General features: G+C 54.5%; 44 protein-coding genes and 1 rRNA gene (1 of these 45 running past the window's edge). 26 read left to right on the top strand and 19 right to left on the bottom strand.

The genetic code is table 11. The annotated features are described in order from the left end of the window. Positions 1-95, top strand: a 5S ribosomal RNA gene (rrf, locus tag MWU64_RS09150); the annotation flags it as partial. Between the two features lie 67 nt (positions 96-162). Here rrf and MWU64_RS09145 read toward each other — a convergent pair. The 7 genes from MWU64_RS09145 to MWU64_RS09115 form a co-directional block, all read right to left on the bottom strand. Next, positions 163-915, bottom strand: coding sequence for a response regulator (locus tag MWU64_RS09145; RefSeq protein WP_247063660.1), 753 nt, complete (start codon positions 913-915; stop codon positions 163-165). Positions 916-1,070: 155 nt separating this feature from the next. Next, entirely contained in the window at positions 1,071-4,583 is a 3,513-nt protein-coding gene (locus MWU64_RS09140) for a PAS domain-containing hybrid sensor histidine kinase/response regulator (protein ID WP_247063659.1), read from the bottom strand. Between the two features lie 30 nt (positions 4,584-4,613). Then, positions 4,614-5,120 (bottom strand): hypothetical protein, encoded by a 507-nt coding sequence (locus MWU64_RS09135; protein WP_247063657.1) that lies wholly within the window; start codon positions 5,118-5,120, stop codon positions 4,614-4,616. Between the two features lie 97 nt (positions 5,121-5,217). Beyond that, positions 5,218-6,987, bottom strand: a complete 1,770-nt coding sequence (locus tag MWU64_RS09130; RefSeq protein WP_247063656.1) for a sodium:solute symporter family protein — start codon at positions 6,985-6,987, stop codon at positions 5,218-5,220. 3 nt (positions 6,988-6,990) lie between these two features. Next, on the bottom strand, positions 6,991-7,257 hold the full coding sequence (locus MWU64_RS09125) for a DUF4212 domain-containing protein (protein WP_247063655.1): 267 nt from the start codon (positions 7,255-7,257) through the stop codon (positions 6,991-6,993). 210 nt (positions 7,258-7,467) lie between these two features. Further along, on the bottom strand, positions 7,468-8,172 hold the full coding sequence (locus MWU64_RS09120; protein ID WP_247063654.1) for a 3'-5' exonuclease: 705 nt from the start codon (positions 8,170-8,172) through the stop codon (positions 7,468-7,470). Positions 8,173-8,186: 14 nt separating this feature from the next. Further along, positions 8,187-10,103, bottom strand: a complete 1,917-nt coding sequence (locus MWU64_RS09115) for a DUF294 nucleotidyltransferase-like domain-containing protein (protein WP_247063653.1) — start codon at positions 10,101-10,103, stop codon at positions 8,187-8,189. 194 nt (positions 10,104-10,297) lie between these two features. On the opposite strand from MWU64_RS09115, the gene smrA reads away from it, so the two are divergent. From smrA to MWU64_RS09075, 8 genes are all read left to right on the top strand, one after another. Beyond that, positions 10,298-10,879: a DNA endonuclease SmrA gene (gene smrA, locus MWU64_RS09110; RefSeq protein WP_247063652.1), complete on the top strand. Its 582-nt coding sequence runs from the start codon at positions 10,298-10,300 to the stop codon at positions 10,877-10,879. A 51-nt stretch (positions 10,880-10,930) separates the two neighbouring features. Then, entirely contained in the window at positions 10,931-11,131 is a 201-nt protein-coding gene (locus MWU64_RS09105; protein WP_247063651.1) for a hypothetical protein, read from the top strand. Positions 11,132-11,172: 41 nt separating this feature from the next. Beyond that, complete coding sequence (locus MWU64_RS09100) at positions 11,173-11,661, top strand: (2Fe-2S)-binding protein (protein ID WP_247063649.1); 489 nt, start codon at positions 11,173-11,175, stop codon at positions 11,659-11,661. Between the two features lies 1 nt (position 11,662). Then, complete coding sequence (locus MWU64_RS09095) at positions 11,663-13,864, top strand: xanthine dehydrogenase family protein molybdopterin-binding subunit (RefSeq protein ID WP_247063647.1); 2,202 nt, start codon at positions 11,663-11,665, stop codon at positions 13,862-13,864. 83 nt (positions 13,865-13,947) lie between these two features. Beyond that, positions 13,948-14,574 (top strand): methylthioribulose 1-phosphate dehydratase, encoded by a 627-nt coding sequence (locus MWU64_RS09090; protein ID WP_247063645.1) that lies wholly within the window; start codon positions 13,948-13,950, stop codon positions 14,572-14,574. After that, positions 14,571-15,131, top strand: a complete 561-nt coding sequence (locus MWU64_RS09085) for a cupin (RefSeq protein ID WP_247063643.1) — start codon at positions 14,571-14,573, stop codon at positions 15,129-15,131. The genes MWU64_RS09090 and MWU64_RS09085 overlap by 4 nt, the downstream gene beginning before the upstream one ends. Further along, complete coding sequence (gene mtnC, locus MWU64_RS09080; RefSeq protein ID WP_247063640.1) at positions 15,128-15,820, top strand: acireductone synthase; 693 nt, start codon at positions 15,128-15,130, stop codon at positions 15,818-15,820. The genes MWU64_RS09085 and mtnC overlap by 4 nt, the downstream gene beginning before the upstream one ends. Before the next feature lie 12 nt (positions 15,821-15,832). Beyond that, positions 15,833-16,897 carry a DUF3080 domain-containing protein gene (locus MWU64_RS09075; RefSeq protein ID WP_247063638.1) on the top strand — a complete coding sequence of 355 codons (1,065 nt, stop codon included), beginning with the start codon at positions 15,833-15,835 and terminating at the stop codon, positions 16,895-16,897. On the opposite strand, the gene MWU64_RS09070 is transcribed toward MWU64_RS09075, so the two are convergent. Genes MWU64_RS09070 through arsC form a run of 4 tightly spaced genes read right to left on the bottom strand, consistent with a single transcriptional unit; the run spans position 16,898 to position 20,105 of the window. Next, a complete protein-coding gene (locus tag MWU64_RS09070; protein ID WP_247063636.1) occupies positions 16,898-18,703 on the bottom strand; it encodes a GspE/PulE family protein in 1,806 nt (601 codons plus the stop codon). 26 nt (positions 18,704-18,729) lie between these two features. Beyond that, positions 18,730-19,089: a DUF2069 domain-containing protein gene (locus MWU64_RS09065; RefSeq protein WP_247063634.1), complete on the bottom strand. Its 360-nt coding sequence runs from the start codon at positions 19,087-19,089 to the stop codon at positions 18,730-18,732. A 34-nt stretch (positions 19,090-19,123) separates the two neighbouring features. Next, positions 19,124-19,729, bottom strand: coding sequence for an NAD(P)H:quinone oxidoreductase (gene wrbA / locus MWU64_RS09060; protein ID WP_247063632.1), 606 nt, complete (start codon positions 19,727-19,729; stop codon positions 19,124-19,126). Positions 19,730-19,751: 22 nt separating this feature from the next. Beyond that, complete coding sequence (arsC, locus tag MWU64_RS09055) at positions 19,752-20,105, bottom strand: arsenate reductase (glutaredoxin) (protein WP_247063631.1); 354 nt, start codon at positions 20,103-20,105, stop codon at positions 19,752-19,754. A 100-nt stretch (positions 20,106-20,205) separates the two neighbouring features. Here arsC and MWU64_RS09050 point away from each other — a divergent pair, with 100 nt between their 5' ends. The 17 genes from MWU64_RS09050 to MWU64_RS08970 all read left to right on the top strand — a co-directional run bounded on the left by MWU64_RS09050 (position 20,206) and on the right by MWU64_RS08970 (position 38,960). Beyond that, positions 20,206-20,664 (top strand): TlpA disulfide reductase family protein, encoded by a 459-nt coding sequence (locus tag MWU64_RS09050; RefSeq protein WP_247063687.1) that lies wholly within the window; start codon positions 20,206-20,208, stop codon positions 20,662-20,664. A 2-nt stretch (positions 20,665-20,666) separates the two neighbouring features. After that, complete coding sequence (gene dnaE / locus MWU64_RS09045) at positions 20,667-24,149, top strand: DNA polymerase III subunit alpha (RefSeq protein ID WP_247063630.1); 3,483 nt, start codon at positions 20,667-20,669, stop codon at positions 24,147-24,149. A gap of 102 nt (positions 24,150-24,251) precedes the next feature. Beyond that, on the top strand, positions 24,252-25,205 hold the full coding sequence (gene accA, locus MWU64_RS09040) for an acetyl-CoA carboxylase carboxyl transferase subunit alpha (protein ID WP_247063629.1): 954 nt from the start codon (positions 24,252-24,254) through the stop codon (positions 25,203-25,205). Beyond that, positions 25,189-26,535, top strand: a complete 1,347-nt coding sequence (gene tilS / locus MWU64_RS09035) for a tRNA lysidine(34) synthetase TilS (protein ID WP_247063628.1) — start codon at positions 25,189-25,191, stop codon at positions 26,533-26,535. The genes accA and tilS overlap by 17 nt, the downstream gene beginning before the upstream one ends. A gap of 84 nt (positions 26,536-26,619) precedes the next feature. Beyond that, a complete protein-coding gene (locus MWU64_RS09030) occupies positions 26,620-28,248 on the top strand; it encodes a CTP synthase (protein ID WP_199007465.1) in 1,629 nt (542 codons plus the stop codon). Between the two features lie 2 nt (positions 28,249-28,250). Next, positions 28,251-29,096 (top strand): 3-deoxy-8-phosphooctulonate synthase, encoded by an 846-nt coding sequence (gene kdsA / locus MWU64_RS09025; protein ID WP_247063627.1) that lies wholly within the window; start codon positions 28,251-28,253, stop codon positions 29,094-29,096. A 247-nt stretch (positions 29,097-29,343) separates the two neighbouring features. Next, positions 29,344-30,639, top strand: a complete 1,296-nt coding sequence (gene eno, locus MWU64_RS09020; RefSeq protein WP_247063626.1) for a phosphopyruvate hydratase — start codon at positions 29,344-29,346, stop codon at positions 30,637-30,639. 194 nt (positions 30,640-30,833) lie between these two features. After that, positions 30,834-31,106: a septum formation initiator family protein gene (locus MWU64_RS09015; RefSeq protein WP_247063624.1), complete on the top strand. Its 273-nt coding sequence runs from the start codon at positions 30,834-30,836 to the stop codon at positions 31,104-31,106. Between the two features lie 151 nt (positions 31,107-31,257). Then, on the top strand, positions 31,258-31,959 hold the full coding sequence (gene ispD / locus MWU64_RS09010) for a 2-C-methyl-D-erythritol 4-phosphate cytidylyltransferase (RefSeq protein WP_247063622.1): 702 nt from the start codon (positions 31,258-31,260) through the stop codon (positions 31,957-31,959). A gap of 44 nt (positions 31,960-32,003) precedes the next feature. Further along, positions 32,004-32,483, top strand: a complete 480-nt coding sequence (gene ispF / locus MWU64_RS09005) for a 2-C-methyl-D-erythritol 2,4-cyclodiphosphate synthase (RefSeq protein ID WP_247063620.1) — start codon at positions 32,004-32,006, stop codon at positions 32,481-32,483. Continuing rightward, entirely contained in the window at positions 32,480-33,538 is a 1,059-nt protein-coding gene (locus MWU64_RS09000) for a tRNA pseudouridine(13) synthase TruD (RefSeq protein WP_247063618.1), read from the top strand. Before ispF ends, MWU64_RS09000 begins: the two co-directional genes overlap by 4 nt. A gap of 24 nt (positions 33,539-33,562) precedes the next feature. After that, complete coding sequence (gene surE, locus MWU64_RS08995) at positions 33,563-34,333, top strand: 5'/3'-nucleotidase SurE (RefSeq protein WP_247063616.1); 771 nt, start codon at positions 33,563-33,565, stop codon at positions 34,331-34,333. Continuing rightward, positions 34,330-34,986, top strand: coding sequence for a protein-L-isoaspartate(D-aspartate) O-methyltransferase (locus tag MWU64_RS08990; protein ID WP_247063614.1), 657 nt, complete (start codon positions 34,330-34,332; stop codon positions 34,984-34,986). Before surE ends, MWU64_RS08990 begins: the two co-directional genes overlap by 4 nt. Next, positions 34,986-35,948 carry a DUF368 domain-containing protein gene (locus MWU64_RS08985; RefSeq protein WP_247063612.1) on the top strand — a complete coding sequence of 321 codons (963 nt, stop codon included), beginning with the start codon at positions 34,986-34,988 and terminating at the stop codon, positions 35,946-35,948. The genes MWU64_RS08990 and MWU64_RS08985 overlap by 1 nt, the downstream gene beginning before the upstream one ends. A gap of 296 nt (positions 35,949-36,244) precedes the next feature. After that, positions 36,245-37,024 (top strand): peptidoglycan DD-metalloendopeptidase family protein, encoded by a 780-nt coding sequence (locus MWU64_RS08980; RefSeq protein WP_247063610.1) that lies wholly within the window; start codon positions 36,245-36,247, stop codon positions 37,022-37,024. A gap of 170 nt (positions 37,025-37,194) precedes the next feature. Beyond that, positions 37,195-38,190, top strand: coding sequence for an RNA polymerase sigma factor RpoS (gene rpoS, locus MWU64_RS08975; RefSeq protein WP_247063608.1), 996 nt, complete (start codon positions 37,195-37,197; stop codon positions 38,188-38,190). A 194-nt stretch (positions 38,191-38,384) separates the two neighbouring features. Beyond that, complete coding sequence (locus MWU64_RS08970; protein WP_247063605.1) at positions 38,385-38,960, top strand: chalcone isomerase family protein; 576 nt, start codon at positions 38,385-38,387, stop codon at positions 38,958-38,960. An 82-nt stretch (positions 38,961-39,042) separates the two neighbouring features. Here MWU64_RS08970 and nth read toward each other — a convergent pair whose 3' ends face one another. The 8 genes in view from nth to metG are tightly spaced (at most 31 nt apart) and all read right to left on the bottom strand, a layout consistent with a single transcriptional unit that may run on beyond the window. After that, positions 39,043-39,681 (bottom strand): endonuclease III, encoded by a 639-nt coding sequence (gene nth / locus MWU64_RS08965; protein WP_247063603.1) that lies wholly within the window; start codon positions 39,679-39,681, stop codon positions 39,043-39,045. Positions 39,682-39,712: 31 nt separating this feature from the next. Beyond that, positions 39,713-40,429 carry an electron transport complex subunit E gene (locus tag MWU64_RS08960; protein ID WP_247063602.1) on the bottom strand — a complete coding sequence of 239 codons (717 nt, stop codon included), beginning with the start codon at positions 40,427-40,429 and terminating at the stop codon, positions 39,713-39,715. A 2-nt stretch (positions 40,430-40,431) separates the two neighbouring features. Further along, positions 40,432-41,133, bottom strand: coding sequence for an electron transport complex subunit RsxG (gene rsxG / locus MWU64_RS08955; RefSeq protein ID WP_247063600.1), 702 nt, complete (start codon positions 41,131-41,133; stop codon positions 40,432-40,434). Beyond that, positions 41,130-42,188 (bottom strand): electron transport complex subunit RsxD, encoded by a 1,059-nt coding sequence (rsxD, locus tag MWU64_RS08950; protein ID WP_247063598.1) that lies wholly within the window; start codon positions 42,186-42,188, stop codon positions 41,130-41,132. The genes rsxG and rsxD overlap by 4 nt, the downstream gene beginning before the upstream one ends. Positions 42,189-42,209: 21 nt before the next feature. Continuing rightward, positions 42,210-44,027 (bottom strand): electron transport complex subunit RsxC, encoded by a 1,818-nt coding sequence (rsxC, locus tag MWU64_RS08945; protein WP_247063596.1) that lies wholly within the window; start codon positions 44,025-44,027, stop codon positions 42,210-42,212. Beyond that, positions 44,027-44,599, bottom strand: a complete 573-nt coding sequence (gene rsxB / locus MWU64_RS08940; protein WP_247063594.1) for an electron transport complex subunit RsxB — start codon at positions 44,597-44,599, stop codon at positions 44,027-44,029. Before rsxB ends, rsxC begins: the two co-directional genes overlap by 1 nt. Before the next feature lie 12 nt (positions 44,600-44,611). Next, positions 44,612-45,193, bottom strand: a complete 582-nt coding sequence (gene rsxA, locus MWU64_RS08935) for an electron transport complex subunit RsxA (RefSeq protein WP_199007448.1) — start codon at positions 45,191-45,193, stop codon at positions 44,612-44,614. Between the two features lie 25 nt (positions 45,194-45,218). Next, on the bottom strand, positions 45,219-46,962 hold the 3' portion of the coding sequence (gene metG / locus MWU64_RS08930; protein ID WP_247063593.1) for a methionine--tRNA ligase. The gene runs 290 nt beyond the window's last position; the window shows 1,744 of its 2,034 coding nt (coding positions 291-2,034); the start codon falls outside the window, past its right edge; its stop codon occupies positions 45,219-45,221.

Raw genomic sequence — 46,962 nt, 5'->3', positions numbered from 1 at the left:
GAACCACCTGATCCCATCCCGAACTCAGAAGTGAAACAAGCCTGCGCCGATGGTAGTGTGGCACTTGCCCATGTGAGAGTAGGTCATCGTCAGACTCTTAATACCAAAACCCCAGCTTCGAAAGAGGCTGGGGTTTTTTCATTTCTGAATCCCTGAAAAATGCTATTTGCTGATCAGTTCAATCACGCCACCAACGATGTTTCGCATAAGGTTAAACTGCTCATTGCTTCGTTCGATGTGTTGATCCAGCAAGCCGCCTTGCCAGCTGACCAGCCAAATCAGAGCCACCGCTAAAATTAGGTTACCTGCGGCGAGAAGCTTCATTCGCGACTGTGTTTTCTTTTTTTGCGCTGCCTCTTCCAATCCCGACTCGATCAACGTTGAACGCAGCTCTTTGAGTTCTTGCTCCAACTCTTCATAAGCGACTTCCAGCGTTGATAACCTTCCGGTCAGCTTACGTGTCTGTTGTTCGGGTGACTCAACGGTCGGATATCCGCCTTCTTCAATTGCGATGCGCAGGGCCTCGCTCTGGTCCGGGTCCGGCGTATCTGAAAGTATGATGTCTAAGGTTCTTAGCAGCTGTTCCCGGTCAACCTGCTTGCGTATGACTCCGGCGGCACCCAGTTCTCGTGCTTCCTGGATGTATTTGCCGGCATTCTGGGAGGTATACATAAACACAGGAATATCTCGTGTTTCAGGCTGCTGTTTAAGTTTCTCTAACGCCTGAAAACCGTTCATGCCCGGTAAAATGTGATCCAGGAATATCAGATCGAACGTCTCTGATTGCAGGGCAGGGAAGGCTTCTTCAGCGCAGACAACACCTGTGCTGGAGATATCAGCTCGATCAAGCAAGCGTGCAAGAATGGTTCGTGCCGTTGACGAATCTTCTATAATCAGTGCGTGCCCTCGCGCCATGCTCACTCTCTCCCTATGCGCTTATCTCAAAGCGGTACGATGTTCGTCGGAGAACTATAAGCGTCGCTCATAAAATAGGCACGTCTTGATGGGACTAACCTGCAAAATTGAGACGTGTATAGAATTTTCTATGTAATCGAGTAGGCAATACCCTGTTACTTTGCCTGTTTTAATAGCTTGTTGACCAGTGCCCTTAAAGCGGCTGGCTTAACGGGTTTATAAAGGATCTGATAGCCTCGGTTGATTGCGTCTTCACGTACCTCGGGTGCCATATACCCGGTGATCAGTATGCCCGGGATCCGGTTACCCAGCTCCGCCCGCACACTATCCATAGCGTCAAGACCGTTGCGGTTGTCATCTAATTGGTAGTCGGCGAGGATGATATCCGGTTTGCGGCCTTCTAACTTTCCGAGCGCTGTTTCTAAACTCTCGGCTGCTGTTACATCGCATTTCCAGTTACCGAGCAAGGCGACCATGCCTTGTAGGATGGCCGCATCATTATCAATGCAGAGTACGTGCAGACCGCCAAGGCTTGAAACACGTCTTGAAACGTTTTGGGTCTGGTTTGTCTCTGATGCTGTGGCTTCTGGTGCCGTTAACGGTACCGTAATGCCGAAAACGCTGCCTTTCCCCTGGATGGACTGAACCGTCACGGGGTGGTTCAGCATGCCACTGATTCGGTCTACGATGGCGAGCCCAAGGCCGAGTCCTTTCTTGTCTTGCCCGTGCTGGAAGCGCCGGAACTCTTCAAAGATATGCGTGAGCTGCTCTTCGGACATACCCGGGCCGGTATCCCAGATTTCAATGCGCAGGAATCCCTTCAGGCGGCGGCAGCCCATAAGTATCCGGCCACTGTCACAATACCTGATGGCGTTCGACAAGAAGTTCTGGACCGCCCTCCGCAGCAGTTTTGCATCCGAACGGACCCAAGCTGAACTGGGCACCACATGAAGTTCTAGCCCTTGATCCTTTGCGATCGCGGAAAACTCGGTCGCAAGGTGGCGGAGCAGGTCATTCACCGGGAAAACGGTAATGTCTGGCTCTAGGGCGCCCGCATCCAGCTTCGATATATCCAGTAGCGTACTGATGATCTCTTCCGCTGCGCCCAAAGAACTGTCGATATGCTGAATCAGTTCGGAGGTTTCACGGTCTACCGATTTTCCTGACAGGGCTGACGTAAATAATCGTGCTGCGTTCAGGGGCTGCAACAAATCATGGCTGGCCGCGGCCAGAAAGCGGGTCTTACTCTGGTTCGCCTGCTCTGCCACGGATTTTGCTTTGAGCATTTGCTCGTTGATTACCTGCAGCTCTTGTGTCCGTTCACGCACGCGCTGTTCGAGATAGATGTTGGTTTCTTTCAGCGCCTGCTCGGTGCGGCGCATCGGAGTAATGTCCTGGAATGTGGTTACATAGCCACCACCGGGGATTGGGCTGCCGTCAATACGTACAACGGTGCCATCCGGGCGTTGCCGCTCGTAGGACATCGGTTCGCCCGCCCGCATGCTCGCGCACCGGCCCTCTATGATTTCATCGATGCGGCGTGCGGAGAGGTTGGCGTTCATCAGGTTATAGCGCATCAGGTCTTCAACCGGACGACCGACCCTGACATAGCCTTTGGGGTAGCTGAAAAGCTCTTGGTAGCGCTGGTTCCAGACAACCAATTGTTGCTGGTGATTGACTACCGACACGCCCAAACTGATGTTTTCTATGGCAGATTGCAGCAGTTCCCGACTAAAGGTCATGGCCTGGGAGGCTTCATCCACGATGCTGACGACGTCTTCAATCTGCATGTCACGACCGGTCAGGGTCGATTCAAGTACAACCCGGGCAGTGGATGCGCCAATAACCGAGGCCAATTGCCGCTCAATATATTTTCTGAGGTGGGTAGACGCTTCCCGGTGGGGGTAAAGTCGAATTGCGTTTCGGCGCTCGTAATTGTGGAACACGCTTTCCGAGCGTTCTTCGCCCATAAAACGGTCTGTCAGTGCCTGAAGGTCGGACACCAGCACTTCGCCTTGCCAGCTTTGGTTAGTGGGGCTGTCATGCCGGGGATCAAATTCCTGAAAAAAGGCGGCAAGCTGAATTTTTTCCCGGATACGTTGGCGGGTTACAACGGACAGCAGTAGATAAGCTGCTGTGTTGATACCGAGGCTCCACAGTATGCCGTGGGTCATCTGGTCGAGTTCCGAGCCGAACAGAGCGGTGGGCCGTGTCCAGCTCCAACCGAACAGGCCGTGATTGATCAGTCCGTCGTCGATCCAGCCCGTAGAAACCAGCGCCGGTAATAGCAAGGTATAACACCAGACGGTGAAGCCCAGCCCCAGCCCCCAGATTGCGCCTGTCGCGTTACCCTTGCGCCACAGGATACCTCCCACCAGAGCCGGCCCGAATTGGGCCGCAGCGGCGAACGACAGTAAACCGAAGGCCGTGAGGCTGTAGTCTTGCCCCGCCATACGATAAAAACCGTAGGCAGTTAATAAAACGACGAAGATAGCGGCGCGGCGAATGGTTAGCAGCAAGTAGCTAAGGTCGGCTCGACGGTTCATTCGGGGCCGGAAGAATTTCAACAGCCCGGGCATGATGATCTCGTTACTCACCATGGTGGAGATGGCCACTGAGCAGACTATCACCATGGCCGCTGCGGCAGAACCGCCGCCAAGAAACGCGAGGACGGACAACCATTGCTCGCCGGCCATAATCGGAAGCTGCAGGATTACGATATCCGGGTTACTACCCAAACTGTCAGCATACAAAAGGCCTGCAGCGGCGATCGGAATAACAAAAGCGGTTGCGATGATCAGATACACCGGCATCGCCCAGCGAGCAACGTTGAAATCCCGGTGGTCGGCATTCTCAACCACCATAACGTGGAACTGCCGCGGCAGACAGATAATCGCCAGCATAGCCACCAGAGTTTGGGTGATGAACGCTGGCGCATCGAAACTGCTGGTGGTGAGTGTTCCGATAAAGTCTGCGTCAGCGGCTTTTTGGAACAAGTCGCCGAAACCATTAAACAAACCATAACCAACGAAAAGTCCGACGGCGATGAACGCCACCAGCTTTATCAGTGATTCAAAGGCAATGGCTTGAATCATCCCTCGGTGGTGTTCGGTCGATTCCAGATGTCGGGTTCCAAACAGAACGGTAAATACGGCGAGGGTGAGCGTGATATACCACGCGGAATCGTTCCAGATTGTGCCAAGCCCCGGTAAAGGGTGGCTATTATCGGACAACACGCTAAAGCCAAGAGCGATAGCTTTCAGTTGCAGGGCTATGTAAGGAACGCTGCCGATCAGAGCGACTGCCGCGACCATGGCGGCTAATAGCTGGGATTTGCCATACCGTGACGCGATGAAATCGGCGATTGAGGTACTGTTGTTGCGTTTACTGATGTGAATGATGCGGCGCAGTAAGGGCGCAAAGAACAGGAATACCAGAAGTGGACCGAGGTAAATGGAGGCAAAGCCGAAACCTTCCTGCGTAGCGCGCCCCACGGCCCCGTAGAACGTCCAGGACGTGAAGTAGACCGCCAAGGAAAGGCTGTAGATATGTGTGCGGGCAAATGTATGGCGATACAACCCTGGATGCTTGTCGCCCGCCCAGGCGATCAAAAACAACAGTGAAATGTAAGTGATCGATATTAAAACAAGCACCCAGACACTAATCATGTATTGCGTTTATCCCGTCCGTTCTATCTATCAGGCGCTACACACAGTGTTAAGCAGCGGATCGTTATTGTTTAGCCGTTTAAGGTTGTCCACCCGAGGGTTGCCGTTGCTGGCCAGGGGCACTAACTCTCGAGTTTGGCAATTGATCAGATGTACCCGATGGGAAACCGCGTCTGTGACTGTTTGTTCAAACCGATACAGTGTAAAGCGAACAATCTCGGCGTTGCTGGTATCCCGGGAGATGCTTTCGACATCGACTGCCGAAAACGCAGTGACGTACGGGAACACGAATGTCCACGGCCGGAAGATCAACTGCTCCCGTTCAGTATTGATCACCACCGCTTCATCGGGCAACAGCGTTTGTTTATGGTCGTACCACGTGTATTCGCCATACACCAGGTAGCCTAGCATGCCGAGCCCGGCAAAGACCGGAATGATCCATCTGGGGGCCTTCTTAGCCGTGATGGCGCGTATGCCTAAGGCAATGCCTGCAGCGCCCAGGCCGCAAAAGATTGTGGCCACAAAATTCCAGAACATAAAACAATATCCTTAATGAAGAACGGGCTTCCTCACTGAGGAAGCCCGCTCGGTATCAACCTGCCATTATCGGCAATAATTCAGGTTTTTATACAGCTCAGTGATCATGGGCTGTGCCGGCACCGCGAGGGTAACGGACGCTTTCGACCAACTCCTGAATTTCGACTGGCGGTTCAGCTGTTACTTTCGATACTCCAAAGGCTACCGCAAAGTTGACGATGGCACCAATTGCACCAATAGACAGCGGGGAAATACCCAGTACCCAGTTCTCAGGGGTGTCCGCCAGGGTGTTGGTGCCCGGAATGAACAGCCAGCCTTTGTAAGTGAAGATGTACACCAGTGTAAAGGTCAGGCCTGCCAGCATGCCGGAAATCGCGCCCACGTTATTCACCCGCTTGGAGAAAATACCCATCATCAAGGCGGGGAACAGGGATGCGCCTGCTATACCGAAGGCCAGCGCCACTACCTGAGCCGCAAACCCGGGAGGATTTGCCCCTAGCCATGTAGCAACCACAATCGCAACAGCCATCGAGATTCGGGCGGCGAGTAATTCGCCCTTATCGCTGATGTTGGGGTTAAGCCGGCCTTTGATCAAGTCGTGACTCACGGCCGACGATATGGCCAGCAAAAGCCCGGCGGCGGTGGACAAGGCTGCGGCCAAACCACCCGCGGCAATCAAACCGATGACCCAACCCGGGAGGTTGGCAATCTCGGGGTTAGCCAATACCAGGATATCGTTGTTTACGACCATCTCGTTGCCGGCCCAGCCACGTTCAGCTGCGGTGTCGGCAAACTCGGCATTATTGTCGTTGTACAACTGAATGCGGCCGTCGTTGTTCTTGTCTTCGTATTTGATCAGACCGGTTTCTTCCCAGGTGGCAATCCAGCCGGGACGCTGATCGTACTCGATCGGCTGGGCCTGAGTGCCTTCAGGGTAAATGGTGGTCATCAGGTTCAAGCGAGCCATAGACGCTACGGCGGGTGCCGTCAGGTACAGCAGGGCAATGAACACCAAAGCCCAACCGCCCGACCAGCGCGCATCAGATACTTTAGGAACCGTGAAGAAGCGGATGATGACGTGTGGTAAACCGGCGGTACCGATCATCAAGGACAGAGTAAACAGCACCATGTTCAACTTGTTATCGACATCGGCGGTGTACTGGTTGAAGCCAAGATCGGTGATCACTTGGTTCAGCTTAGTCAGTAGCGGAAGACCAGATTCGGTGTGGGTCGAGAACATGCCAAGACCGGGAATCGGGTTGCCGGTCAGCTGCAGGGAAATGAACACCGCTGGAATCGTGTAAGCCACAATAAGCACACAATATTGTGCAACCTGGGTGTAGGTAATGCCTTTCATGCCACCCATGACCGCGTAGATGAAGACCACAATCGCGGCGATGATCAGGCCGTTGGTGGAATCAACTTCCAGGAAGCGAGAGAAGGCAACGCCCGCACCTGCCATCTGGCCGATAACGTAGGTCACTGATGCGACAATCAGGCAAATAACGGCAACCAGTCGTGCATTCGAACTGTAGTAGCGGTCGCCAATGAATTCCGGAACCGTGAACTTGCCAAACTTGCGCAAGTACGGCGCCAGCAACATGGCCAGCAAAACGTATCCGCCGGTCCAGCCCATCAGGAAGGTGGAGTTGGCATAACCACCGGCTGCAATCAGGCCGGCCATGGAGATGAAGGACGCAGCAGACATCCAGTCGGCACCAATAGCCATCCCATTGGTAACAGGATGAACGCCGCCACCAGCAACGTAGAAGTCACTGGTGCTGCCGGCTTTTGCCCAAACAGCGATGCCGATGTACAGGAGGAATGAGCCCCCAACGAAAAGCAAGTTAATTGCGAATTGGCTCATGCGTTATTTCTCCTCGTGTACGCCGAATTTCTCATCGATTTTGTTCATGCGCCAGGCGTAGAAAAAAATCAGAATAATGAAGGTGATAATGGAGCCTTGCTGGGCGAACCAGAAGCCCAGGTCGGTACCACCCACTTCAATGCCGGCAAGCATTGGGCGTAGGAGAATTGCAGCGCCGTACGAAACCAGAGCCCAGACAATCAGGCTCCCGAAGATCAGGCGAAGATTGGATTTCCAGTAGTTTTCAGCGTCGTAGCTATGTCCTGACATACACTCACTCCCATATTGTTTTTGTAAAGCTCGGCTGGCGATCTTTTTGGGTAATGCGGTAAGAGAATTTATTGTTCATTGTGTTGTTCTCTGACTTGTTGTCGTTATCGACTTTACGCGTCAGTGACATTATGGATATTGGCAAATGGTCTTATTAATTCAGCCTCAAAGCGGCGCCCTGACAGGCTTTGCGGATAATGATGCCCGGCACTAAAATCGCTTCATTTTCTGCAAACGTCGTTGATAACGTAGCTTTTGCGAGAGATCCTTTAGTGTTTTGACGTTCGACTTTTGGGCCGTATTAAGGGCAATCAAGGTGAGTTCCGCGGTCACCATCGCATCGGCGGCAGCGTGATGCCGTTCACTAACTTCCAGCCGGAAAAGATCCGACCAATGATCCAGCCCCCTGCCTTTTGGCTCCGCTTTCGGGAAAAAAGCAGGCATTAGCTCTGCAACGTCCATCCAAACGTGGGAGCGGGTGTACCCAAGCTGAGCCTTCAGCGTTCGTTCAAGAAACCGTTTATCGAATTCGGCGTGATACGCCAGGATCGGGTCGCCATTCATCCATTCCAGAAGGTGCAGTAACGCTTCTTTTGTTTCCTGACCCTGGGTTAGGGCTTCCGGGCCAATACCATGAATCAGCACAGTTTCCCGTATGTCTAATTCGGGACGGCGAAGGATCAGATCGAACTGATCGTCCAGGTGTATGGCACCTTTTTCGATGGCGACCGCCCCGATGGCGATTACTTCATCTTTGGCGGTGTTTAAACCCGTTGTTTCGAGATCTAAAACGATCAGGCGGGAATTGGAAAGGCTTTGATCACCTGCCGTTTTGGGGGTTGGCAGATTGTCCATGTCGATGCTGGAATGGCCGTTTCGTTTTAAGGAAAGCCAACGTTTAACGTTCGAAAACATAGTGGTGCCACGGCCTATAGTTGGTACGCCAATTCCAGTTTTTGCTGGAGTCGCTGGGCCTGACGAAAGGATTCTCGCAGGATACGCCGGTCAAGAGGGTTCAGATCGTCCGGGTCAATGTAGTTGGTCAGTGGCTCGTCATTGGCGAGCAGGTCTTGATGGGCCCGCATCCGTATGGCCTGAATCAGACTGTACGATTCTTTCCATGCACCGGCATCCTTTTGATCAAACACATTCTTTTTGGCGAGTTCATCGAGGCGTTCCAGCGTGTTGGCAGCTCTGATCCCGTTTGCTAATGCAAACACCCGGATGGATTCAACGAAAGGTGCCAAGCCCTGGCGCTTCAGATCCAGTACTTTTTTGTTGTCGTCATTCAGATAACGAAAGGTTCGAAACAGGGTGAGAGGCGGCTTCCGCTGCAGCGCATTGCCAGCCAGCATCTTCTGGAACAGTGCATTTTTCTCGATGCGTGTGAGCACCTTACTAAACAGCCTTCTGAGTGGCTCGTCCGGCCCGAAAATCGCCCGCATGTCGAGGAAGATAGAGGAATAGACCAGGTTTTGCGGCGTAGAAGCTTCGATAAATCGCTGAAACCAGTCGTCCCACTCGGCTTCACTCAGGCACAGCTTGGGATTGCTGGCCATGATGTTGCCCTTGCACAGTGTGAAGCCGCATTGGGCCAGTTCATCATTAACCTTACGGGCAAATGGCAGCAGCTTTTCGCGGACCTGGTCTTCGGTCATGCCGTCGGGCGTATCGAATAAGATGCCATTGTCCTGATCGGTCAGAAGGGTTTGTTCCTGACGGCCTTCGCTGCCAAATGTTAGCCAGGTGAAGGGAATGCCGGGATCATTCTGTTTCAGGTTCAGTTCCAGTACGCGTCGCACCGTGACGTCGTTCAGTGTGGTAATGATTTTAACGACCTGGCCAGAATCGGCGCCGTGGGCGAGCATCGTGTCAACCAGTCGAGACACATCATGGCGCAGGCTAATCAGCGTGCTTAATTGAGACGCTGTGCTGATGGTTCGGGCCAAGTGCACCAAATCGACCCGCTGAAGTGAAAACAGGTCGCGTTCCGAAACCACACCGATTAAACGGTTGTTGTCGTCCACCACGCACACGTGGGCGAAATGCCGTTCAGCCATCAGCATGGCGGCATCAAAGGCATCATCAGAGGCGAGTAAGCGACATGGTTCTGGCGTCATTACGTGACGGATAGGCGTGCTGAGAGAGTCTGCCCCCTCGGCGATCAACATACGCAAATCTCTGAGGGTGAAAATGCCGGTTGGCTGCTGTTGATCATCGGTGACAACAATGCTGCCGACATTGTTCTCATGCATCCGGGCAACGGCTTCGTTAACGGGCAGGTCTGGCGTACAAATGATTGGCGCGCGCAGGGCGTAACGCTCAAGCGGTGTGTCCAGACTGCTGCTAGAGCCGATGGAGGCCATGGCGGTTGACTGAATGCGTTGGTTGACCTGATCGAGCAAGCTGCTGACACCGCGAAGACAGAAGTCCCGGAAGGGTTCGCTTTCCGCAAACAGAGTCACAAAGGCAGGGTGATCAATGCTCAAACAGAAAGTATCGCCCGCTGCACGGTGAAGCGTGCGTGTGGGGCGTTCCCCGATCAGCGCGGCGAGCGGAAAGCATTCACCTTTGCTTATCTCGAAGGTGGTTTCGGCGCGATTATCTTTCTCATTGAATCGCTCGCCCCGAATACGCCCCTGTTTAACCACCCAGAAATGTTTGACGACATCGCCGTCGGGAGACAAAACCTCTTCACCGTCACTGAAAAACGTCAGTTTTGCATTTTCCGCGAAGTGTGCCAGATGCGGATCGTCCATGTTCGAAAAGGGCGCGTGCTCTCTCAAAAACGTCATGATCGCGCGGGTGTTCTGCGGAAGCGTAGAGTCGGGCGTATCTGCAGTCATAAAGAGTACCATCGTGCCGGGCAGGAGCGGATGCTTGTGTTGCCTCATTATTAGGGTGGGCTGCCCGAAGTGTAGTTCAGTAAGCGTAGACGATGCCCTACGATTTTCGTCCTACGCGAAGACGAGCTTCGCTTTATGGTATGCCGGTGCAGTGGTAGAGTCCCGTTACTCGTCAACCTGGATTCGTATGTGTTATGACCTCCAAAGAAGAGCGCCTGGCTTTCCTTGAAGAAATGAAAGATGTGCGGCGCATACGTAAACCGAACCGTGCCGACGTGGCCGCACGCACAGAGCTCACTCCGGGGCATTTGGTTCGCCAGCAAGCCGCGGTTGAGGCGCAGGTCCGTGATGTAAATCCGTTAACGGCTGATGTCGTTGAGCCGCTAACGGCCCACGATGTACTGAGTTGGCAGCGGCCCGGGGTGCAGCATGGTGTGTTTAAAAAACTCAGGTTGGGACAGTATCCCATTGAAGCTCGGCTTGATTTGCACCGAATGACGGTCGAAGAGGCCCGAAAAGAGGTGTTCCAGTTTATTAATGATTGCGTAAATTACGGGATACGTTCTGTCATTATTCTTCACGGGAAGGGAGAGCGTAACCCGGATGGCATCGCCCAATTGAAAAGCTATCTGGCGAAATGGTTGCCTGAGTTGGAGGCGGTTCTTGCGTTTCATTCGGCCCAAAAGCGACATGGTGGGACAGGCGCAGCCTACGTTATGGTTCGCAAGAGCGATCAAGATAAGCAGCAAAACAGAGAAAAGCACGGAGGCTCCTGAGAAGGCGCTAAGCGTCAACCAAGGGTTTCTATATATGCAGAGGTGGCAATGATGAACAAGCGTTCTTTTGCAGTTGTGGCAATGATTTCTCTATTCACTTTGGCGGGCTGCAAAGACCGCGTGATCTGGAATGATAACGGTAAAGTGGAGGAGGCGACCCAGAATCGCGAAGTTTGGAACTCGAATGGCAAAATGGACTCTGGAGATCGCGAAATCTGGGTCGATAAAAACGGCAACGAAGTCGTGAAGTAACGGTTGTTGGCAGCCGAACTACAATAAGATGGGAGTGGAACATGGCGTTAAGCCTGACAGTAAATGGCCAGCACTATAGCCTGGACGTAGAGCTTGATACCCCATTGTTGTGGGTGTTGAGGGATGAACTGAACCTGAAAGGAACCAAATTTGGGTGTGGCGCCGGTTTGTGTGGCGCCTGTACGGTGCATGTTAACGGCCAGCCAACCCGTTCTTGCTCTACGCCTGTTGAGTATTTGGACGGAGCCGAGATAACCACCATTGAAGGCTTGTCTGAAAATGGGGAGCTGCATCCGCTTCAAAAAGCGTGGGTGGCCGAAGGCGTTCCTCAGTGCGGTTACTGCCAGTCTGGTCAGATAATGACTGCGGCTCATTTGCTGGCAAACACTCCCTCGCCATCACGAGACGAAATCGTAACGGCTATGTCCGGCAATTTGTGTCGCTGCGGAACCTATTCCCGCATTGTTGCGGCGGTGGAATCCGTTGTTGATGGCGTCGGCCATTACGAGCCAGAGCAGGGAGGGGCCTGAGATGACTATGAATCGCCGTGATTTCATGAAAGTCAGTACCGCTGCCTCTGGCAGTCTGGTGCTGGCCGTATCGTTGCCAGGATGTTCGACCATCAAAACCGGTTTTGAAGAAGAAACCGGACAATGGTCACCCGATATCTGGCTTGAGCTGACCACGAACGACGAAATTTTCTTTACCCTGGCCCGGGTGGAAATGGGGCAGGGTACCTATACCGGTTTGACCACGCTTGTTGCCGAAGAGCTGGATGTTGATCCAGCCCGAATCAAAGTGAAGTTTGCACCGGTTGCACCGGAATACCGAAACCCCCTGTTTGGTTTGCAGCTTACCGGTGGTAGTACCAGTGTAGCTAGCAGCTGGAAACCCCTGCGGGAAGCAGGTGCCTCGGCACGGCAAATGTTAGTGATGGCGGCTGCTCGCGTTTGGAAGGTAGACGCAGCTGACTGCACGACACAGGACGGCCGGGTTGTTCACCCCAACGGCATCGATTCGCTACGGTATGGCCAGCTGGTTGAGTTGGCGGATAAAGAAGTTATCCGTGGTGATGTGGCCTTGAAGCCGCGTTCCGAGTGGAAATACATCGGGCGCAAAGGCGGAAGACTGGATACCGAGGCCAAAGTAACCGGTAAAGCGGGTTACGGCATCGACGTAGAGTTACCGGGGATGGTGTACGCGGTGATGACCCGTTGCCCGCGTTATGGCGGCAAAGCGACCGGCTTCAACCGGAGCGATGTGATGGCTTGGCCGGGCGTACTGGACGCGTTCATTACCGAACGCGGTGTTGCTGTGGTTGCCGACCGGTACTGGCGAGCGCGCAAGGCGCAGGAAGCTTTGAACGTTGAATGGGATTTCGCCGAAGCGATTGATCTGGATAACGATCAGGTTTTTGAAGGCTACCGGGAGGCGGCCAACGAAGACGCGGGTGCTCAGGAGCGTTCTGACGGCGATTTCGACGATGCCGTTGAAAATGCGAGCCGCGTGGTCGAAGCGGAATATGAACAGCCGTATCTGGACCATGCGGCCATGGAACCCATGAATGCAACGGCTTGGTACCGTGACGGCGCAATGGAAGTGTGGGCGCCGACTCAGGCTCCGGATTTGGCGCGTATCGCAGCGGCCCGGCATTCAAGCCTGTCCCCGAGTAATGTCACCGTTCACACCACGTTCTTGGGTGGCGGTTTTGGTCGTCGTTTGACCCAGGACTATGTCGAAGAAGTTGCGATTGTTGCCTACAAAGTTAAAAAGCCGGTGAAGTTGATCTGGTCCCGGGAAGAAGATGTACGCCACGGTTTCTGGCGACCCGCGATGTTGCACCGGATGAAAGCCAGCTTCAAAGACAGCGAATTGACCGGTTGGGATCACCAGATTGTAGGGCCTCAGATTCTCGACTGGTACGTACGGAATGCGGCCCCTGCCCAGTACCCATGGGCACCCCAGTTTCTGTACAGCACCCTGGGCCGTGTTGGCCTGATGGCGGAGGGGGTCGCTACGCCCAAAGATATCTCGGCCATTGAAGGTGCCATCGGGTACCCGTATCAGGTCGAGAACGTTAGTGTTCGCCATACTCATACAGACCCGGGGGTTCCGATTACCTGGTGGCGCTCTGTTGGGTACTCCCATAACGGTTTTGCGGTAGAAACCTTTATGGACGAACTGGCTCACGAGGCCGGGGAAGATCCTTTACTGTTCCGCAGAAAGCTCCTGGCCAACGAGCCACGCCATCGTGCGGTGCTTGACCGGGCAGCCGAACGGGCCGGTTGGGGAACCCCGTTAGCCGAAGGCCGGGCCCGCGGCATTGCTCTGTTCAAGTCTTTTGGTACCTATGTTGCCCAGGTTGTTGAGGCCAGCATTGAGAACGGTGAGATCAAGGTCCATAAAGTTACCTGCAGTGTCGATTGTGGCCAGGTGGTCAATCCCCGAGTGGTTGAGGATCAGATTTCCGGCGGCATTCTGTTTGGATTAAGTGCTGCACTGTTTGGGGAAATTAGCTTCAAGAACGGAGAGGTTCAGCAGAGCAATTTCCACGATTCGCGCGTGTTGCGTACGCACGAGGTACCGGAAGTGCTGGTGGACATCGTCGATAGTGACATTGAGCCCACGGGAGTGGGTGAACCGGGTGTCCCGCCCGTTATTCCTGCCTTGGGCAATGCCCTGTTCGCGTTGACTGGGAAGCGCCAGCGCAAGTTGCCGCTGACCGCCGGATAAAGCGGTTTGCCGGAGCAATCGGCCGCCCTATAATGGCGGCCGATATGTGCCCCGAAGGGCCAACTCAAACCGGGAGTGAGCCAATGTTTGATGTAACCCGATACGCCGCATCGGCTCAGGCCATAGTTGATGCCGGGCGCTTCTTGTATGACCGCGGTTGGTCACCCGCCACCAGCAGTAATTATTCCGCTCGCCTCGACCAAAACCATATTGCCATCACTGTATCGGGCCGGCACAAGGGCCAACTTTCCACCAGCGACGTTATGGTGGTGGATCTTGACGGTAACCCTGTCCAGAGCGCAGCGAAATCCTCTGCGGAAACCCTCTTGCACACGGTTCTCTATCAAATCTATCCGGATGTTGGCGCTGTCTTGCATACGCATTCAGTAAAGGCGACAGTATTAAGCAGATTGATAGAGGCAGGGGCACCCTTTGAAGTCGAGGGGTATGAACTTCAAAAGGCGTTCCCGGGCGTCGACAGTCATACGGGCCGGCTGAGGGTTCCGGTGTTTGATAACACCCAGGATATTCGCGCGCTGGCGGAACGCACTCGGGAATGGTTCGAGCATCATCCGGAGCAGCTCGGATATCTGATCCGGGGCCACGGGCTCTACACCTGGGGTGCGACTATGGCGGATTGCCTGCGCCATGTTGAAGCATTTGAATTCCTTTTTGAATGTGAACTTGAAACCATGAGAATTTGCCGATGACCACCTTGAGCATTTTTAACCAGAATGAACCGGACACCGCTCAAACGGTCACATCTGATCCGCAAGCGATTCGTGACACTCTGAAGGCGCATGGTGTGCGCTTTGAGCGTTGGCCCACCCGCGAGCTCCCGGACGGCGCCATTCAGGAGCAAATTTTGACGGTCTACGCTGATGAGGTGAACCGGCTCAAGCAAGAGTGCGGTTTCCAGACGGCCGACGTGGTCAGCCTCACTTCAGATCATCCGCAGAAGGCAGAATTGCGTAAGAAGTTTTTGGACGAGCACACCCACAGTGAAGACGAGGTGCGGTTTTTCGTACACGGCCAAGGGTTGTTCTATCTACGTTTTGGCGACCAGATCCTCGCAGTGATGTGCCAGAAAAACGACCTGATCAGCGTGCCGAATGGCACCCGTCACTGGTTTGATATGGGGGCCGAGCCAGAGTTTACCTGTATTCGCCTGTTCACCAATCCCGAAGGCTGGGTGGCCAGCTTTACCGGCGAAGACATTGCTACACGGATTCCAAGGTATGAAGCCTTGGCAGGAGTGCAGTCATGATCCGCGTTATTTTGACCGACATCGAAGGCACCACCAGTTCAATTTCGTTCGTACACGATGAGTTGTTTCCCTACGCGAGTAAACACCTCCCCGACTTTGTTCGGGAACATCACCACACCACCCGTGCCGTGTCTGAGCAGTTGGCGATCGTGGCGGAAAGAAGCGCGGTCGATAGCAAAGATGTTGAAGGGTTGATCAATGTACTTCAAAACTGGATTACCGAAGATCGCAAAGAAGGTTCCCTGAAGGCGCTGCAAGGTATGATCTGGGAGCAGGGTTACCGAAGCGGCGAATTGAAAGGGCATATCTATCCGGATGCTGCGGATTACCTGCAGCGATGGCATGACCGTGGTTTACGGCTTTTCGTGTATTCGTCAGGCTCGGTTAAAGCCCAGAAACTGATTTTCGGCCACAGCAATGAAGGCGACTTCACGCCTTTCTTCTCCGGCTACTTCGATACCACCGTGGGCGGTAAAAAAGAAGCTCAGTCCTATCACAACATTTTGGCTGAGCTTGGCGTTGAACCTAAGACGGTGCTATTTCTGTCGGATGTGGAAGCGGAACTCGAAGCGGCCGAACAAGCGGGCCTGAAAACGGCGTGGCTGATCCGGGAAGGCGATGTGCCCGATACCGATCGTTTTGTTGCCCGTGATTTTGCGGAGGTCGATGCTCTTCTGCGCAAACGTTAGGAGGTAGAAATGATGCCCGGAGACAGACGTCTGCGATGGCTGATTCCGGGTGTTCTGGTTGTGTTTCTGGCGGGTTGTAATCCGTTCACAGAAGCAGAACCGATGATGGAAGAGTACTTGAGCCGGCTGGCTCGGGTGCTCGACGCCCCCGCTTCCGCCCCGCCGTCAGACCTGCCTCGGGCCACCACCCTGCCTAAACGCCGTGATCGCGTTCTTCTGATACCCGAGTTAGAGCTGGGCATGCTCGACTTTCTTTCGCTGTACGGTTGTGAGCTTCAATACGTAGTGGGCGAGAGAAATTCGGTGATGGGCCGGGTTATGCAGCCCATCAACCGGTTACGGTACGAGATTCGTTTTATCCAAAGTGCTGAGCGTTGTGTGCAACAGATCGACGACGATGAGTTGCAGGCAACGTTGGAGCAGGCCATCGAAAGCAAGCGCCAGACGCTGCCTCTTGCGGTATGGAATGCTACCTGGGGAACCGAGGAGATCGAAAAGTTGTTTACGTTGGCGAAAGGCCATTACCCCGTGGCGGCCGACCAGAATTCGTTGACCGATCTGGCTTTGGACCTGGATCAACTGAACCAAATGGTAACAGCCTTGAACAACCAGCAATTGGGCGTGTCGTTGAGTGATCTCGGGCGGATACATCAGCGCTGGCAAGCGCAGTTCTTGGCGGGGCAGGTGATTAACAGTGCTCGTTTATTGATTGCGACTCTGAATTCGGGCACAGAAACACTGCGGAGTAGGCTTGAAGGGCGACCGTTATGTTTGAACGGTAAGCCCAATAATCAGTCCAACATCGTTCAGAGTTTCTTTTTCAAGGTCTATATCGGCGAGGTTCAGCCCTATATGAGCGCCGTTAGCCGGGCTCGCGATAGTTTGATTCGTGGCTTTGCCCGTCTGGCGGAACAGCAAAAACATGTGATGCCGGAGGCGTTCGAAAGCTGGTATAGCCGGCATCTTTCCGAGGATTCCGGCGACAGCCTGTGGCGCGAACTAGACCAGGCGATGATGCGCCATACTCGGCACTGGCAGGATTTGTTGGCCCAATGTGGTCTGCGGCCCGGAGCCTGATCAGCGCTGGCTTTCCGGCGTTACCCGAAGGATTTCTTCAACGGTGGTTTGCCCGGCTGCCACTTTCTGGGCACCGCTTAACCTGAGCGATTTCATGCCCTCTTTGTAGGCGTCTCGTCTCAGGGCCTCCAACTCGCAGCGATCGGTGATCTGGTGGGTCAGGTTATCGGACATCGTCATGATTTCGTAAACCCCTGAGCGCCCCATGTAGCCCGTATTCCGGCATTCCAGACAGCCCACGGGGTGGAAAAACTGCTTGGGTGCCGGTGCTTTCCAAGGCCGGGTCAGTGTTTGCCAGGCTTGCTCGTCGGCGTCGCTCGGTTGCTTGCAGTGCGGGCAAAGATTACGGGTTAGCCGCTGGGCCATGACACCAAGCACTGTTGCTCGAATCAAGTAGGGGGGAATGCCCAATTCCATTAATCGTGTAATGGCGCTGGGTGCATCATTGGTGTGTAACGTCGAAAGCACCAGGTGCCCGGTCAGCGCGGCTTGCACAGCCATCTCCGCGGTTTCCAGATCCCGGATTTCGCCAATCATGATGATGTCAGGATCCTGGCGAAGAAGGGCTCTTACGCCGTGGGCGAAGGTGAGGTCAATGTTGCTCTGTACCTGCATCTGATTGAAAGCCGGCTCGACCATCTCGATCGGGTCTTCGATGGTACAAATATTCAGTTCCGGTGAGGCCAGCTGTTTCAGTGTAGAGTACAGCGTCGTGGTTTTGCCGGAGCCGGTGGGGCCGGTTACCAGCACAATGCCGTGAGGCCGCGATGTGATCCGGTGCCAGCGACTGCGGTCCTCTCTATTGAAGCCGAGCTGTTCAAACGATTTCAGCAGCACTTCCGGGTCAAAAATCCGCATCACCATTTTTTCGCCAAAGGCGGTGGGCATGGTGGCCAAGCGGAGTTCTACTTCCCGGTTGTCCGGCTTGCGGGTTTTGATTCGGCCATCTTGCGGACGTCGTTTTTCGGCCACGTTCAGGCGGCCCAGGATTTTCAGGCGGCTGGTGATGGCAGTGCCGACGTGCTCCGGGAATTCGTACACATTGTGCAACACGCCATCGATACGGAATCTTACCTGAGTGACAGCACGCCGCGGTTCAATGTGAATGTCCGATGCCCGTTGCTCAAAGGCGTATTGCAACAGCCAGTCGACAATTTTGACCACATGTTGGTCGTTGGCATCGGCGCTGTCTGTGGTGCCAAGATCCAGCAATTGTTCGAGATTTTGGTTGCCGGCTGGCCCGGCTTTCGCGCCGCCACCGGCTTTGCTGACTGAGGCCGCCAGTTGGTAAAACTCGACGGTATAACGGCGGATGGCTTCCGGATTGGCGACCACCCGCCGAATATCTTTCCGCACTGCCTGACGAAGGTTGCTTTCCCACTCCCGTTTGAACGGCTCGCTGCTGGCAATCACTACTTCGTCGTCGTTAATCTCGACCGCCAGAATGCCGTGTCGCTGGGCAAAGGCGTAAGACATGACACGAGCAATGGCCGGGGTGTCAATCTTCAGGGGGTCAATGTGGTAATAATCCTGCTGGCCCCAGGTTGCCAGCCAGTGGGTCAGGCGTTCCAGGTCCAGCGTGCGGCCGTCAATCTGGCTGCTTAGGCCGGCGATGGCCACAAGTTCCAGCGGGTGCCTGGGGGTTGAGTTGGTACCCTCCGAGGCTGAGCCCAGATTGGCAGTCATCACTTTTTCAGCGTCTTGCTGGCTGATCTCCTCGCTTTCCACCAGCGCTGTGCACACATCTCTCAGCGTGAGCGTGCGATGGTGGGGTGGCGCTGGCATTGCGAGTGTTTGATCAGCCATCCGTTTTGCCTCTCAGGAACAGTATTTTAGGCGGCGACCCGGCGGTTTACTTTCAGGTGCACCATGGCCACGGTAAACAACAGGAACGTCAGCACCGTTGTAATGACGGGCCCAATTGCGCCTTCGCTAAGCCAAGCGGAGACGACCGCTTGGGTGAAGTAAAAAATCAAGACAAACGACATCCAGATGTAGCCGCGGTTGTGGCCACGAAATACCGGAACAATAAACGCTAGCAGTGGCAGCAGTTTGACCGTCAGCATCAGGGTGATGGAAACTCCTTCAACCGGCGCCGGATAGAATGTTGTCAGAACCAATGTAGCCAATACGGCAAGATAGAGCCCGCTGGTCACGCGTGCAGTGGTTTTGGCTTGGTCATTGTGAAGCATAAAAGGTTCCGGGTCGTTAACGTCGTTGAGAAAATCAGTCAGACAGCTTCTGCGCCAGGCGAGCCAGCCGTTCACCGAATGCCTGACACAGAATTCGTTCGTGTTCGCTGAGGGCTTGTTCAGCCCCAGTGCCCGCCCAATGGGATGGCCCGTAGGGCGTTCCTCCCGTGGTCGTGTCGTTCAAGGCACTTTCTGAGTAGGGAAGCCCGCACAGTACCATGCCGTGGTGTAGCAGAGGCAGCATCATCGTTAGCAGGGTGGTTTCCTGCCCGCCATGCAAGCTGCCCGTTGAGGTAAAGGCGCCGCCTGGTTTGCCAGCGAGCTTGCCGTTCAGCCACAAGTCCCCGGTACCGTCCAGAAAGTGTTTCAGCGGCGCGGCCATGTTACCAAATCGGGTAGGACTGCCCAGAGCCAGGCCGGAACAGTTGGCCAGATCTTCCCGAGTGGCGTAGGGAGCACCGGTGTCTGGCACAGCGGGTTGGCTGGCCACGGTATCCGGCGAAACCGGGGGAACGGTACGAATTTTCGCCTCAAGCCCAAATACCTGCGACACACCGCGCCCGATCTGTTTAGCCATTTCGGCCGTTTGGCCGTTTCGGCTGTAATAAAGAACAAGAATGTAAGGGCTGGAATTGCTCATGCCTGGCTCCTGGAAGGTTCTTTCAAAGAATGTCGAGCACAGATTCGGGCGGGCGGCCGATAGCGGCTTTGTTGTTCGCCAGAACGATAGGGCGTTCAATCAGCTTGGGTGTTGCCACCATCGCCTGTACCAGTTGCTCGCGGGTCAAATCCGGGTTGGCCAGGTTCTGTTCTTTGTATTCGGGTTCTTTGGTGCGCATGAGTTCCCGGGGCTCGCAACCCAGCAGATCAAGAATGTGTAGTAGCTCTTGCTCTGTCGGAGGTGTCTCCAGGTAGCGTATAATCTCCGGCTTGATGCCTTTTTGCTCAAGCAGCTCAAGGGTCTGGCGTGATTTTGAGCACCGTGGGTTATGGAAAATACGGGTTTGTTCTGTCATGGTCATGCTCGATTAACAATCGTGATTGCGGTCTATTTCGGGGCGTAGTCTAACAGGAGGAAATCCCTTGCAGTACCCTCGGTACTTGTCCAATTCGCGAATCTCCCTATCTTTACGCCTCCCAAGATGGTTAGCGTTTCTGGCGCTGAGTGTCGGGCTGGTTCTGTCCGGTTGCAGTAAAGTGGAGCTGGAAAATGCGGATGGCACGCTCAAAAGCTGGGACAGTTATCGCGGCCAGTGGGTGCTAGTGAATTACTGGGCCGAATGGTGCAAGCCCTGCCTTGAGGAAATTCCCGAGCTGAACCAGCTAGACAAAGCCCCCGACATATCGGTGTTGGGGGTGAATTTCGATGGTATCGAAGGCGAGGCCTTGCGGGATTTAGGCGCGCGAATGGGGATCGAGTACACCATGCTGGCCAAAGACCCTGCAACAGAATTTGGCTGGAATGTGCCGGTGGCCCTGCCTGCCACCTTTGTTGTGGGCCCGGGCGGTGAACTCATTGAAACGCGCTTTGGTCCGCAAACCGAAGATGATATCCGTACAGTGATCGGCAATTGAACATGGCAAATACTTTCGTACATCTGCGCGTACACTCTGAATATTCCATGGTGGATGGCCTGGTTCGGGTCAAGCCGCTGATCAGTCGGGTCGCTGAACTGGGTATGCCTGCCGTAGGGCTTACCGAGCAGTCTAACATGTGCTCGTTGGTTCGCTTTTACCAAGGCGCCATGGGGGCAGGCATCAAGCCAATCGTGGGTGCGGACCTGTGGCTGGAAAATCCGGACGAACCCGAAAACCCGTTCCGCCTGACTTTGCTTGCACGAGATAATGATGGTTATCTGCATCTGACGGAAATTATTTCACTGGGCTATACCGAGGGACAGAAGTACGGCAAGCCGATTGTCCGAAAGGAATGGCTGGAAGCTCGCGCGGCCGGCTTGATTGCGTTGTCCGGCGCAAAAATGGGTGACGTGGGTAAAGCGTTGCTGGCTGGCAAACCAGAACTTGCCCGGGAAAGGGCGCAGTATTGGAAGCAGTTGTACCCCGGTAGCTATTACCTGGAGCTGCAGCGTACTGACCGGGCCGGTGATGAAGATTGTCTGCATCTGAGCGTTGAACTGGCAGCTGAAATGGGCCTGCCCGTGGTCGCAACCAACGACGTACACTTCCTGACAGCCGACGATTTCGAAGCTCACGAAGCCCGGGTCTGCATCGGTGAAAGCCGCACCTTGGACGATCCACGCCGGGATCGCCGCTTCAGTGACCGGCAGTACCTGCGCAGCGCCGAAGAAATGATCGAGCTGTTTTCGGACATCCCGGAAGCCATCGAAAACACCGTCGAGATTGCTCGCCGCTGCTCGGTAAAAGTGCGACTGGGCGAATACTTCCTGCCGAATTATCCGATCCCGGATGGCATGACCATGGATGACTACTTCCGCAAAGTGTCGGAAGAAGGTCTGGATATGCGTTTGGAATCCATCCTAAGCACGGATGACCCGGACTACGATCAAAAGCGTGCCGCCTATGACGAACGCTTGAAGTTTGAGCTCGACATCATCATTCAGATGGGGTTCCCGGGTTACTTCCTGATCGTTATGGACTTCATCAAGTGGGCCAAAAACAACGGTGTGCCCGTTGGGCCGGGTCGTGGTTCCGGTGCCGGATCGCTGGTTGCTTATGTGTTGTTGATTACGGATCTGGACCCGCTCGAATACGATTTGCTGTTTGAGCGATTCCTGAACCCGGAGCGGGTATCCATGCCTGACTTCGACGTTGACTTCTGCATGGAGGGGCGTGACCGGGTTATCGAATACACCGCCCAGAAGTACGGCCGCGAAGCGGTTTCCCAGATTATTACCTTCGGTACCATGGCTGCAAAAGCGGTGGTGCGAGACGTGGCGCGAGTGCAGGGTAAGTCCTATGGGCTGGCGGACAAACTGTCCAAGTTGATTCCGTTCGAAGTCGGCATGACGTTGAACAAGGCCATTGAGCAGGAGCCCCAGCTAAAAGAGTTTTTGGAGCAGGACGAAGAAGCCCAGGAAATCTGGGAAATGGCGCTCAAGCTCGAAGGTGTGTGCCGGAACGCCGGTAAGCACGCCGGTGGGGTGGTTATCGCGCCCACCAAGATCACCGACTTTTCGCCGTTGTATTGTGATGACGAGGGCGGAAGTCTGGTCACCCAGTTCGATAAAGGTGACGTTGAAGAAGCCGGTTTGGTGAAGTTCGACTTTCTGGGGCTGCGGACCCTGACCATCATCAAATGGGCTCTGCACATGATTAACCCGCGCCGTCTAAAGCGCGGGGAGCCGGAGCTGGACATCGCGACGATTCCGCTCGATGACAAAGCTTCGTTCGATATGCTCAAAAAGGCGGAAACCACCGCGGTGTTCCAGCTTGAATCCCGCGGCATGAAAGATCTGATTCGCCGCCTTCAGCCGGATTCACTGGAAGACATGATCGCACTGGTGGCACTGTTCCGGCCCGGCCCGCTTCAGTCCGGCATGGTTGACGACTTTATCGACCGGAAGCACGGCAGGCAGCCGTTGTCGTATCCGCACCCGGATTATCAATACGAAGGCCTGAAACCGGTATTGGAGCCCACCTACGGGGTTATTCTGTACCAGGAGCAGGTCATGCAGATCGCCCAGGTTATGGCGGGTTACACCCTGGGTGGCGCCGACATGCTGCGCCGGGCGATGGGTAAGAAAAAACCAGAGGAAATGGCGAAACAGAAAGCCTCTTTCCTTGACGGGTGTGCCAATAACGGTATTGACAAGACGTTGGCCGAGAACATCTTCGATCTGGTTGAGAAGTTCGCCGGTTACGGTTTCAACAAGTCTCACTCGGCAGCCTACGCTTTGGTGTCGTACCAGACGCTATGGATGAAGGCCCATTACCCGGCTGAGTTTATGGCGGCGGTACTGACCGCGGATATGCAGAACACCGACAAGGTGGTCACGCTGGTCGAAGAATGCCGAAACATGAAGCTCGACCTTCTGGTGCCCGATGTCAGTCGCTCCGAGTACACCTTTACCGTTAACGACGATGGCCAGATTGTGTACGGGCTGGGTGCGATCAAGGGCTTGGGCGAAGGCCCCATCGAAAGCGTGGTTGCGGCAGCCAAAGAAGGTGGCCCGTTCCAGGATATTTTTGACTTCGCTCGCCGGGTTGATCTGAAGAAGGTAAACAAGCGTGCCATGGAGGCACTGATACGTGCCGGTGCGATGGACAAGCTCGGAGCAACCCGGGCGCAGCTGATGGCCAGTATCGATAAGGCCATACAGCAAGCCGGCCAGCAATCCCGAAACGATGCTGTGGGCATGGTGGACATGTTCGGGGAAATGTTGGGTGGCGGCGGTGACGAAGACGTGTATGCCGATGTGGCTGATGTACGTGAATGGCCTGAAAAGCAGCGCCTGAAAGGTGAAAAAGACACGTTGGGTATTTATCTTACCGGTCACCCGTTTGATGAATACGAAAAAGAGGTGCGCCGTTTTGTACGCTCGTCCATTGCCGAGTTAAAGCCCAATAAATCGCCTCAGCGAGTAGCAGGTTTGGTGGTGGCTCAGCGCACCATGAAGACCCGTACGGGGTCAACTATGTGCTTCATTACACTTGACGATCGAAGCGCCCGCATTGAAGCGACCCTGTTTTCGGAAGCCTATTTCGAAAACCGTGAGTTGCTGCAGTCAGATCAAGTCATTGTGTTAGAGGGGCAGGTCAGCCACGACGATTACTCGGGGCAGATGAAAATGCGTGTCAGCTCGGTCACCGATGTTGCAACGGCGCGCCAGCAGTTCAGCAAAGGCATCCGATTGGCGCTGCATGCTGACCAGCTGCAGAATGGTTTGCTGGATAAACTAGACGACACGCTGCGACCGTTCCGTAACGATGGCAGCCCTGTGTGGATTGAGTACAGCAGCGCAGAAGCCCGAACCCGCATTGAGCTCGGGGATTCCTGGCGTGTGCAACCAGATGATGATTTGCTGTTCGAGCTGAAACATCTGGTGGGCGACCAAGCCGTAGAACTGGTCTATGATTAAGACCAATGTCCGCTTTTGCTCTGCGGCAAGCACTGCTATCTTGGTCCCAAATTCTGGTTTGGGTGGGCATTTGCCCGCCTGGCAATCAAATGATGGAACATCATGAACCCTAATTACCTGGATTTCGAACAGCCGATCGCCGACCTGGAAGCCAAAATTGAAGAGCTTCGTATGGTCGGTAACGATACCGATATCAATATTACGGACGAGATCAGTCGCCTCAAAAAGAAGAGTGTCAGTCTGACCGAGAGCATTTTTTCTGATCTCAAACCCTGGGATGTAGCCCGCTTGGCCAGGCATCCTCGCCGGCCCTACACGCAGGATTACATCGATCTGATCTTTGATGATTTTGATGAGCTTCACGGCGATCGCCGCTATGCAGACGATCACGCCATCGTGGGTGGTACCGCTCGACTGGGCAATCAGCCGGTAATGGTCATCGGGCATCAGAAAGGGCGGGAAGTGCGAGACAAAGTTAAACGTAACTTTGGCATGCCTCGTCCCGAGGGCTATCGCAAAGCCTTGCGTCTGATGGAAATGGCCGAACGCTTCAAGATGCCGATTTTGACGTTCATCGATACCCCGGGTGCCTATCCGGGGATCGGTGCCGAAGAGCGGGGCCAGAGTGAAGCCATCGCGTTCAATCTGGCTGTAATGTCGAGGCTGAAAACGCCCATTATTTCAACGGTTATCGGTGAAGGCGGTTCCGGTGGTGCGCTCGCCATTGGCGTATGCGACCAGTTAAACATGTTGCAGTATTCAACCTATGCCGTTATTTCGCCGGAAGGTTGCGCCTCTATTCTTTGGAAAAGTGCCGAGTATGCCTCGCTAGCCGCAGAAGCTATGGGTGTGACGGCTGATCGATTGAAAGAGTTGGGTGTTGCCGATAACGTGATCGAAGAACCGTTAGGCGGTGCGCACCGCAGCCCTGAGGACATGGCAAAGACGCTGAAAACGCAGTTGGAAACAGGTTTGGCGGAACTGTGTCGCTTGCCTCAGGATGAACTGATCGCACGCCGGTATGAGCGTTTGACCAAGTATGAAGGCGGGCGGTAACCCCGCCCGGAACGCTGAATGGCCGGATGATCTGTCAGCACCAGTCAGCACTCTCCCCGAACACTCCCGTCTCTGGGTCGCCTTTAGTGGCGGCCTCGATTCGGCATTGCTGCTGCACGTGGTGGCGTCCTGTCATTGCGATGTGACTGCGATTCACATCAATCACCAATTGCAATCAAATCATCGGCAAACCGAGCAGTTTTGTCGCGATGTGTGTGACCAATTGGGTGTCCCCATCGTTGTTGAGCATGTTGATGTTGAAGTTTCCGATACCGGGGCTGGCGGACTGGAAGAAGCTGCCAGGAATGCCCGGTATAGCGTGTTCGAACGTCGACTGAGGAAGGGGGAGCTGATTCTAATGGCTCACCATGGCGATGATCAGGCCGAGACGGTTTTGTTTCGTTTGCTGCGAGGTTCTGGCGTTAATGGCCTCGCTGGAATGCCGGCAAGCCGGGCTTTGGGGCGGGGAAGCCTCTATCGCCCGTGGTTGGCAGTTGGCCGCAACAGGCTGGAAGAGGTAGCGGTGAGTTCAGGATTGAGCTGGGTCGAAGATCCCAGCAACGAGAGTCAGGTTTACGATCGTAACTATCTCCGTCATGCGGTTATACCCGGTTTAAAAAAACGTTGGCCGGGTTTGCTTAAGCGAGTGGGCCACAGTGCCGGAGCGTGTCGGGAAAGCGCAGAGCTCAATCAGAGATTGGCCGAGTTGCACTGGCAGTCTTGTTCAGACAAGGGTCGGTTGAGTTTGGCGGCATTGCGTGAGTTGACGGCGCTCGAACGACGAAACCTGGTGCGTTGGTGGCTGCAACAACAGCGTTTAGAAGTGCCCGCGAGCGTCAGTCTGGATAAAGGGCTTGCTGATCTGCTGAGTGCGGCAGACGATCGCTCGCCAGAACTGCGAGGCTCCGGATTTAGCCTGCGGAGGTATCGTAGTTACCTGTATCTTGTGCCCCACATGACTGTTCCGGAGAGCCCCGTCAGACTTGGGCCGAACGAGAGTGTGGTCTGGGGCGTGTGGCGTCTCCGATTGGTGTCAAATCCGGCAGTGGGTAACTCAAAAAAATTCCCCCCGCCAATACGGGTATCTACGAGGCAAGGCGGTGAACGGGTAAAAATTCGGCCCGATGGTCCCTCCCGGGCATTGAAAACATGGCTTCAGGAACAGGGCGTCCCGCCATGGGAAAGGGCCGTGCTGCCCTTGGTTTACGGGCGTGGAGGCGAGGGTGAAGAGCTGATTGCGATTGGCGATTTGTGGTGTTCTGACCAATACTCGGGAAGCGCCCCGGCGACCGGTTGGCGGCTTATCGTGGAGCGGAATTTGATTGAGTAGGTGAGGGCTTTCTGGTAGTCTGATGTCCCATCTTGAGATGAACAATCTCCCCCCTTTACCGAACCAGATAATCATGGAATCTGCATGACGCGTTATATTTTCGTCACCGGCGGTGTTGTGTCCTCTTTGGGCAAAGGTATTGCGTCTGCCTCATTGGCAGCCATCCTGGAGGCACGCGGCCTGAAGGTCACTATTCTCAAGCTGGATCCGTACATCAACGTGGACCCCGGCACCATGAGTCCGTTCCAGCACGGTGAAGTATTTGTCACCGAAGATGGTGCTGAAACTGACCTTGATCTTGGCCACTATGAGCGCTTCATCCGCACACCAATGAGTAAGCGTAATAACTTCACCACCGGCCGGGTGTACGAAGAAGTTATCCGCAAAGAGCGTCGTGGCGATTATCTGGGCGGCACTGTCCAGGTGATTCCGCATATCACTGACGAAATCAAGCGCCGTGTTATCGAAGGTGCGGCCGGTTCCGACGTGGCAATGATTGAAGTCGGCGGAACCGTGGGTGACATCGAATCTCTGCCGTTCCTCGAAGCTTGTCGTCAGCTGAAAGTGGAAGTGGGTGCCCAGCGTGCATTGTTCATGCACCTGACGCTGGTTCCGTACATCGCCACCGCTGGCGAAATCAAAACCAAGCCGACTCAGCATTCTGTTAAAGAAATGCGCTCCATCGGCCTGCAGCCCGATATTCTGTTGTGCCGTTCCGAGCATGAAGTCGATGCCAGCTCTCGCCGCAAGATCGCTCTGTTCACCAACGTAGAAGAACGTGCGGTTATCCCGATGCAGGATGCCAAATCTATCTACGCGATTCCGCGCATGCTGCACGAATACGGTCTGGATCAGCTGGTTATAGACCGTTTCAACCTCGATGCACGCGAAGCAGATCTGAGCGAATGGGACGAAGTTGTGGAATCCCTGATGAATCCGCAACAAGAAGTCACCATCGCGATGGTGGGCAAGTACATGGAGCTGTTGGAGGCTTACAAGTCTCTGATCGAATCCTTGCTGCACGCCGGTATCAAGACCCGGACCAAGGTCAACATCAATTACATCGATTCTGAAGACATCGAGCGAGAAGGCACGCAAGTGCTCGAGTCTGCGGACGCCATTCTGGTGCCCGGTGGTTTTGGTGAGCGTGGTGTAGAAGGCAAAATTCGCACAGTTCAATACGCCCGAGAAAACAAAGTTCCATACCTGGGCATCTGTCTTGGTATGCAGGTCGCTGTTATCGAGTACGCCCGTAATGTGGCCGGATTGGCGGATGCCCACAGCACAGAGTTCCGTGAGCACTCGCCGGCACCGGTTGTTGGCCTGATCACCGAATGGCTGGATGCCAGCGGCAACACCGAAGAGCGTACCGAAGCCTCTGACCTGGGCGGCACCATGCGCCTGGGCGCTCAGGACTGCGTATTGACCGAAGGCTCGACCATTGCCGCCTGTTACGGCAAGAAAACCATTCGTGAGCGTCATCGTCATCGTTACGAAGTGAACAACCACTACCTGCCAAAGCTGGAAGAGGCTGGTCTACTGATCTCTGGTCGCTCTACTGATGGCCGTTTGGTCGAGGTTGTAGAAGCACCGGATCATCCGTGGTTTGTGGCATGTCAGTTCCACCCGGAATTTACCTCAACGCCTCGCGACGGCCACCCGCTGTTCAAAGGTTTTGTTGAAGCCGCTTTGGCGAACAAAAAGGGATCCTGAGCATGGCCAAGAGCGTGGTTAATGTCGCCGGCATTGAAGTCGCTAACGAAAAGCCATTCGTGCTTTTCGGCGGCATGAACGTACTGGAGTCGCCCGAGTTGGCCATGGAGGTTGCAGAAGCCTACGTGGAAGCAACCAGCAAGCTAGGCATTCCGTACGTATTCAAGGCCTCCTTTGACAAGGCCAACCGCTCGTCCGTGAATTCATTCCGCGGCCCCGGTTTGGATAAAGGCTTGCAGATACTGGCGGACATTAAAAGCAAATTCGGTGTCCCCATTATCTCGGATGTCCACGAACCGGCGCAGGCTGCGCCTGCTGCCGAAGTATGCGACATCATCCAATTGCCAGCCTTCTTGAGTCGTCAAACCGATCTGGTGGTTGCCATGGCCAAAACCGGCGCGGTGATCAACGTCAAGAAAGCACAGTTTCTTGCGCCTCAGGAAATGAAGCACATCATCACCAAGTGCGAAGAAGCGGGTAACGACAACATTATCTTGTGTGAGCGCGGCAGCAGCTTCGGTTACAACAATTTAGTCGTCGATATGTTGGGCTTCGGCATCATGAAGTCGATGAATGTTCCCGTGATGTTCGACGTCACCCACTCTCTGCAAATGCCGGGTGGACGCGCCGATTCCGCTGGCGGCCGCCGCGCACAAGTGACCGACTTGGCTTTGGCTGGCATGTCACAAGGACTCGCCGGCTTGTTCCTGGAAGCACACCCGGACCCTGATCAAGCCAAATGCGACGGCCCATGCGCACTGCGCCTGAGCCAGCTGGAGCCGTTCCTTCAGCGGGTGAAAGCCGTAGATGATCTGGTAAAAAGTTTTAAACCTATAGACACCGCCTGATTGGCGGTGTCCGCACTTTGAAAGCCCGTATATTCCTGACGCCAATACGCTAGGGGTACTCTACGGGCTCGAAGAGCGATCGACTGGAAGAGCCTGGCGAAAATTTCGTAGGCCATGGATGGCCGGAGAGAAGCGCACAGGGATGTGCTTGTAGCGGTTTTCGCCAGGCTCTTCCAGTTGATTGCTCCCGCACCGAAATTGATAACCGGTACAGTGTTTAGAAGATAAAATCTGGAGAAATTTACGAATGACCAAGATTGCCAACATCAAAGCCCGTGAGGTTCTGGATTCACGCGGTAACCCAACCGTTGAAGCCGACGTAATTCTGGAAAACGGAACCTTGGGCCGTGCCTGCGCACCGTCTGGTGCTTCTACCGGTTCCCGCGAAGCGCTGGAACTGCGTGATGGCGACCAAACCCGTTACCTCGGAAAAGGTGTACGCAAAGCCGTTGACGCGATCAATGGTCAGATTCGTGACGCTCTGGTAGGCAAAGATTCTGCAGACCAGCGTGGTCTGGACAAAATCATGATCGACCTGGACGGCACCGAGAACAAAGCCAATCTGGGCGCCAACGCCATTCTGGCCGTATCTCTGGCTGCTGCCAAAGCAGCTGCAACCTCTCTGGGCAAGCCACTGTACGAGCACATCGCCGATGTGAACGGCACTTCTGGCAAATTCTCAATGCCCGTTCCGATGATGAACATTTTGAACGGTGGCGAGCACGCCGACAACAACGTCGACATTCAGGAATTCATGGTTCAGCCAGTATCTGTCACCAGCTTCGCTGAAGCCCTGCGTGTCGGTGCGGAAATCTTCCACAGCCTCAAGAAAGTTCTGAAGGCCAAAGGCCTGAACACAGCCGTAGGCGACGAAGGTGGTTTTGCGCCAAACCTGCCATCCAACGAAGCCGCATTGGCCGCAATCCAGGAGGCCGTTGAGCAAGCCGGTTACGAGCTGGGCAAAGACGTTACCTTGGCGCTGGATTGTGCATCCTCCGAATTCTACAAAGACGGCCAGTACCAGCTGACCGGTGAAGGTAAGAGCTTTGACTCTGAAGGCTTCGCCGATTACTTGGCTGGCTTGTGCGAGCGTTACCCGATCGTATCCATCGAAGACGGTATGGACGAAAGCGACTGGGATGGCTGGAAGGTTCTGACTGATAAGCTGGGCAGCAAAGTACAGCTGGTCGGCGATGACCTTTTCGTAACAAACACCAAGATCCTGAAGCAGGGTATCGAGAAGGGCGTTGGTAACTCCATCCTGATCAAGTTCAATCAGATTGGTAGCCTATCCGAAACTCTGGATGCCATCAAGATGGCTCAGGACGCCGGTTATACCGCGGTTATCTCTCACCGTTCCGGTGAAACCGAAGACACCACCATCGCTGACTTGGCAGTAGCAACCTGCGCTGGCCAGATCAAGACCGGCTCTTTGTGTCGTTCTGACCGCGTAGCCAAGTACAACCAGTTGCTGCGCATCGAAGGCGATTTGGAAAGCAATGCGCCATACCGCGGTCTGAGTGAGATCAAAGGTCAAGGTTAAACGCTAGCCTGCGGTAGGCCTGATAGGCATACTGCTAGGTAACAAAATGTTAAGGCCATCGCGTTCTGGATGAAAATTCAGACACGATGGCCTTTTTGCCCAATAAGTTGGGGCATTTTCTTGTTAATCTACCTGAGCGTCTATACTTACCCTCTGACGTTAGGTTTAACTGGTTAAATTTTGAGCTAATCTGCATGAAAACGCTTTGGGCCATTCTTGCTGTATTGATTCTCCTGCTACAGGTACGCCTGTGGATCGGGGAGGGTAGCTTTGCGCAAGTTTGGGCATTGGAAGAAGCGATTGCCAAGCAGCAGGCCGAGAATGCCGGGCTGGCGGCTCGTAATGACCGGCTTTATGCAGAGGTTCGTAACCTGCGAAATCAGCAGGGGGCGGTAGAAGAGCGGGCTCGCATGAACCTGGGCTTGATTCGGGACGATGAGACGTTTTTCCTCGTTGTCGAAAAGTAAGTTGTAGTTTGGGTGTATCGAGCGCCGGAGAGTGTCTCTCCGGGAACCGCTACGAGCACTTCCATGTGCGCTTCTCTCCGGCCATCCATGGCCTACGACATTCCCGGAGAGACACTCCCCGGCGCTCTTCTAACATGGTGCGGGTTTTCCGATGAAACATTCTGATCTTTGGCTTGTTGTTCCTGCCGCTGGTATCGGCCAGCGTATGAAAGCCGAATGCCCCAAGCAGTACCTGAAAATCGCTGACCGATTTATCCTCGATATCACCCTGTCTCGCTTGTTGGACAACGCACCGTTTAAAGGTTGCATGGTGCCGTTAAACCCACAGGACCGGTGGTGGCCGGACAGTGAATCAGCAAAGGATGATCGCATTCAAACCTGCACCGGTGGGAAGGAGCGGGCAGATTCGGTACTTTTTGCGCTGCATGCTCTGGAAGACCAGGCCGATGATGACGATTGGGTGTTGGTGCACGATGCTGCACGGCCATGCTTGCACCCCCATGACCTCTCCAATTTGATTGACACGCTGTTTGAGCATCCGGTCGGTGGCCTGCTTGCAGCGCCAGTGGCAGACACTTTAAAGCTGGCCAGCAGAGGAACCGAGCCCGAGGTTCAGGAAACCGTGGATCGCAGTCAGTTGTGGCGAGCGTTGACACCGCAAATGTTCCGCTTTGGTGCTTTAAAAGCAGCTTTGGAATTGTGCCTCAAAAATAGTCACGGGGTTACGGATGAGTCCTCTGCTATGGAGTTTTCCGGTAATATGCCTGTTTTGGTGGAAGGCCGGGCGGATAACCTGAAGATTACGGTGCCGTCGGATCTTGGTTTGGCCGAGTTTATTCTGAACCGGCAGTAAGATTTTGCCTCCCCGTACATTCTTGTTTTGATTCGGAGATGACCATGCGTATTGGCCAGGGCTTTGATGTCCATGCCTTTTGTGAGGGCGATTTTGTCATTTTAGGAGGGGTCGAGATTCCCTTCAGCCAAGGGCTGAAAGCCCATTCGGATGGCGACGTTCTTTTGCACGCGTTGGCAGATGCTCTGTTAGGAGCAGTGGCATTGGGTGATATCGGTCATTTGTTTCCGGATACCAGTGACGAGTGGGCGGGGGCTGACAGTCGAGAGCTGCTGCGAACGGTGATGCAGCGAGTTCAGGATGAGGGGTTTTCCGTGGTCAATGTCGATACAACGATCATTGCTCAAGCCCCGAAAATGGCGCCTCATGTTGAAACAATGCGGTTGAATATCGCGGCTGATTTGGGCGTGCCTGTTAATCGGGTGAGCGTTAAGGCGACCACTAGCGAAAAACTCGGATTTACCGGGCGGGGCGAGGGTATTGCTTGCCAGGCAGTGTGTTTGCTTGAGCCGGTGACTCTGTGACTTCCTCGTCGGAAGTCTCTGCGCGCTGGCGCCTCGATTGGCCGACGTCTTCCGGCACTCGGCCTGCGTCCGCGTTGCTCAAGGTGAGTCCTCAGGATTTCCGGGTAACCGAGGATCTAGGGGCCGGGTTTGAAGATCCTCAAGGGGATGATACCGGGGCCGGTGAGCACTTGTGTGTTCGGATCGAAAAAATCGGCGACAACACCGAGTACGTTGCTCGCGAGTTGTCGGTTTTGGCGGGTATAAAAGCCTTTGAGGTGGGTTTTTGTGGGTTAAAGGACCGCCACGCTGTAACGGTGCAGTGGTTCAGTTTGTATCGCCCGGGCATGGAATCTGAGGATGCGAAATTACTGGCGACGATCGCCGAGCGTTGGCCGGTTCTGGCTCACCGCCGGCATGCCCGAAAACTCCGCCGGGGCGAACATGAGCACAACGGCTTCGAATTGGTCTTGCGGGACGTCAGCGGGGATCGGTCACAGATTGACGCTGCGTTGAATCTTTTGGCCGAGCGAGGTGCGCCCAATTATTTTGGTCCTCAACGGTTTGGTCTGGCTGGCGGTAATCTGGATAAAGCGGTCACCCTTGATCCGACTCGATTAAATCGTAAGCGAGGCGGTCGCCGTGGCGGTGGCGGAAGTGCCTCGAAAAACGTATTGTACTTTTCGGCGGCACGTTCGTGGTTGTTTAATGAAGTGTTGGCGGAGCGAGTCAGCGCTGGAAACTGGTTTGTTTCGCTGGCTGGAGAACCTGCTGAAAACGGCGAGCCCACCGGTCCCCTTTGGGGTGACGGCGGAACCCGGGCCACCGAAGAACAAGAACAATTGGAGCGAGGAGTTGTTGCTAGGCACCCGGAGTTTGAGCTGCTTTTTGCAAGCACTCGCATGAAACCGGAGCGTCGAGCGTTGGTCACTAGGCCTGTTCAGTTGCGCTGGGAATGGATTGAGGAAGAGACCTTGCGGCTTCATTTTTTACTGCCGCCGGGCCAGTACGCAACGACTGTGCTGGGTGACGTATTCGAGCTGCAGGACATGAGCCTCAGCCGTGATAATAAGTAATAAGCGAGCTAGCTGGAGATCATTTTGCGAATACTACTGTCTAACGATGACGGCGTTCACTCGCCGGGCTTGGTGGCTTTGCATGAAGGGCTGCAGGGCTTGGGCGAACTGGAGGTGGTTGCACCGGACCGCGATCACAGTGGTGCCAGCAATTCTCTGACCCTGAGTCGTCCGCTCACCGTTGAGAAACACCCTAACGGTTTTCAGTCTGTTGATGGTACACCGACGGATTGCGTTCATCTTGCGGTCAATGGCTTGTTCAGCCGCCCCTTCGATCGGGTAGTTTCGGGAATCAATACCCACGCCAACCTTGGCGACGACATTATTTACTCGGGCACTGTAGCGGCAGCCACAGAGGGCCGTCATCTTGGCTTGCCCGCCATTGCCGTTTCTTTGGTGAACGAAGGGCGCTTCCATTACGAAACGGCCGCGCAGGTTGTTCGCTGTTTGCTTGAAAACCCCCGTGCCCTGACCTTGGGGCCCAGGTCAATACTGAACGTCAATGTGCCTGATGTGCCGTGGGATGAGCTTGCCGGCTTCTGTATCACCCGATTGGGGCATCGTGAGCGTGCGGAGGGCGTGGTGCCGGTGACTTGCCCAAGAGGTAAGGAGCGATATTGGATAGGGGCCGCGGGCCGTGGTGGCGATGCTGGCCCGGGAACCGATTTTTATGCGATCAGTCAAAAGTGTGTTTCGATTACACCCGTACATACTGATATGACCCGTCATGCAGCGCTTCCCGAACTCAAAAACTGGCTGGATGGCCTGGATGGTGTCGAGGTTGTCGATCAATGAATGCTCAGATCGAAGGTATCGGAATGACCTCCCGGCGCACACGGATGCGCCTCGTTCAGCGTTTACGGGAATCGGGCATTGAATCCGAACGGGTTCTAGAAGTCATCGGGCAAATCCCCCGTCATATTTTTCTCGACGAGGCGTTATCGCACCGGGCCTATGAAGACACCGCGCTGCCGATAGGTTATAGCCAAACGCTTTCACAGCCTTATATCGTTGCTCGCATGACAGAACTGCTGTTGGCTCACGAGCCGGCCAGAGTGCTGGAACTCGGCACAGGGTCGGGGTACCAAACGTCGGTGCTCTCCCAGCTGTTCGAAGAGGTTTACAGTGTTGAACGCATTCGGCCGTTGCAGGAGAGGGCGCGCGACAGGCTTCGCCAGCTCAACATACGGAACGTTATGCTCAAGCACGCCGATGGCGGGATGGGGTGGCCAGACCGAGGCCCGTTTGATGGCATTATCGTGACCGCCGCGCCGGCGGATGTACCGAAAGAATTGCTGGATCAACTTGCCGATGGCGGCGTTCTGATTGCGCCGGTGGGCGAACATGACCAGGTGTTGGTAGAGATTGTCCGCACGGGTGAAAGCTTTGAGCGCCGAGAGCTGGAACCGGTCAAGTTTGTTCCCTTATTGGGCGGAGTGGTTCGTTGATGTCAGATGTGAATGCGAATAATCGAACCCAACACCCGGCCGGAATTTTTCTCAGAGGCATGGCGATGGGGGCGGCGGATATCGTTCCTGGTGTCTCCGGCGGCACCATCGCCTTCATTACCGGCATTTACTTTCGATTGCTGGAAGCGATCAGTGCCGCCCCCGTCGCATTTTTCCGGCAGCTCGTCCGTGGTGATTTTCTGGGCTTCTGGCGTGCCATTGATGGGGTTTTTCTGGTTTCGTTACTGGCGGGTATCCTGGCAAGCATCGCCAGCCTGGCCTCATTGATTACATGGCTTCTGGATGAACATCCCATCCTGATTTGGAGCTTTTTCTTTGGTTTGATTGTCGCTTCGGTCTGGCACGTGGGCCAGCAAGTGAAACGCTATTCGCCGGTGCTGTTGATACCGTTGCTCTCCGGTGTGGCCTTTGCCTGGTGGGTAACTACGTTACCTGCCAGCGAAGTTGACCCTTCTGCGTTAGCCTTTCTTGGTGCAGGCGCTCTGGCCATTTGTGCCATGATCTTGCCGGGTATCTCTGGCAGTTTTCTGTTGCTGATTATCGGGATGTACGCGCCGGTTCTATCGGCCATAAAAACGGCTGCGATTACTGATTTGGGCATGTTTATGGTGGGCTGTCTGATTGGCCTGTTGTCCGTAGCCCGCCTCATCACTTTGGCGTTCAAGTACGCTCACGACACCGTTCTGGCCTTGTTAACCGGGTTTATGATCGGAGCTCTGGTGAAGGTCTGGCCCTGGCAGGAAACCTTGAGCTGGCGCACAAGCAGCTCAGGGGAGCAAGTGCCGTTAACCCAGCTGCCGGTGGCCCCTGAGACCTGGGCTACGCTTTACGGGCAGGACCCGCTGGTGGGCATGGCAGCCTTAATGGCTTGTGTGGGGCTGACGATTGTTGTCGGGCTCGAAATGGCAGGGCGTCGGCGGTCTGCTGGTACCCGTAATTGAGTAGCATGTCGAATGACGAGTGTTACTGGGCGCACAAAAAACGTGTTCCGGAAGGTAACAAACCTGAGCCAGCAGTAACTTGGAATCACTGCCGAAACGTGCAATATATTAGAAGGTTAGTCCTGAAACATAAGAATGTGCGCGCAGCACGTCCAATATCTTAGATGGATTTATTATAATCAGGCGTTGGCTTATTTGTGATTTTTAATAGCAGGTACCATTCTACAGCGACCCCCAGAAAGCGCTGCCCACCAGGCGGTCGCTCAGGGGGTGGCTGTTCGCGAACAAGCCACCTGTTGCCCATTCTGATCTTTCTCCTTTCAGCGATTTTTCTTTCCGGTTGTAATACGGCTGCCATCTATAACGACGATCGTTATAACCCACCGGTTTATTGGGGAAGTCATGTGGTTAAAAGCGGCGAAACCTTGTACGGCATCGCTTGGCGCTATGGCCGGGATTATCGTGAGCTGGGTGATGCCAATGGCCTGAAGCCCCCCTGGAATATAAAAGTGGGGCAGGTGCTCAGACTGGATCGGAAGGGGAAGATAAGGCGCACGGCCGATTCGTCTGCTCAAAGCCGTCGAAAGTCGGTTGCGAAGCGTCCTGCATCGAGAACCTCAGAGAGGAAGGTTGACTCGGCAAAGACGGTATCAAAAGCCCGCCCGGTTCGGAGTTCCAGCTCGAAAAACAGTCAGACCGTGGCCAATATCAAGTGGCGTTGGCCGCACGCTGGCACTGTAATTGCTTCATATTCTACGTCGGGGAAAGTCAATAAAGGCATTGATATTGTTGGCCAACCCGGGGATGCTGTTAGAGCAGCTGCAGATGGAAGTGTGGTGTATGCAGGGGATGGGTTGCTTGGTTACGGTAACCTGATTATCGTAAACCACAACGAACATTATCTGAGTGCTTACGCACACAACCGCAAGATTTTAGTGCAAGAAGGAGAGGGAGTAAAAGCAGGGCAGGCAATCGCCGAACTGGGCAGTAGCGGAACGGACAAGCCGATGTTGCATTTCGAAATTCGGAAAAATGGCAACCCGGTGGACCCCTCACGATATCTGCCAAGACGCTAAGCAAAGGTTCCCCGAGGGAGCTGGGGCTGCCAAGAAGTAGAACAAGAAAAAAGGCAACGGAATTTGCCAGCTGAAACGTTAATGTCCTGAGTAGAAGTAAACCCGATGGGCCCGAGATAATAAAAAGAAGTATTGGGCGATCACAGGATTATTGAGAGGCGGGATGCATCATGTCACTAGAACAAGAAGACGTCATTGATCGCGTAGCAGAAGTAGACGAATTGGATGAGTCGATGTTGACCGAAGGTAAGCCCGGCAAAGCGCCAGCTACCAAACCGGCAGCCGATAAAGAAGATGACCTTACATACCGCGGGAAGTATCTCGCTTCCCAGAAGCAGCTAGACGCAACTCAGCTGTACCTTAATGAAATTGGTTTTTCCCCCCTACTGACCCCAGAAGAAGAAGTGTACTTCGCACGCTTGGCCCGCAAGGGTGAAGAGGCGGGTCGTAAGCGCATGATTGAGAGTAACTTACGGCTGGTGGTTAAAATTGCCCGACGTTACGTAAATCGCGGGCTGACACTTCTGGATTTAATTGAAGAAGGCAATCTGGGGCTTATCCGGGCTGTTGAAAAGTTTGATCCCGAGCGTGGGTTCCGCTTTTCGACTTATGCGACCTGGTGGATTCGCCAGACCATCGAACGGGCGATCATGAACCAGACCCGAACGATTCGCCTGCCGATTCACGTGGTAAAAGAATTGAACCTGTATTTGCGTGCAGCGCGCGAGCTCACGCAAAAGCTGGACCACGAACCAACGGCTGAAGACATCGCGCAGCTTGTGGACAAGCCTGTCAAAGACGTTAAGCGCCTGCTTGGGCTTAATGAGCGAGTGGCTTCCATGGACACGCCTCTTGGCGCCGGAAGTGACAAGTCGCTGTTGGATACCGTGGCAGACGAAGGTGCGACGGACCCGGCCGATGTGTTGCAAGACAACAACATGAGCTCTTGTCTCGAAAACTGGATCGACCAGCTTAGCGACAAACAGCAGGAAGTGTTATCTCGCCGTTTCGGATTGCGTGGTTATCCGATCAGCACTTTGGAGGAAGTGGGGCAGGAGATTGGCCTGACACGAGAACGTGTCCGTCAGATTCAAGTTGAGGCCCTACGTCGTTTAAGAGAAATTCTTGAAAAAGAGGGACTTTCTAGTAACCTGTTGTTCGAATAGGTTGCGCTCGATCTAAGGCAATAGAAAGCCGGCCATGGAAACGTGGCCGGTTTTTCAGTTATGGGCACCAGCAAATGAGAACCAGGTGCCGATGATGGGTTCAGCTTCATTGCTAGAATGTGGACTCGGTTGTAGGCCGGGTGTGGGCCTCGAAATAAAAACACGTTCGACAATAATGATTGAAGGAAAGGACGATGAAGAAGACTCTTACAACAGGATTTGCATCTTTGCTGCTGGCCGGAGCATTGGTAACGCCGGCGCACGCTCTGGAGGTGGCTGGCGTTGATATTCCGGATACCTACACCGCAGCGGGCCAGGAGCTTCAGTTGAATGGTGCAGGTACTCGATCGAAATGGTTTATGGACCTCTATGTCGGTGGTCTTTACGTGCAGGACAAGGCCAGCGATGGCAGCGCGGTTATTAACGCGGACGAGCCCCAGGCCATTGCTCTGCACATTACCTCCGGCATGATCACGAGTGACCGCATGACCGAAGCTACGATGGATGGCTTCAAGGCAGCAACCGATGGTGATCTGTCTTCTATTCAGTCCGATGTGGACCAGTTCTTGTCTGTGTTCAAGGACGAGATCAAAGAGGGCGATGTTTTTGAATTGGTATACGTTCCGGATAGCGGTGTGCAGGTGTTCAAGAACGGCGAACAGAAAGACACCGTGGGTGACTTTGAGTTCAAGAAGGCGTTATTCGGGATCTGGTTGTCAGATGAACCCGCCCAAAAAGACCTGAAAGCCAAAATGCTTGGCAAAAGCTAAGTAAATCATTGGTATCTCAGGCACAAAAAAAAACCGGCCAATGCCGGTTTTTTTTTGTGCCTGAGATAAGGTGCTACACCGCTTATTGGTAATCTCGCTTTTGTTTAAATTCGCAGAGGTCTTCAATCAGACAGGCGCCACATTTTGGCTTTCGTGCGACGCAGGTGTAGCGGCCATGCAGAATGAGCCAGTGATGCGCATCCATCAAAAACTCTTTCGGAACCAGCCGCATTAGTCGTTTCTCGACTTCCAGTACCGTTTTGCCGGGCGCGATGCCGGTCCGATTTGATACCCGGAAAATGTGGGTGTCAACGGCCATAGCGGGCTGCCGAAATGCCGTATTCAGTACCACATTGGCGGTTTTCCGGCCAACACCAGGTAGGGCTTCAAGGTCTTCCCGGTTGTCCGGAACTTCGCTGTTGTGTTTGTCGATAAGAATCTTGCAGGTTTTGATTACATTTTCGGCTTTGCTGTTAAACAGGCCGATGGTTTTAATGTACTCCTTCAACCCGTCAACACCAAGTGCGTAAATAGCCTCTGGCGTATTAGCGACCGGGTAGAGTTTGTCAGTGGCTTTGTTCACGCCAACGTCGGTGGCCTGTGCCGAGAGAATAACCGCAATCAACAATTCAAAAGGGGTGCTGTAGTTCAGCTCCGTTGTCGGGTTTGGGTTTTCGTCCCTGAGTCGGGAGAAAATTTCGATGCGTTTTTCTTTGTTCATGATCTTCCTGACGTCCAGCCTTGCACAAGCATTAAGAAATACTTCCGGTTACGCGAACCCGCTTGCTGCCAGCTTCGGCTTGCTCAGGTGCAGCGGCGAGTCGCTTTTCTTGTAAGCGCTGATCAATCACGTTTTTGAGCGCAATCAGAAGCCCTAGGCCAACGAAGGCCCCCGGCGGCAGTACCATAAACAGCATGTCAGGGTATTGCTCGAAGGGGCGTATGGTCCAGTTTGCCGCGGCGGGGCCAAGCAGAAGGTGCATGTCTGCAAACAGCGTGCCTTGGCCGACTAATTCCCGCATTCCACCAAGAACAATCAATACCAGCAAGAAGCCTAGCCCCATCATCGCGCCATCTAGCAGCGAGGGCAGAGGGGCGTTCTTGGAAGCAAAGGCATCTGCCCGTCCAAGGATGGCGCAGTTGGTGACGATTAATGGAATGAATATTCCGAGAATCTGATAGAGCTCGTACGTGAACGCCTGCATCAGCAATTCGGCGCAGGTTACGAACGAAGCGATGATCATTACGAAGGCCGGCAGGCGCACAGACTCGCCAACAAAATTACGAATCAGAGACACCGACAGGTTAGAGCCGATCAGCACTAGCAAGGTTGCAAGACCCAAGCCGATGGCATTGACGACAGTGCTGGTGACGGCCAGCAGAGGGCAGAGGCCGAGTACCTGAACCAAGGCTGGGTTGTTGGTCCAGAGGCCGTCTTTAATGATCTCGGAGGAAGTTTTGGTGGCCATATTCACGAATGCTCCGCAGAGTTGAATTCCCCCGCAATCACTTCGGGGCGCTGCGTTTTGGGGATGCCAGGTGGTGCTTCGTTCAAACGTTCCCGAATCTCTTGCCGGTGCTTCTGGAAGTAAATCAGCGATTTCTGAACGGCTTTGACGATCGCTCTCGGGGTGATGGTGGCACCGGTGAACTGGTCGAAGACGCCGCCATTCTTTTTGACGTTCCAGAGTTTCGGGCGCGGATTCTTGAGGGAGCGACCTTCGAAGTTATAAACCCAGTCCGATTTCCGGGTTTCTATTCGGTCTCCAAGCCCCGGTGTTTCCCGATGATTGGTGACTCGAACGCCTAATACTTCGCCGTTCATATCGATGCCTACCAGCAGCCTGATTGCTCCTGAATAACCATCCGGGGCTGTCGTGGGCATGATGATCCCGACCGGCTGACCGTCGCGCCGTGCGACCCATACAAATACTGGGTCTTGATTGGGTAGCTGGGCACTGGATGGCAGCGCTACGACATCTTTCAGCAAATCATTATCGTGCTGGTCTTCGGGGATGATTTCGAACAGCGCTTTGGCTTCCGCGCGTTCCGCCTGCTCGATAATCCGGTCTTTGGTAATGCCTTGAGTCAGCGCGATGGTGCCGCCCGTAATGACGGCAAACAGGCCTAATCCAATAGCGCCTCGGCGAATGGAGGTCATCATCGCGCTCATGACTTGGCTCCGTTCTTACTGGGTAGCCCCCTGCGCGCCTTGTGGTGGCCATAGGTGCGCGGTGGTGTGTAATGGTCGATAAACGGCACGGCAAAGTTCATTAAAAGTACGCTGAAGGCGACCGCATCCGGGTAGTTGCCCCAGGTTCGAATCAGATAGATCAGAATCCCGATGCTGGCACCGTAGATTAGCTTACCTTGATGGCTGGTGGCGGCAGAAACCGGGTCCGTGGCAATGAAAAAAGCCCCTAGCATAGTACCGCCGGCTAAAAGATGGAGCTGCAAGGGGGCGTATTGATCGGCGTTGCTGCCAAACGCAAGACTCATAACGCCAATGCCGGCAAGGAAGGCGACCGGAATGTGCCAGGTAATGATTTTCAAGCCAATAAGGACCAATCCGCCGAGTAGAAAGGCGAGGTTAACCCATTCCCAGCCCCGGGCGACCTGATCGCCAAAGGTAGGGTGCTGCAGTACTTCCGCACCGGTGTGTGTGGCAATTTTGTGTTTGTACTCATCCAGAGGTGTCGCCATGGTCCAGCCATCAATAGCGGTTTGGCTGGCGGAAAAAATTGTAGAAAGGGTGTCGCGAAAGCCCGGCGCGCCAGCCCACAAGGTGGCTGGTTCAGCCCAGTTTGTTGTCATGGCCACGGGAAACGACACCAGCACCAACGCATAACCCACCATGGCTGGGTTGAACGGGTTTGAACCAAGCCCGCCGTACAACTGCTTTGCCACGACGATAGCGGTAATGACGGCAATGCCCGACATCCACCAAGGCGCGAACTGAGGCAGGGACAAACCCAGTAACAAGCCGGTTACCGCCGCGGTATTGTCACGCAGGAAAAAACTAACGGGCTTGTTGCGTAGCTTTAGAATGGCTGCTTCGGTGGTCATGGCCAGTGCCACACACCAAATAACGTTAATCAGGTTACCCCAGCCAAAGAACAACGTTTGGGCGAGCAAGCCCGGAAGCGCTGCCAAAATGACCCAAAGCATCACGCGGGACGTTGGGCGAGCCTTATGGGCGTGGGGTGAAGACTGTTGAATTAATGCCATGAACGATCAGCCTGAAATAAGTTACTCGGACGACGGAGTTTCGGGTTCAGCCGGGATTTTTTTTCGAGCTTCAGCGAGTGCGTCTTTTGCCCGCTTGACGCGGTCATGGTTTTTGGCAACTGCGCGCTCCAGCTTCTCTACGTTATCGGCTTGCTGGGCTTTTGCTTCGTCCAGCATCCCTTGCATCGTATTCAGTTTGGCTTCGGCTTGGGTGACCTGTTTCTCCAAAGCTTCGATGTCGGGTTTTTCCTGAGCGGCGGGGGCTTCCGCTTTTGTTTGTGCTGTTTTGGCCTTTTTGCGCTCCAATGCCTGTTGCACCAGGGCTGCTTTGGCTGCGCGGTCGTCAACGGCCTCGCCCTCAGCGGCGGCCTGTTCAGCTTCGGCCTTCTTTTTCGCCTGCGCTTCAGCAGCCGCCTTTGCCCGTTCTTTGCGGCGCTGTTCTTTTTCTTGCTGTTCCCGCTCAAGGCGGGCCTGACGCGCTTCGAACCGCTCCCTTGCTCTGTCGGACTTGAGCTGTTCTTCGCGTTGGGTACGAATTTCGCCTTTGGCAAAACGGTAGTATTGCACCAAGGGGATCGAACTCGGGCAAACGTATGAGCAGGCCCCGCATTCGATGCAATCGAACAGGTTCAGGTGCTCCGCTTTCTCGAACTCTTCTGCTTTTGAGTACCAGAAAAGTTGTTGGGGCAGCAGCTCCATCGGGCATACCTCCGCGCATTGGCCGCAACGAATGCAGGGCTGCTCAGGCGGGGGCGTCTGCAGCTCCTGGGCTGTTGCGGCGATCACGCAGTTGGAGGTTTTCACGATTGGAACCGCGTCGGTGCTGAGTGTGTAACCCATCATCGGGCCGCCTTGCACCATCCGGTTTAGCCGATTCGGTTGTAGCCCGGCTTCGGATAGCAGCGCGCTAACCGGCGTGCCAAGCATTGCCTCGAAATTGCCGGCTTCCTGAACCGCGTCACCGGTGATGGTTACGATTCGGGAGATCAGCGGCTTGCCTTCATGGATTGCGCGGGAAACCGCGACGGCCGTGCCCACGTTTTGGCACATTACGCCAATGTCCGCAGGAATACCTCCGCTGGGCACCTCCAGACCGGTCAGGATATGGACCAGCTGTTTCTCACCGCCCGAAGGATACTTGGTCGGAACAACCGTGACTTCAATTTGAGTGCCTTGTATCGCTTCGCGCAGGGCAGCAATCGCTTCGGGCTTGTTGTCTTCGATGCCAATGACACAGCGGGACGGGCGTAAAATCCAGGCCATGACTTGCATGCCCGACACCACCTCAGCGGCGTATTCGCGCATGGTCATGTCATCTGCCGTGATGTAGGGCTCGCACTCTGCACCATTGAGAATCAGTGTCTCGACTTTGCGGTCACGGGGCGGTCTTAATTTAATAGTGGTCGGGAAGCCCGCGCCACCCATGCCAGATATACCTGCGTCCCGAATCAGTTGCAGCACTTCTTCGCGATCGTGTTTCTGGTAGTTTTCGACGGGATGCAGATCCACCCATTCCTCTTTGCCATCCGGCTGCAGAATCACGCACAGATCCGACATGCCCGACGGGTGAGGAACAGGTTGGAGCTCAATGGCTTGGATAGTGCCGGATGTCGGTGCATGAACGGGTACGCCCATACCTGCAGTCACATCGGCAATTTTCTGGCCCTTAAGAACCCGGTCGCCCACGTTGACTATCGCCTCGGCCTGCACGCCAATGTGCTGCTGCAAAGGAATGATCAGGCGTTCAGGAATGCCCGCGGTCCGAATCGGGCGTCGGGTCGATTGAATCTTGTTTTCGGGCGGATGAATGCCGCCTGAAAAATCCCACAACTGGCTCATCAGACAGTGGCTCCCTGGCGGTCAGTGGCGATGATACTGGGTGCTGGCGGCGTCCAGGTGCGGATGTCCGGTTCAACGGTGATCATGTCAATGCAATCAACCGGGCAGGGATCTACGCACAGGTCGCAACCGGTACATTCGCTTTCGATCACCGTGTGCATATGTTTGGCTGCACCGAGAATGGCATCTACCGGGCATGCCTGAATGCATTTGGTGCAACCGATGCATTCGTCTTCCCGGATAACGGCGACCCGAACGGCTTGCTCGGCTCCGTGTTCGGCATCCAGAGGCTGAGGCTCTACATCCAGCAAGTCGGCCAGAGCCTTGATAGTGCTTTCTCCGCCCGGGGGGCACTTGTTGATGGCATCGCCGTCGGCAATGGCATCGGCATAGGGGCGGCAGCCCGGGTAGCCGCATTGGCCGCATTGCGTTTGGGGCAGCAGTGAATCGATTTGATCGACCAACGGGTTGCCTTCAACTTTAAAACGCTCAGATGCAAAGCCAAGCAGGCCACCAAACACCAATGCCAGTACCAGTAGCACGGCAACGGCAATCAGGAAGCTAATCCACATAATGCGTGCTCCTTACACCGCAACCAAGCCAGTAAAGCCCAGAAAGGCCAGCGCCATGAGGCCAGCGGTGATCAGGCCGATGGATGCTCCGCGAAACGCGACGGGGACATCCGAAACAGCGATACGTTCACGCATCGCTGCAAACAAGACCAACACCATGGAAAAGCCTGCCGCTGCACCAAAACCATATAGAACAGACTCGATAAAGTTGTTGTTCTTATTGATGTTAAGCAGGGCCACACCAAGTACTGCACAGTTGGTGGTGATCAACGGCAAGAAAATGCCGAGAACCCGGTACAGCAGCGGGCTGGTTTTGCGCACTACCATTTCGGTGAACTGCACCACTACCGCAATCACCAGAATGAAAGTGATGGTGCGCAAAAACGCCAGATCCAGAGGCTCCAGCAAGTAGGTGTAAGCTAAATAACTGCACACAGACGCCAACGTCAGCACAAAGGTAGTTGCCAGCGACATCCCCATGGCGGTTTCCAGCTTTCCGGAAACCCCCATGAAAGGGCATAGCCCGAGGAACTGAACCAGCACGAAGTTGTTCACCAGAATCGTACTGACCAAAATAAGCAAATACTCTGTCATCGGGAGCGTCTCTGCCTGTTGCTGCTTACATCACCCGCATGCCCGGCGTCGCGCCGGAATCAGGGGAGAGAATGAAAATGTCTTTGCCGCCAGGCCCTGCGGCCAGAACCATGCCTTCAGACATGCCGAACTTCATCTTTCGGGGCTTCAAGTTGGCAACCATCACCGTCAGGCGGCCTTCGAGTTCTTCCGGTTTGTAGGCAGACTTAATACCCGCAAACACGTTTCGCTCGCCATGTCCTACATCAAGAGTCAGTCGAAGAAGCTTGTCGGCACCTTCTACATGCTCGGCCTTGACGATTTTCACCACTCGCAGATCCACCTTCGCGAAATCGCCGAATTCGATTTCATCCGCGATGGGCTCCAGATCAGACGCGGGTGCCTGCTGCTGACCGGTAGCGGCCGGCATCTCTTCCTTGGACGCTTCCAGCATCTTCTCAACATGAGCCATATCAACGCGGCTCATCAGAGGTTTGAACTTGTCGATGCCGTGATTTTCCAACAGGTTCGCACGCTCATTCCAGGTCAGGCGATCGTTCAGGAACGATGCAGAAGCCTGTGCCGTTTTTGGCAGTACCGGTGTCAGATAGGTCATCAGCAGGCGGAACATGTTGATCGCATTAGTGCAGATCGCCTGTAGCTTGTCGTCCTGACCTTCCTGCTTGGCAATGATCCAGGGCTGTTCGTCGTTCACGTACTGGTTGGCAATGTCGGCCAACTCCATGATCCGACGCATAGCACGGCCAAATTCGCGGGTTTCGTAGAACTCGGCAATTTGCTCGCCAGCGTCGATGAATTCTTGCAGTTTTTCTTTCTCGGTAACTTGGCCGAGCTGACCATCGAAGCGTTTGGTTATGAAACCGGCGCTACGGCTGGCGATATTCACCACCTTGCCAACGAGGTCAGAATTCACACGCGCTGCGAAGTCTTCAAGGTTCAAGTCCATATCATCAACACCGCCGGTAAGCTTGGCGGCGAAGTAATAACGCAAATATTCCGGGTTCAGATGATCCAGATAGGTGCGAGCCATGATGAAGGTGCCACGAGATTTCGACATCTTCTTACCATTAACGGTGACAAAGCCGTGCGCCCAAACCGCAGTTGGCGTGCGGAAGCCGGCATCGTGCAACATCGATGGCCAGAATAGAGCATGGAAGTTGATGATGTCTTTACCAATGAAGTGATACACCTCGGCCGTGGAATCTTTCTTCCAGAAGTGTTCGAAATCGATACCTTCACGGTTACACAGGTTCTTGAAGCTGGCGAGGTAGCCGATTGGCGCGTCCAGCCAGACATAGAAAAATTTGCCCGGTGCGTCCGGAATTTCAAAGCCGAAGTAGGGCGCATCACGGCTGATGTCCCATTCCTGAAGCCCTGCATCCAGCCATTCGGCCAGTTTGTTGGCCACTTGCGGCTGCAGTGCGCCACTGCGAGTCCACTTGCTCAGAAAATCGTGGAACTCCGGCAATCTGAAGAAATAATGCTCAGATTCTTTCTCAACCGGCGTGGCCCCAGAAACGGCCGATCGAGGATTGATCAGCTCAGCGGGCGTATAAGTGGCACCACAGGCTTCACAGTTATCCCCGTATTGATCGTCTGTTTTGCATTTCGGGCAGGTACCCTTAATGAAACGGTCTGCAAGAAACATCTCTTTCTCGGGATCAAAGAACTGCTTGATCTTGCGAGTCGCGATGTTGCCGTTGGCTTGAATCTGACGGTAAATATATTCGGAGAAATATTGATTTTCTTCCGAATGGGTCGAGTAATAG

The organism is Marinobacter sp. S0848L, assembly GCF_023016065.1.
In the GTDB taxonomy this organism is placed as follows: Bacteria; Pseudomonadota; Gammaproteobacteria; order Pseudomonadales; family Oleiphilaceae; genus Marinobacter.
Note: the sequence above shows the minus strand (reverse complement) of the source record. Positions and strands in the feature narration are given on the sequence as shown.

Excerpts from the sequence above, each read along its gene's own strand:
- MWU64_RS09125 (WP_247063655.1), bottom strand. The coding sequence starts at position 7,257 with ATGTCAGGACATAGCTACGACGCTGAAAACTACTGGAAATCCAATCTT.
- tilS (WP_247063628.1), top strand. The coding sequence starts at position 25,189 with ATGAAGGCGGGCGGTAACCCCGCCCGGAACGCTGAATGGCCGGATGAT.
- ispD (WP_247063622.1), top strand. The coding sequence starts at position 31,258 with ATGAAACATTCTGATCTTTGGCTTGTTGTTCCTGCCGCTGGTATCGGC.
- rsxC (WP_247063596.1), bottom strand. The coding sequence starts at position 44,027 with ATGAGCCAGTTGTGGGATTTTTCAGGCGGCATTCATCCGCCCGAAAAC.
- ispF (WP_247063620.1), top strand. The coding sequence starts at position 32,004 with ATGCGTATTGGCCAGGGCTTTGATGTCCATGCCTTTTGTGAGGGCGAT.
- MWU64_RS09015 (WP_247063624.1), top strand. The coding sequence starts at position 30,834 with ATGAAAACGCTTTGGGCCATTCTTGCTGTATTGATTCTCCTGCTACAG.
- nth (WP_247063603.1), bottom strand. The coding sequence starts at position 39,681 with ATGAACAAAGAAAAACGCATCGAAATTTTCTCCCGACTCAGGGACGAA.
- arsC (WP_247063631.1), bottom strand. The coding sequence starts at position 20,105 with ATGACAGAACAAACCCGTATTTTCCATAACCCACGGTGCTCAAAATCA.
- MWU64_RS09100 (WP_247063649.1), top strand. The coding sequence starts at position 11,173 with ATGGCGTTAAGCCTGACAGTAAATGGCCAGCACTATAGCCTGGACGTA.
- MWU64_RS09115 (WP_247063653.1), bottom strand. The coding sequence starts at position 10,103 with ATGACTGCAGATACGCCCGACTCTACGCTTCCGCAGAACACCCGCGCG.
- rsxB (WP_247063594.1), bottom strand. The coding sequence starts at position 44,599 with ATGTGGATTAGCTTCCTGATTGCCGTTGCCGTGCTACTGGTACTGGCA.
- MWU64_RS09075 (WP_247063638.1), top strand. The coding sequence starts at position 15,833 with ATGCCCGGAGACAGACGTCTGCGATGGCTGATTCCGGGTGTTCTGGTT.
- MWU64_RS09070 (WP_247063636.1), bottom strand. The coding sequence starts at position 18,703 with ATGGCTGATCAAACACTCGCAATGCCAGCGCCACCCCACCATCGCACG.
- MWU64_RS08960 (WP_247063602.1), bottom strand. The coding sequence starts at position 40,429 with ATGGCCACCAAAACTTCCTCCGAGATCATTAAAGACGGCCTCTGGACC.
- mtnC (WP_247063640.1), top strand. The coding sequence starts at position 15,128 with ATGATCCGCGTTATTTTGACCGACATCGAAGGCACCACCAGTTCAATT.
- MWU64_RS09105 (WP_247063651.1), top strand. The coding sequence starts at position 10,931 with ATGAACAAGCGTTCTTTTGCAGTTGTGGCAATGATTTCTCTATTCACT.
- wrbA (WP_247063632.1), bottom strand. The coding sequence starts at position 19,729 with ATGAGCAATTCCAGCCCTTACATTCTTGTTCTTTATTACAGCCGAAAC.
- MWU64_RS09130 (WP_247063656.1), bottom strand. The coding sequence starts at position 6,987 with ATGAGCCAATTCGCAATTAACTTGCTTTTCGTTGGGGGCTCATTCCTC.
- MWU64_RS09135 (WP_247063657.1), bottom strand. The coding sequence starts at position 5,120 with ATGTTCTGGAATTTTGTGGCCACAATCTTTTGCGGCCTGGGCGCTGCA.
- MWU64_RS09085 (WP_247063643.1), top strand. The coding sequence starts at position 14,571 with ATGACCACCTTGAGCATTTTTAACCAGAATGAACCGGACACCGCTCAA.
- MWU64_RS09145 (WP_247063660.1), bottom strand. The coding sequence starts at position 915 with ATGGCGCGAGGGCACGCACTGATTATAGAAGATTCGTCAACGGCACGA.
- rsxA (WP_199007448.1), bottom strand. The coding sequence starts at position 45,193 with ATGACAGAGTATTTGCTTATTTTGGTCAGTACGATTCTGGTGAACAAC.
- rpoS (WP_247063608.1), top strand. The coding sequence starts at position 37,195 with ATGTCACTAGAACAAGAAGACGTCATTGATCGCGTAGCAGAAGTAGAC.
- MWU64_RS09095 (WP_247063647.1), top strand. The coding sequence starts at position 11,663 with ATGACTATGAATCGCCGTGATTTCATGAAAGTCAGTACCGCTGCCTCT.
- accA (WP_247063629.1), top strand. The coding sequence starts at position 24,252 with ATGAACCCTAATTACCTGGATTTCGAACAGCCGATCGCCGACCTGGAA.
- MWU64_RS08985 (WP_247063612.1), top strand. The coding sequence starts at position 34,986 with ATGTCAGATGTGAATGCGAATAATCGAACCCAACACCCGGCCGGAATT.
- smrA (WP_247063652.1), top strand. The coding sequence starts at position 10,298 with ATGACCTCCAAAGAAGAGCGCCTGGCTTTCCTTGAAGAAATGAAAGAT.
- MWU64_RS09090 (WP_247063645.1), top strand. The coding sequence starts at position 13,948 with ATGTTTGATGTAACCCGATACGCCGCATCGGCTCAGGCCATAGTTGAT.
- dnaE (WP_247063630.1), top strand. The coding sequence starts at position 20,667 with ATGGCAAATACTTTCGTACATCTGCGCGTACACTCTGAATATTCCATG.
- MWU64_RS09140 (WP_247063659.1), bottom strand. The coding sequence starts at position 4,583 with ATGATTAGTGTCTGGGTGCTTGTTTTAATATCGATCACTTACATTTCA.
- rsxD (WP_247063598.1), bottom strand. The coding sequence starts at position 42,188 with ATGGCATTAATTCAACAGTCTTCACCCCACGCCCATAAGGCTCGCCCA.
- MWU64_RS09030 (WP_199007465.1), top strand. The coding sequence starts at position 26,620 with ATGACGCGTTATATTTTCGTCACCGGCGGTGTTGTGTCCTCTTTGGGC.
- eno (WP_247063626.1), top strand. The coding sequence starts at position 29,344 with ATGACCAAGATTGCCAACATCAAAGCCCGTGAGGTTCTGGATTCACGC.
- MWU64_RS09065 (WP_247063634.1), bottom strand. The coding sequence starts at position 19,089 with ATGCTTCACAATGACCAAGCCAAAACCACTGCACGCGTGACCAGCGGG.
- rsxG (WP_247063600.1), bottom strand. The coding sequence starts at position 41,133 with ATGAGCGCGATGATGACCTCCATTCGCCGAGGCGCTATTGGATTAGGC.
- MWU64_RS08990 (WP_247063614.1), top strand. The coding sequence starts at position 34,330 with ATGAATGCTCAGATCGAAGGTATCGGAATGACCTCCCGGCGCACACGG.
- kdsA (WP_247063627.1), top strand. The coding sequence starts at position 28,251 with ATGGCCAAGAGCGTGGTTAATGTCGCCGGCATTGAAGTCGCTAACGAA.
- MWU64_RS08970 (WP_247063605.1), top strand. The coding sequence starts at position 38,385 with ATGAAGAAGACTCTTACAACAGGATTTGCATCTTTGCTGCTGGCCGGA.
- MWU64_RS09120 (WP_247063654.1), bottom strand. The coding sequence starts at position 8,172 with ATGTTTTCGAACGTTAAACGTTGGCTTTCCTTAAAACGAAACGGCCAT.